Origin of the sequence: Micromonospora sp. M42, assembly GCF_000568915.1 — a bacterium.
GTDB lineage: Bacteria > Actinomycetota > Actinomycetes > Mycobacteriales > Micromonosporaceae > Micromonospora > Micromonospora chalcea.
On record NZ_KK037233.1, the window covers coordinates 6,224,760 to 6,265,849 of the forward strand.

Here is a 41,090-nt window from a genome sequence, read left to right on the forward strand (position 1 = left end):
CGGGCGCGCCGCCGCCGTCGGCCGCGCCCCCGACGGGTCGTACGGCGCCGAGCCGGGTTACCGGGCCGAGGCCACGTTCCGCGTCGACCCCGCCTTCCGCGCCGACCCCCGCCAGGAAGGTGAACCGGCCTATCGGGCCGAGCCGGCGTACCGCACCGACCCGGAGCCGTCCTGGCGCGCCGGGCAGCCCTATCCGGCCGAGCCGTCCTGGCGCGCCGAGCCGTCTGTCGCGCCGGACCCGTCCTTCGCCGCCGAGCCCCGGCCGGAGCCGTCCTGGCGCGCCGAACCGGCGCTGCCGGAGCCGCGCGGCCGGGCCGAGGCGCCGGCCGAGTCGCGCTACTCCCTTCTCGACGGTGGCTACCGGCCCGCGCCGCCGCCGGCCGAGTCCCGGTACGCCCTGCTCGACCGGGGCCGCTACCGGCCGGACGTCCCGCCCGCGCCGGAACCGGTGGTGCCCGCGCCGCGCAGCCCGCTGGAGGGCCGCTCCGGCCGCGCCGGGCGGGTCGCGCCGGCCCAGGCGCAGTGGCGTGCCCCCGAGCCGGACGCCGAGCTGGAACGCGCCACCAGCGTGCTGCGCCGCGAGCTGGGCACGCCCCGGGTGCTCGCGTTCGCCAACCCCAAGGGCGGGGTGCACAAGACCACCGCCACCGTGCTCGCCGCGGCGACGGTGGGCAGCGTCCGCGGGCGCGGCGTGCTCGCCTGGGACGACAACGAGCTGCGCGGCACGCTCGGGCTGCGGGCCGGCAGCGCCCGGCACGCCCGCACCATCCGGCACCTGATCCACGACCTGGCGCAGATCGAGATCCTCGAGGGCAACCGGCTGCTGTCCCACCTCGACGACTACCTGCGGCACGCCTCCGACGGCTCGTACGACGTGCTGGCCGGCGAGGAGAGCCCGCGCTTCGCCCAGCGGCTCGACCAGTTCACCGTCAAGCGGGTGCTGGAGCTGCTGCGCCGCACCCACGAGGTGGTCTGCGTGGACACCGGCAACAACGTGGAGAGCCCGAACTGGCGTACCGTGATGCAGGCCGCCGACCAGCTCGTGGTGACCACCGTGCCGCGTGAGGACGCGGCGTTCAGCGCGGACTGGATGCTCGACCTGCTGCACGAGGAGGGCATGGGCGACCTGGCCGACAACGCGGTCACGTTGATCTCCTGCCCGACGCCCGGCCGGACCTCCCTGCAGGACGACCTGGAACGGCACTTCGCCACCCGGACCCGGGCGGTGGCGGTGGTGCCCTACGACCCGGCGCTGGAGACCGGCTCCTCGATCGAGTACCACCAGCTCCAGGCCGAGACCCGCAACGCCTGGCTCAAGGCCGCCGCGGTGATGGTGGAACCGTTCGCGCGCTGAGGCGGCGACCACCGCCCCGCGCCGTGCCCCGGCCTGAGAGGATCAACGGGTGACTCCGGACACCCCTGATCCCGAGCGGACGCGCGAGCGTGCCGACGGCGCCGAGGCGCGGCCCGAGCGCGAGCAGCCGCCTGCCTGGCCCGGCGGACCACCCGGCTGGCCCGGCGGACTGCCGGTGCCCGCCGGCACCCCGGTCACCGCGCCCGGCGCCGACCCGCTGGCCGGGCATCCGGGCGTCGTGACGCAGCTCCCCGGTGCGTCGCCCGCGTCCCGGCGCTCCCCCCGGGTGGTGGCGACCACCCTCGGCGTGGCCGCGCTGCTCACCGCGCTCGGCGCGCCGCTCGGGCTGCTCTGGGTGTGGGCGGCGCCGGCCACCCCGGTACGGCAGACGCCGGCCGGCGCGGTCTACGCCACCACGCAGCCGGAGCAGCCGATCGCCGCGGACGGCTGGTTCAGCCTCCTGACCCTCGGCTTCGGCGTGCTCGCCGCGATCACCCTGTGGGTGGTGCTGCGCCGCCGGCGTGGTCCGGCGGGCCTGCTCGCGGTCACCCTCGGCGGTCTCGGCGCGGCGGTGGTGGCCTGGCAGGTCGGCCGCCGGATCGGCCTGTCCACGTTCCAGCGGCTGGTGGAGACCGCGCCGCCGGGTACCGCCTTCACCAAACCCGTCGACCTGCGCGCCGGCGGCGTCGACTGGTTCGGCCCGCTCCCGCTGCCGCACGGCAACCTGCTGCTCGCCGCGTTCGGCGCCGCAGTCACGTACACGCTGCTCGCGGGCTGGTCGCGGTGGCCGTCGCTGCGGCCGGAGCCGGAGTTCGACGGCGGGTGGCCGCCGCCGGCGCCGGGGTTCAGTTCGGCGCCGGGAGACCCGCCAGCTCGCTGAGCGGCACCGGCACCGCCCGGACCTGCCGCAGCAACGCCGTCTCCCGGTTGAGCAGGCGCAGCTCGGCCCGCAGGCGGGCGGCGGTGTCGTCGATGGCGAGCAGCCGCTGCCGGTCGTCCACGGTCAGCGCGGCGGTCGCGGCCACCAGGTGCGAGAGCACCGTCGGGTCCTCCGGCAACTGCTCGGAGATCTCCTGCTGGTCCGGCCGGATCAGGCCGAGATATTGCCGGAACACCGAGATCACCCGGGCCGCCAGCAGGTCGGCCGTCTCGTCCGGGCCGCCCGGCTCGGGCAACCACTCCACCTCCGCCGTCAGGTAGGGCTCGGCGGAATGGTCGACCTCGGCGAGGCGGAACCGGCGCCGCCCCACGGTGACGATGTCGAACCCGCCGTCGGCCAGCTCGGTGACCTGCCGCAGCTCGGCGGTGCAGCCCACCTCGTGCAGCGTGACCTCGCCGGCGGTCAGCCCGAAGCGCCCCGGCGGCCCGGCCGGCGCCACCTCCCAGCCGGCCCGGATCGCGACCACGCCGAACTCGCGCGGCGCGCCCTCGGGCAGCGCCACCAGGTGGCGTACCAGCGCCCGGTAGCGCTCCTCGAAGATGTGCAGCGGAAGGACCAGCCCGGGGAAGAGGACGGTCCCGAGCGGGAACACCGGCAGCCGTGCGCTCACGCGATCGAGCGTATCCCCAACGCGCCCGCCCGCGCGTGTCCCGGCTCACCGTCCCGGCGTGCGGGCGGCCCGGGCCGGTCGCCGCGGCGGCGGCCTAGACTCGCAGGCGTGCTGAATCGGATCGACCTGCGCGGCGGGGCACGTGACCCGCGCCGCCTGCTGCCCCGTGCCCAGCTCGACGTCTCCGTGGCGGTCGAGCGGATCCGCCCGCTGGTCGAGGCTGTCCGGGAGCATGGGTACCCGGCGATCCGGGAGGCCAGCGAACGGTTCGACGGTGTGTCACCGGAGCGGCTGCGGGTACCGGTCGAGACGATCCGCGCCGCCGAGGACGAGCTGGACCCGCAGGTCCGCGCCGCGCTGCTGGAGTCGATCACCAGGGCCCGCAAGGTGCACGCCGACCAGCGCCGCACCGACCACACCACGACCGTGGTGCCCGGCGGCACGGTCACCGAGCGGTGGGTGCCGGTCGACCGGGTCGGTCTCTACGTCCCCGGCGGCCTGGCCATGTACCCGTCGACGGTGGTGATGAACGTCGTCCCGGCCCAGGCGGCCGGGGTGCGCTCGCTGGTGGTGGTGAGCCCGCCGCAGAAGGACAACGACGGCCTGCCGGACCGCCGGGTCCTGGCGGCCTGCGCGCTGCTCGGCGTGGACGAGGTGTACGCCGTCGGCGGCGCCCAGGCCGTCGCCATGCTCGCGTACGGGGCGGGCGCCGACCCGGCCGGGGACGAGCGCTGCGAGCCGGTCGACATGATCACCGGCCCGGGCAACATCTGGGTCACCGCCGCGAAGCGGCTGCTGCGCGGCGTGGTCGGCATCGACGCCGAGGCCGGCCCGACCGAGATCGCGATCCTGGCCGACGACACCGCCGACCCGGCGCACGTCGCCGCCGACCTGATCAGCCAGGCCGAGCACGACCCGCTCGCGGCCAGCGTGCTGGTCACCCCGTCCACCGCGCTGGCCGACGCGGTCGACGCGGAGCTTGCCCGGCAGGCGCCCGCGGCCAAGCACGCCGAGCGGATCGGCACCGCGCTGCGCGGCGAGCAGAGCGGCGTGGTCCTCGTCGACGACCTGGAGGCGGGCCTGCGGGTGGTCGACGCGTACGCGGCCGAACACCTGGAGATCCAGACCGAGAACGCCCGCGAGTGGGCGCTGCGGGTCCGCAACGCCGGTGCGGTGTTCGTGGGCGCCTGGTCGCCGGTGTCGCTCGGCGACTACTGCGCGGGCTCCAACCACGTGCTGCCCACCGGCGGCTGCGCCCGGCACTCCTCCGGGCTGTCCGTGCAGTCGTTCCTGCGCGGCGTCCACCTGGTCGAATACACGCAGGAGGCGCTGCGCGACGTGGCCCCGCACGTGGTCACGCTGGCGACCGTGGAGGACCTGCCCGCGCACGGCCAGGCGGTCAGCGTCCGGTTCCCCGAGGGCGGGGCGTCGTGACCACGCTCGACGACCTGCCGATCCGCGACGACCTGCGCGGGCGCACGCCGTACGGCGCGCCGCAGCTCGACGTGCCGGTGCGGCTGAACACCAACGAGAACTCCTACCCGGTGCCCGAGCCGGTGGTCGAGGCGATCGGCAAGGCGCTCGCCGCCGAGCTGCGTGACCTCAACCGCTACCCGGACCGGGACGCGGTGGCGCTGCGCGCCGACCTGGCCGCCTACCTGGGACACGGGCTCACCGCCGACCACGTGTGGGCGGCGAACGGCTCCAACGAGATCCAGCAGCAGCTGCTGCAGGCGTTCGGCGGTCCCGGGCGCACCGTGCTCGGCTTCACCCCGGCGTACTCGATGCACCCGCTGCTGGCGCTCGGCACCGGCACCCGGTGGGTGCCCGCCCGGCGCGGCGCGGACTTCGGGCTCACCGCCGACGAGGCGGTGGCCCAGGTCCGCGAGCACCGGCCGGACGTGGTGTTCCTCTGCTCGCCGAACAACCCGACCGGCACCGCGCTCGACCCGGCCGTGGTCGCCGCCGTGCTGGACGAGGCGCCCGGCATGGTGGTCGTGGACGAGGCGTACGCCGAGTTCGCCCGGCCCGGCACGGTCAGCGCGCTGGCGGTGCTGCCCGGCCACCCGCGGCTGGTGGTGACCCGCACCATGAGCAAGGCGTTCGGCTTCGCCGGCGGGCGGCTCGGCTACCTGGCCGCCGACCCGGCGGTGGTGGACGCGGTGCAACTGGTCCGGCTGCCGTACCACCTGTCCGCGCTCACCCAGGCCGCCGCCCGCGCGGCGCTGGCGCACCGGGACGCCCTGCTCGGCACCGTGGCCGCGATCATGGAGCAGCGGGACCGGATCGTCGCCGAGCTGCGCGCCCGGGGCCACCGGGTGGCCGACAGCGACGCGAACTTCGTGCTGTTCGCCGTCGACGGGGACCAGGCGGTGGCCTGGCGTACCCTGCTCGATGCCGGCGTGCTGGTGCGCGACGTCGGCCTGCCCGGCTGGCTGCGCGTCACCGCCGGCACCCCGACCGAGACCGACGCCTTCCTCACCGCGATGGAGAACGTTTCATGAGCCGGATCGCCCGGATCGAGCGGGTCACAAACGAGACCAAGGTGCTCGTCGAGATCGACCTCGACGGCACCGGCCAGGCCGACATCTCCACCGGCGTCGGCTTCTACGACCACATGCTCAACCAGATCGCCCGGCACGGCGGCTTCGACCTGACCGTGCACACGGTCGGCGACCTGGAGATCGACGCGCACCACACGATGGAGGACACCGCGCTGGCGCTGGGCGCCGCGTTCGACCGGGCGCTGGGCGACAAGGCGGGCATCCGGCGGTACGGCTCGGCCACCGTCCCGATGGACGAGGTGCTGGTCCGCGCCGCCGTCGACCTGTCCGGCCGCCCGTACGTGGTGCACGACGAGCCGGCGCTGGCCCCGTACATCGGGCCGGTCTACCCGACGAGCATGACCCGGCACATCTGGGAGTCGTTCGGCCAGTCGGCCCGGATCACGCTGCACGTGGACGTGCTGCGCGCGGCCCGGCCGGGCGGGCACCCGGACGCGCACCACGTGGTCGAGGCGCAGTTCAAGGCCGTCTCCCGCGCGCTGCGCGAGGCCACCGCGCTGGACCCGCGTAACGCCGGTGTGGTGCCGTCCACGAAGGGCGCTCTCTAATGAAGGTGCTGCCCACTCTCGTGTTGATCCTGGCCGGGCTGCTGGTCGGCGGGACGTGGTCGCTGCTCAAGCAGGGCGCGCCGCGCGCCGCCGTGGTGGTCACCGGGCTGCTGGCCGTACTGGCCACCGTCGCCGGGGTGCTCTGGCTGCTGCCGGGGGAGAGCTGATGACGCGGCGCGTGGTGGTGCTCGACTACGGCTCGGGCAACCTGCGGTCGGCCGAGCGCGCGGTGGCGCGGGCCGGCGCCGACGTGACCGTCACCGACGACCTGGACGCCGCCGCGTCGGCCGACGGCCTGGTGGTGCCGGGCGTGGGCGCGTTCGCCGCCTGCATGGCCGGGATCGAGGCGCTGGGCGCCGGGCCGGTGATCGCCGAGCGGGTCGCCGCCGGGCGGCCGGTGCTGGGCATCTGCGTCGGCATGCAGATCCTCTTCGGGCACGGCGAGGAGCACGGCGTGGTCACCAAGGGGCTCGGGCTGCTGCCCGGCGGCGTGACCCGGCTGCCCGCGCGGCGGCTGCCGCACATGGGCTGGAACACGGTGCGGCCGCCGGCCGGCTCGACGCTGTTCGCCGGGCTGCCGGAGGGCACCCGGTTCTACTTCGTGCACTCCTACGGCGTGACGGACCCGGCGGCGCTGGCCGAGGCGGGCGCCACGGTGACCACCGCGCACCACGGCACGGACTTCGTGGCCGCGGTGGAGCGGGGCGCGCTGTCGGCCGCGCAGTTCCACCCGGAGAAGTCGGCCGACGCCGGTGCGGCGCTGCTGCGCAACTGGCTCGGCACGCTGTGACCGGCCCGCTGGCGTCGGCGTGAGCAAGGAGCGGGCCCGCCGCCGCGCGGAGCGCGAGGCCGAGCAGGAGCGTGCGCGCGCCGTCCGCGCCCGCCGGGTGGCCCGCCGGGAGCGGCGTCGTTCCCTGGTACGCCGGCTGACGCCGTCGCTGCGGCGCGGCCGTACCGGCCGGCTGCGCCGGCACACCCGCCGGGAGCGGGCGACGATCCTGGTGCTCACCGCGGTGGCGGTGGTCGGCATCTGGAGCCTGGTGGACGACCTGGCGCTGCGGCTGGTGCTGGTCGCGTTGTTGTTGCTGGTCCTGCCCGCGATCGTGGTGATCGCGCTGGACCGTCGTTGAGGATCCGAGGAGAGAAGCGTTGAGCCTCACCCTGTTGCCCGCCGTGGACGTCGCCGACGGCCAGGCCGTCCGGCTCGTGCAGGGCGCCGCCGGTAGCGAGACCGCGTACGGCGACCCGCTGGACGCGGCGCTGGCCTGGCAGTCCGACGGCGCGGAGTGGATCCATCTGGTGGATCTGGACGCCGCGTTCGGGCGGGGCTCCAACGCCGCGCTGCTGGCCGAGGTGGTCGGCAAGCTGGACGTGAAGGTGGAGCTGTCCGGTGGCATCCGCGACGACGAGTCGCTGCGGGCGGCGCTGGCCACCGGGGCGGCGCGGGTGAACATCGGCACCGCCGCGCTGGAGGATCCGCAGTGGTGCGACCGGATCTGCGGCGAGTACGGCGACCGGGTGGCGATCGGGCTGGACGTGCGCGGCCGTACCCTGTCGGCGCGCGGCTGGACCCGCGACGGCGGTGACCTGTACGAGGTGCTGGCCCGGCTGGACGCGGCGGGCGCGGCGCGGTACGTGGTCACCGACATCACCAAGGACGGCACCATGCGCGGGCCGAACCTGGACCTGCTGCGCGAGGTGTGTGCCCGCACCGACGCCCCGGTGATCGCCTCCGGCGGCGTGTCCACGCTCGACGACCTGCGGGCGCTGGCCACGCTGGAGCCGGTGGGCGTGGAGGGCGTGATCGCCGGGAAGGCGCTCTACGCGGGCGCGTTCACCGTCGCCGAGGCGCTGGCGACGCTGCGGGCCGGCGCGTGACCGCCGCGCCGCCCGAGCCGCCGGCGGACGCCGGTGTGGTGACCCGGCTCGGCTCGGGCGGCCCGTGGGAGGCGCTGTACGGCTACTCGCGGGTGGTCCGGGCCGGTTCGCTGGCGATCACGGCCGGCTGCACCTCCACTGTGGACGGCCGGGTGGCGCACGCCGGCGACGCGGCGGCGCAGACCGCGCAGGCGATCCGGATCGGCCTGGACGCGCTGGCCGAGGTGGGCGCCGGTCCGGGCGACGTGGTGCGGACCCGGATGTACGTGACGGACCGGATCTTCGCCGACGAGGTGGGCCGGGCGCACAACGCCGTGTTCGGCCCGGTACGCCCGGTGGCGACGATGGTGGTGGTGGCCGGGCTGATCGACCCGGACCTGCTGGTCGAGGTCGAGCTGGAGGCGTACCTCCCCGCCTGAGGCGTTCCGGGGTGCCTCGCGCGCCCCGGACCACACGCCGATCGGTTGTGCACAACCTAATTGTGCGTTACGGTTTCGCGGTGACCGATGATCTGGTGCTGCGCCGGCAGGTGTGCTTCGCCCTCTACGCGGCGTCGCGCGCCATGACCGACGTCTACCGGCCCATCCTCGACGAGCACGGCCTGACCTACCCGCAGTACCTGGTGCTGCTGGTGCTCTGGGAGCGTGACGACGACGCCCCCACGGTCTCCGAGCTCGGCGCCGCGCTCCGGCTCGACTCCGGCACGCTCTCCCCGCTGCTCAAGCGGCTGGAGGCGGCCGGCCTGGTGGTGCGTACCCGCTCGGCCGCCGACGAGCGCCGGGTCGAGGTGGGCCTCACCGGCCAGGGCCGGGCCCTGCGGGAGCGGATGTGTGACGTGCCGCGGCAGGTGGCCACCGCCACCGGGCTCACCGAGGCCGAACTGGTCTTCCTCCACGGCATCCTCACCCGGGTCACCGAGACGATCCACCGACAGAAGGAGCAGTGACATGCAGGTGCTCTACACCGCCTCCGCCCGCGCCACCGGCGACGGCCGCGACGGTCACGTCCGCACCTCCGACGGCACGGTCGAGCTGGACCTCGCCGTACCGAAGGAGATGGGTGGCGCCGGCGGCGCGGCCAACCCGGAGCAGCTCTTCGCGGCCGGCTACGCGGCCTGCTTCCACTCCGCGCTGCGCGTGGTCGCCCGCAAGGCCAAGGCGGACGTCTCCGGCTCGGTGGTCGAGGCCGAGGTGGGCATCGGCCCGAACGGCAGCGGCGGCTTCGGCCTCGCCGTGACCCTCGTGGTGGACCTGCCCGCGGTCGAGCGCGCGGCCGCCGAGCAGCTGGTCGACGCGGCCCACCAGGTCTGCCCCTACTCCAACGCGACCCGGGGCAACCTCGAGGTCACCCGCACGGTCCGCGAGGCCCGATGAGCGGGATGAACCGGGAGATCCATCTGGCGTCCCGGCCGCAGGGCTGGCCGACCGCGGAGAACTTCCGGCTGGTCACCACCGAGGTGCCGACGCCGGGCCCGGGACAGGTGGTGGTCCGCAACCGGTTCATGTCCGTCGACCCGTACATGCGCGGGCGGATGAACGACGTCAAGTCGTACGTGCCGCCGTTCGCGCTCGACGCCCCGCTCGACGGGGGCGCGATCGGTGAGGTGGTGGCCGGCGAGGCCGGCGGCGTCAAGCCCGGCGACACGGTGCTGCACGGGCTGGGCTGGCGCGAGTACGCGCTGGTGGACGCCAAGGGCGCGCGCAAGATCGACCCGGACCTGGCACCGGTGACCGCCCATCTGGGCGTGCTCGGCATGACCGGGCTGACCGCGTACGCCGGGCTGCTCGACGTGGCCGCCATGAAGCCGGGGGAGACCGTCTTCGTCTCCGGCGCGGCCGGCGCGGTGGGCAGCATGGTCGGCCAGATCGCGAAGCTGCGCGGCGCCGGCCGGGTGATCGGCAGCGCCGGCCCGCGGCGAAGGTGGAACGGCTCACCGCGCTCGGCTTCGACGCCGCGTTCGACTACCACGACGGCCCGGTGTCCAAGCAGCTCAGGGCGGCCGCGCCGGACGGCGTCGACGTGTACTTCGACAACGTCGGCGGCGACCACCTGGAGGCCGCGATCGGGGCGATGAACGTGCACGGCCGGGCCGCCATCTGCGGCATGATCGCCCAGTACAACGCCACCGAGCCGCCGGCCGCGCCGCGCAACCTGGCGCTGGTGATCGGCAAACGCCTGACGCTGCGCGGGTTCCTCGTCAGTGACCACGGTCACCTGCGGGAGCAGTTCGTGCAGGAGGTGGCGGGCTGGCTGCGCGAGGGCCGGCTGTCGTACGACGAGACGATCGTCGACGGCATCGAGCAGGCCCCGGAGGCGTTCCTCGGCCTGCTGCGCGGCGAGAACCTCGGCAAGATGCTGGTCCGTCTCTGACCGGCGTGAACCCGTACCACCACGGGCGGTGGTGACCGGCCTCACCGGCGGGTCACCACCGCCCCCCGCGTTGCTAGGCTCGGGGCATGACGGTGGCGGTACGGGTCATCCCGTGTCTGGACGTGGACGCCGGGCGCGTGGTCAAGGGGGTCAACTTCCTCGACCTGCGCGACGCGGGCGACCCGGTGGAGCTGGCGGCGGCGTACGACCGGGCCGGCGCGGACGAGCTGACCTTCCTCGACGTCACCGCCTCGTCCAGTGACCGCGGCACCATGCTCGACGTGGTGCGGCGTACCGCCGAGTCGGTCTTCATCCCGCTCACCGTGGGCGGCGGCGTCCGCCAGGTCGCCGACGTCGACACGCTGCTGCGGGCCGGGGCGGACAAGGTGGGCGTGAACACCGCCGCCATCGCCCGCCCGGAGCTGATCGCCGAGATCGCCGACCGGTTCGGCAGTCAGGTGCTCGTGCTCTCACTGGACGTGCGCCGCGCGCCCGACGGCACGACGCCGAGCGGTTTCGAGGTGACCACGCACGGCGGGCGGCGGGGCACCGGGCTGGACGCGGTCGAGTGGGCGGCGCGCGGCGCCGAGCTGGGCGCGGGGGAGATCCTGCTCAACTCGATGGACGCCGACGGCACCAAGGCCGGGTTCGACCTGCCGCTGATCCAGGCGGTCCGGGAGGTGGTCGACGTGCCGGTGATCGCCAGCGGCGGCGCGGGCGAGGTGGCGCACTTCCCGCCGGCCGTCGGCGCGGGGGCGGACGCGGTGCTCGCGGCGAGCGTCTTCCACTTCGGTGAGCTGACCGTCGGCGAGGTCAAGGACGCGCTGCGCGGCGCCGGGCACCCGGTGCGCTGAGGCGCGCTCACTGCCGGCCGGAGTGCCCCTCGGGGGAGCGGCGCGGCATCGGGATCGAGCGGACCACGTACTCCTGCACGGCGGCGGCGTGGTCGTCCTCGTCGAGCTGCCACTCGGACTCACCGGGCGGGTGCCGGCGGGTCAGCACGCCCTGCACCGTGTCCACAGTGGTGCCGAGCCCGGCGCTGGGGCGGGTGCGCCAGAGCCGCTCACCGTCCGGTGTGACCCGGAACCAGCCGTCGGCGACGCTGACCAGGCCCGCGCCGACGAGCCGCCGGACCGCGCCCTCCACCTCGTGCCGCTCGGGGATGGCCTGGTTGAGGTGGTCGGCGGTGGAGAGGACGTCGGCCAGTCGTACGCCTTCGGGGCGGCGTGTCGACGCGGACCGCCGGTGCCGGCCGGCGCCACTGGCGATGACAAGCGCGACGAAGATCCAGGCGTCGCTCCAACGCCATCCGTTCTCCCCCATGCAGGAATGATGCCCGGCCGCGACGGCGGAGGAAACACCTGGTTTTGCTGTTCTTCGTCACCGCAGCTCAGCGCGTTGCGGATCGCTTCGGGCCGTGGCGGTCGGCCCGGCGCCGGTCACGTAGCGTAAGCGCCGCTCGCCGGCCGTGCGGGCAGCGCGAAGACCGGGATGAAGAACTGGGCGAGCGGGCCGATGGTCAGCGCGTACGCCACGGTGCCGAGGCCGACGGTTCCGCCGAGCAGCCAGCCGAGGGCCAGCACGGTGACCTCGATGCTCGTGCGGACCAGCCGTACCGAGAAGCGGGGATGACGGGCGACGAATCCGGTCATCAGACCGTCGCGGGGCCCGGGGCCGAGCCCGGCGCCGAGGTAGAGCCCGGTGGCGGCGCCGTTGGCGACGATCCCGGCCACGAGCATCGCGGCACGCGCCGGCATGCCCTCACCGGGCGGCAGCACGGCCAGGGTGGCGTCGACGACCAGGCCGATGACCACGACGTTGCTGACCGTGCCGAGGCCGGGCCGCTGCCGCAGCGGGATCCAGAGCAGCAGCACGAGAGCGCCGACGGCGATGGTGACGGTGCCGAAGGAGAGACCGGTCTGCCGGGCGAGCCCCTGGTGGAACACGTCCCACGGGTCAAGCCCCAGCTCCGACCGGATCATCAGCGCCATGCTGAGGCCGTACAGGACGAGCCCGGCGTAGAGCTGGGTGAGTCGTCGCGCCGAACGGTGCCCGAGATTGCCAAGCGGTGCCATGCATGCCACCCTAGGGGCCAATTGCAGGACGTAAGGGGTCCAATTTCGGAGGTGTGGCCATGACCAGCCAGGTGCGCGGCGTCCAATTGGCGCGACTCCTCGGCCAGTGGCATGCGCTGCCGGGCCGCCGCCGCAGCCCCGACTACGCCGCGCTCGCCGGCGCCGTCCGGGGCCTGCTCGCCGACGGCCGGCTGCCCCTGGGGGTACGCCTGCCGGCCGAGCGGGAACTGGCCGAGGCGCTGCGGATCAGCCGGACCACTGTCACCGCCGCGTACCGGGAACTGCGGGAGAGCGGCCACCTGGCCAGCCGCCGGGGCGCCGGGAGCTGGACCATGCTGCCCGGCGGCCACCGGGTCGCCAGCACCGGGCTGTGGACGCCGCTGGACGACCGCGACATGATCGACCTCGGCGTGGCCGCGCTGTCCGCGCCGCCGCAGCTCGTCCCGGCCGCCCGGGCGGCCGCCGAGGACCTGCCCCGCTACCTCGGCGGGGCCGGCTACCACCCGACCGGCATCATCGAGCTGCGGGAGGCGGTGGCCCGCGGGTACACCGAGCGCGGGCTGCCCACCAGCCCGGAGCAGATCATGGTCACCAGCGGTACGCAGCACGCGCTGGACCTGGTGCTGCGGCTGGCCCTGTCGCCCGGTGGCGCGGTGCTCGTCGAGTCACCCACCTACCCCAACGCGCTGGCCGCGCTGGCCGCCCGGCGCGCCCGGATCGCCACGCACGGCCTGTCCGACGAGGGCTGGGACGCCGAGCTGCTGCTCGGCAGCATCCGGCAGACCCGGCCGAAGCTCGCGTACGTGATCCCGGAGTTCCACAACCCGACCGGCCACCTGATGGCGGCCGACCTGCGCGAACGGCTGGTCGGCGCGGCCCACGCGGCCGGCACCGACCTCGTCGTCGACGAGTCCTTCGTCGACCTGCCGCTGGACGGCACCCCGCTGCCGCCGCCGGTCGCGGTCTTCGACAGGCACTCCCGGGTGATCAGCATCGGCGGGATGAGCAAGCCCTACTGGGGCGGCCTGCGGATCGGCTGGGTCCGCGCCTCCGCGCCCCAGGTGCAGCGGCTCGCCGCGGCCCGGGTCGGGGTGGACATGGCCAGCCCGGTGCTCGACCAGCTCGTCGCCGTGCATCTGCTCGCCGAGGCGCCGGCCATCGTGGCCGCCCGCCGGGCCCAGCTCGCCGCGCAGCGCGACGCCCTGGTCGCGGCGCTCGCGGAGCAGCTGCCCGACTGGCGGGTCACGCCGCCGCGCGGCGGCGTGACGCTCTGGGCCGAGCTGGACGGCCCGATCTCCAGCGCGCTGGCCCGGAGCCGCCGAGGAGGTAGAACATAAAGACTGGCGCCCGGACCCCGGTTCGGCCTGGCGGGACGCTCGAGCGCTTCCTGCGGTTGCCCTTCACGCTGCCCGCCGACGAGTTGGTGGAGGCGGTCGGGCGGATCGACGCGGTGCGCTACGACCTGGACCGCACCAGCCGCCCGCAGTGGCGCGAGCCGAGCGTCATCGCCTGACCGCCCGCCCGATCCGGTGGTGAACCGCCCGAACCACAGCTGCGGGCGGGTCCGCGCCCGCACACTGCCCGGGTGGGAGACGGGGACGCGGTCCGGTGGTCGTGGGCGGTGCGGCGCAGCGCGCCGGGCTCCCGCACCACCCGGCTGGAGCTCTTCTACGACCTGGTCTTCGTCTTCGCGTTCCTGAGCGTCACCACGCTCACCGCCTCGGTGCTCACGCCCGCCAACCTCTACCGGTTCCTGCTGGTGCTGGCGCTGCTCTGGTGGTCGTGGACCGGCTTCGCCCGGATGGGCAACGCGTTCCGCGCCGACCAGGGGATGCTGCCGCTGATCGGCGTCGTCACCGTGGCGGCCACGTTCCTGCTCGTGCTCAGCACGCCCAGCGCGTTCGCCAACAGCGGTGGCTGGCTGCCCGGGCCGCTGGTCTTCGCCGCGTGCTACTTCGTGATCCGGACCGCCCAGCTCACCGTCTTCGCCTGGGCCGACCGCGCCGACCCGGCCCGGCGCCGGGGACTGCGGATGCGCTTCCTGGCCCCGACGGTGGCCACGGCGCTGCTTGTCGTCGCCGGCACACTCCCCGGCCGGCTGCCGCAGGAGCGGTTCGCGGTCGGGCTGCAACTGGCGCTCTGGACGCTGGCGCTGCTTGTCGAGTACGTCGCCGGGACGGTCCTGGGCCAGCAGTGGTGGGTGGTGCTCTCGGCCGGGCACTGGGCGGAACGGCACGCGCTCATCGTGCTCGTCGCACTCGGCGAGTCGATCATCGCGCTGGGGCTCGGCCCGAAGCGCGGGCTGCCGCTCACCGGCCCGGTGGCGATCGCCGCGTTGCTCGGCATCACGGTCGTGGCGGCGCTGTGGTGGGCGTACTTCGACACGCTGGCGTTCGCCATGGAACAGGTCCTGCACCAGGCCCGGGACCGCGCCACACGGCTGCGGCTGGCCCGCACCGCGTACACGTTCCTGCACCTGCCGATAGTCGCCGGGATCATCCTCTACGCGCTCGGCCTCAAGGACCTGCTGGCCGAGGCCGCCGATCCGCACACGCCCGCCTGGGGGCTGCCGCTCGGCGACTTCTGGGGCGCGATCCTGTTCGGCGGGGTCGCGTTGCACCTGCTCGGCGTCGCCGGGTGCTGGTGGGTGGCGCTGCGCGAGATCCACTGGCGGCTGCTGACCACCGTGGGGGCGCTGACCGCGGTCGCCCCATTCGTGTTCCGTGTGCCGGAGCTGGTCGCGCTGATCGTGCTGGCGGTGGTCACCGGCGCGGGAGTGGCCTGGGAGACCCGGGGCGAGAACGGTCACCGGCGCCGGGTACGCCAGCTCGCGCTGGAGGAGCAGATCGCCGCCGAGGCCGAGCAGAGCCGCTGGCGGCAGCAGCACCTCTGACCGGCGCCGACGCGAACGGCCGTGCCCCGGGACGGTGGGGCACGGCCGGCGCTACCGACTGGCGGTGCGGGTCACAGCTCGGCGAGCGTGCCCTCGTACATCTTGTCGATCTCGGAGGAGAAGTTCGTCTCCACGCTCCGGCGCTTGATCTTCAGCGACGGCGTGACCTCGCCGTCCTCGATGGTGAGGTCACGGGGGAGGATCGTCACCTTCTTGATCGTCTCCCAGCGGTTGAGCTTGGCGTTCAGCTCGGCGACGTACCCCTCGACCATCTCCCGCGCCTGCGGCGAGGTGACGATCGTGGTGTAGTCGCTGCCCTCCAGCGGGGTGCCGGCGGCCCAGCCCTTGATCGCGTCCGGGTCCAGCGTGACGAGCATGGTGCAGTAGTTGCGCGCCTGCCCGATCACCACCGCCTGCGAGGTGTACGGGCAGACCGCCTTGAACATGCCCTCGATGTGCGACGGCGCGACGTACTTGCCGCCGGACGTCTTGACCAGGTCCTTCTTGCGGTCGGTGATGCGCAGGTAGCCGTCGTCGTCGAGCGTGCCGATGTCGCCGCTGCGGAAGAAGCCGTCCTCGGTGAACGCGGCGGCGGTCTCCTCGGGGAGGTTGTGGTAACCCCGCATGACCGGCTTGCCCCGCATCAGGATCTCGCCGTCGGTGTCGATCCGGCACTCCAGATCACCCATGGCCCGGCCCACGCTGCCGATCTTCAGCCCGTCGGGCGGGTTCACGAACGCGCCGGCGCTGGTCTCGGTCAGGCCGTAGCCCTCGGAGATGGGCAGGTTGGCGGCGGCGAAGAAGGTGGCGATCTCCTTGCTCAGCGGCGCCGCGCCGGAGACCAGCACCCGCATCCGGCCGCCGAGCCGGGCCTGCAGCTTGCTGAACACCAGCTTCTCGGCCAGCGCGTACTTCATCCGCAGCCCGGCCGGCACCGGCTTGCCGGCCTGCTCCAGCGCGACCTTCTCCTTGCCGACCTCGACGCCCCAGGCGAAGATCTTGGCCTTCGCGCCGCCCGCGCCCTGCGCGGTGGTGACCGCCTTGTTGTAGACCTTCTCGAAGACCCGGGGCGCGCCGCACATCAGCGTCGGCCGGATCACGCCGAGCAGGTCGACCAGCTTGTCCACCCGGCCGTCGACGTACGTGGGCAGGCCGACGTGGGTGGCGCCGCAGAGCAGCGTCTTGCCGAACGAGTGCGACAGCGGCAGCCACAGGTACTGCAGGTCGTCGGTGCGCAGCAGGCCCAGCTCGGCCTGCGCCACGCCCTCCCAGCACCAGCCGCCGTGCAGTAGCTCCACGCCCTTCGGGCGGCCGGTGGTGCCCGAGGTGTAGATGAGCGTCGCCAGGTGGTCCGGGCCGATGCCGGCCACGAGCATGTCGATCAGGTCGGGCTCGGCGCTCAGCGCGGCGGCGCCGCGCTCCTCCAGCTCGGCCAGGGTGAGCTGCGGGACGGCGGCGGCCGGGTCGGGCGCGCCGTCGAAGAGCACCACGTGGGTCAGCGCGGGCAGGTCCGCTCCGGCGATCTTCGCCGCCTGGGCCGGGTTCTCCGCGAACAGCACCTTCGAGCCGGAGTCGGCGATGATGTAGACCGCGTCGTCGGGCTCGGTGGTCGGGTAGACGGTGGTGGTGGCCCCACCGGCGCACATGATGCCGAAGTCGGCCAGCACCCACTCCAGCCGGGTGTTGGCCAGGATCGCCACCGGGTTCTCCAGGCCGACACCGAGCCCGTGCAACCCGGCGGCGATCGCCTTCGCGCGTTGCCCGACCTGCTCCCACGTCAGCCAGACCGGGCCCGAGTCGTCGGGTGCGGGGTGAGCGAACGCCTGGCGGTCGGGGGAGTCCGCCACGCGCTTGAGGAACATGTCGGGTACGGAACGGTACGGTACATCGAGAGCCATCGCTGTAGCCGCCTTCAGGGGTGGAGGGACGTGACGGGGGTCACGCCGGTCTGCGGTTACCGAAGGGTATTGCCTGTACCCGGCCAGCGGCTAGCCCTGATCGGCCGAGTCGCCACCGGTCCCGACTTCTGGAATCGGATCAGGCATATCGGCTGGCGGCGCGGGACCAGTCGTAGGTGGCCCGGATCCAGTCCCGGCGGGTGTCCAGGAACGCCCGCATCCCCTCGTCGGCCCCGGCGCTCAACGCCGCGTCCCGCTCCGCGTACGAGGCGAGGGCCGCGTTGAAGCGGTTCGCCGCCGCGTTCAGCGCCGCCGACTCGTCCTGCCCGGTCTCGCCCGCGATCGTGGTCACCAGGTTGTGCGCGTCCGGGGTGACGCCCCGCTCCTTGCCGTAGGAGAACACGTCGTTGCACCAGCAGACCAGGTCGGTGGCGAGGGCGTCCAGCGCGGTGAGCGCCGGGGTCGCCCGCTGGTCGGCCCGGGGCAGGGACGGGCGGGCCAGGTCGGTCACCGTGAAGCTGGGGCGTACGCCGCCGGTGTGGCGGCGCATCTGCACGTACTCGGCGACCCCCGGCACGCGCCGGCGCTCCCGGTTCGCCGCCTCCCACAGCAGCGCCAGCAGGTACTCCCGCAACTGGCTCACCAGCCGCATCAGGTGCGCCGGCCGGCCCCGGCCGCGCGCCCGCCGGCACAGATCGTGCAGCGCCAGGCCCATCGGGCCGGCGTCGGTGGGCGCGGGCGCGTCCGGGTCACCGTGCCGGTCGAGCACTTCCAGCAGCGCCGCCAGGGTGGGCGCGAGCACCGTCGGCGCGGCGCCCAGCCCGTCGTCGTCGCAGGCGTCGTCCACCACGAACAGCCAGTTGATCAGGTCGGTGAGCAGCCGCAGACCGGCCGGGGACGCCTCGGGGCAGGCCCGTCCGGCCAGCTCCGAGGCATGGGCGCCGGCCAGCCGCAGCAGGCCGGCCTGGGTCTTGACCAGGCCGAAACCGCGCACCCAGGCGACGCTCTGCGCGGCCACCTCGTCCGCGGCCGGGTGACACCGGGAGGGAAAGGGCGGCTCGTGCAGCGCCGAGAGCGCGAAGTCCCGCATCGTCGTCCCCTGTCCGCCGCCCCGCAGGGTCGGGCCGGTGCGCAGGAGCGTACGGCAGCCGGCGAACGTTATCGAACGCCGGGTGTCCACATTCTACGATCGCCTGGGTGGACGGGCGGAAACGTCTGTCACAGGCCCAGTTCGGCGGTACGCAGACGCTCGGCGCGCTCGGCCGGACCGTCCACCTGGACCCGGGCCACCCGCTGCCGCCCGGTGAGGAACAGCACGAGTTCCCCCGGCGCGCCGACCAGCCGCAGCCGCTCGCCGCCGCCGCCGGCCCGCAGCTCGCCGTGCCCCGGCGCCTGCACCAGCACCTCGGCCGGGAAGCGCCGCAGCGCCATCCGGGCCAGCAGGGCGACCCGCTTCCAGAGCACCGCCTGCTGCCCGGCCGGCAGGTCACGCGGCTGCCAGCCCGGCCGGGCCCGGCGGACGTCCTCGTGGTGGATGAAGAACTCCATGCCGTTCGCGATCTCGTCGGTGAGCGGGTTGCTCACCGGGCTCCACACCGGGGGACGGCGGACCCGGGCGATCAGGTCGGCGTACGGCCCGGCGGCGATCCGCCTGCGGACCGACTCGCCGTAGCCGCGCAGCGGCGGCAGCAGGATCCCGCCCGCCGCGTCCGGCCGGCGCTCCCGCACCAGCAGGTGCGCCGCCAGGTCGCGGGTGGTCCACCCCTCGTTCACAGTCGGCGCGTCCGGTCCCAGCTCCAGCATCAGGTCGGCGAGCGCCTCGCGCTCCGTTCGGGCGTACCGCGGCATGGCCCGATCGTAGGCCCGTCGCGGCCGATCGGCGCGCCACGCCCGGCGCTACGGCGGGCCGCGAGCATCGAGGGCCGGTGTCCGCCCAGGTCCGGTGCGAACGTGACGGCGGACATATCCCGGCCGGGTCGGCGGAGCTGGCGGCGAGCGGTAAGGATGGGGGAGAAAATTGCGGCTTACGGCGGGGGCGAACGTGGCGAGCGGGACAAGTCGGGACGTGCTCGGCAGAGGGCTACGGGTGCTCGGCCGGGCCATCCGGGAACAGCCGCGGATCTTCGCGGTGGCGGTCAGCGGCAGCGTGCTGTTCGGCCTCCTGGTGATCGCCAGCGCGTACGTGGTCGGCGGGGTGGTCGGCAAGGTCGTCGTGCCCGCGGTCGAGCGCGGCGAGGTGGCCCGCGGGACCCTGGCGCTGGCCGCGGCGGCGCTGCTCGGCATCAGCGTGCTGCGGGTCGTCGGCATCTTCGGCCGGCGGCTCGGCGCCGGTTACATGCAGTACCGGCTCCAGGCCGCCTACCGCCGCCGGGTCACCCGCCGCTACCTGGAACTGCCGCTGGCCTGGCACCACCGCAACTCCACCGGCACGCTGCTGTCGAACGCCAACTCCGACGTGGAGGCGGCCTGGTACCCGATCGCGCCGCTGCCGTTCGCGGTCGGCACGCTGGTGATGCTGGTCGGCGCGGTGGCGTCACTGTTCGTCACCGACTGGGCGCTGGCCCTGGTCGGCCTCGCCGTGTTCCCCGCGCTGTTCGCGCTCAACGTGGTCTACTCCCGCCGGATGGCGCCCCGGCAGGCCCGGGCGCAGCGGCTGCGCGCCGAGGTCAGCGGCATCGCGCACGAGAGCTTCGACGGCGCGTTGGTGGTCAAGACGATGGGCCGCGAGGCCCAGGAGACCGCCCGTTTCGCCGCCCGCGCCGGCGAGCTGCGGGACGCGCTGATCTCGGTCGGCCGGCTGCGCGGCGTCTTCGACCCGATGCTGGAGACGCTGCCCAGCCTCGGCACGCTCGCCGTGCTGGTGGTCGGCGCGATCCGGCTGCGGCAGGGCGCGATCACCGTGTCCGAGCTGGTCAGCGTCGCGTTCCTGTTCACCGTGCTGGCCTTCCCGGTGCGCGCCATCGGCTGGGTGCTGGCCGAGCTGCCGCGCAGCGTCGCCGGGTGGGACCGGGTGCGCCGGGTGCTCGACGCGACAGGCGAGATGCCGTACGGCACGAGGACGCTCGACCCGGCCACCCGTACGCCGGCCACGCTCGCGTTCCACGACGTGCACTTCGCGTACGAGCCGGCCGAGGCGCACCTGCCCGGCGCCCAGGTGCTCGGCGAGGTGACGTTCACCGTGCCGGCCGGGAAGACCGTCGCCCTGGTCGGGCCCACCGGTTCGGGCAAGTCCACGATCGCGTCGTTGGCCGTGCGCCTGGTCGACCCGGGCGCCGGGCGGGTCACGCTGGACGGCGTGGACGTGCGGGAACTGACCGCCGCCTCGCTCGCCGGCAACGTGGCGCTGGTGGCGCAGGTGCCGTTCGTCTTCGACGACACGGTCCGGGCCAACATCGCGCTGGACCGGGCCGGCATCGGCGACGACGAGGTGTGGGCGGCGCTGCGGCTGGCCGAGGCGGACGGCTTCGTGGCCGCGCTGCCGGACGGGCTGGACACCATGGTCGGCGAGCGAGGCACCTCGCTGTCCGGCGGGCAGCGGCAGCGGCTGACGCTGGCCCGGGCGCTGGCCGGACGCCCCCGGCTGCTGGTGCTCGACGACGCCACGAGCGCTGTCGACCCGCGCGTCGAGGCGGCCATCCTGGCCGGGCTGCGCGCGCCCGCCGACGGCGGCGCCCCGGCGTCGATCCTGGTGGTGGCGTACCGCCGGGCCACCATCGCGCTCGCCGACGAGGTGATCTACGTGGAGCAGGGCCGGGTGGTCGCCCGCGGCGCCCACACCGAGCTGCTGGCCACCGTGCCCGGCTACGCCGACCTGGTCACCGCGTACGAGCAGGCCGAGCAGGAACGCGAGCAGAAGCAGACGTACGACGAGGTCACGCCGCTGGCCTCCGGCCTGGAGGTGGAGCGGTGAGCGCGACGACGGCGGAGGCGGACCGGAGCACCGAGACCACCGAGTCGACCTGGCAGACGTTGCGGCGCGGGCTGGCGCTCTCCCCGGAGCTGCGCACCGGTCTCGCCGGCACGCTCGCGCTGGCGCTGGTCTACATGGTCGGCCGGGTCGCCGTGCCGGTGGCGGTGCAGCGCGGCATCGACCACGGCATCGTCGGCGGGCTCGACCTGAACGTCATCTCGCTCACCGTGGCGATCACCGCCGGGGTGCTGGTGGTCACCACCGCCTGCGGCTACCTGATGATGCGCCGGCTGTTCACGGTGAGCGAGACGGCCCTGGCCGGGGTGCGCACCCGGGCGTTCCGGCACGTGCACGACCTGTCCATGCTGCACCAGCAGTCCGAGCGGCGCGGCTCGCTGGTCTCCCGGGTGACCAGCGACGTCGACCAGATCACCCAGTTCCTGCAGTGGGGCGGCGTGATCCTGATCGTCAACCTGGGCCAGCTGCTGGTGACCACAGCGGTGATGCTCGCGTACTCCTGGCAGTTGACGCTCGTGGTGCTCGTCGCGTTCGCGCCGGCGGTGCTGGTGATCCGGCAGTTGCAGCGCCGCCTCGCCGGGGCCTACGGCCTGGTGCGGCAGCGCACCGGCACGCTGCTCGGCGCGATCGGCGAGAGCGTGGTGGGCGCGCCGGTGATCCGGGCGTACGGCATCGCCGGGCGGACCGCGCGGCGGCTCGACACGGCCATCGACGGTCAGCGGGTGGCCCAGCAGCGGGCGATCCGGATCAGCATCATGGGCAGCTCGGTGGGGGAGCTGGCGGCCGGGCTGGCGCTGGCCGGCGTGGTCGTGGTCGGGGTGAGCCTGGGCGTCGACCGCACGCTGTCGGTCGGCCAGCTCACCGCGTTCCTGTTCCTGGTCACGCTGTTCATCCAGCCGGTGCAGATCGCCACCGAGGTGCTCAACGAGGCGCAGAACGCGATCGCCGGCTGGCGCCGGGTGCTGGACGTGCTGGACGTCTCCCCGGACGTGGCCGACCCGGGCGAGCAGGGGCGGGAGCTGCCGCCCGGGCCGCTGGACGCCCGGTTCGCCGGCGTGACGTTCGCCTATCCGGGCGGCCCGCCGGTGCTGCACGACGTGACGCTGGACATCCCGGCCAAGAGCCGGGTGGCGGTGGTGGGCGAGACCGGCAGCGGCAAGACCACGTTCGCCAAGCTGCTCACCCGGCTGATGGACCCGACCGAGGGCGCGGTGCTGCTCTCCGGCGTCGACCTGCGGCAGGTGCGTTTCGACTCGCTGCGTTCCCGGGTGGTGATGGTGCCGCAGGACGGCTTCCTGTTCGACGCCACGGTCGGGGAGAACGTCCGCTTCGCCCGCCCCGACCTGACCGACGAGCGGCTCACCGCCGCCTTCGGCGAGCTGGGCCTGGCCGACTGGCTGGACGGGCTGCCGTCCGGGCTGGACACGCCGGTCGGTGAGCGCGGGGAGGCGCTCAGCGTCGGCGAGCGGCAGCTCGTGGCGCTGGCCCGGGCGTACGTCGCGGACCCGGACCTGCTGGTGCTGGACGAGGCGACGAGCGCCGTCGACCCGGCCACCGAGGTACGCCTGCAACGCACGCTCGACGCGGTGACCCGGGGGCGGACCACGCTCGCCATCGCGCACCGGCTGTCCACCGCGCAGGCGGCGGACGAGGTGATCGTGGTGGACCGGGGCCGGATCGTGCAGCGTGGCCCGCACGACGAGCTGGTCCGCGACACCGACTCCGTGTACGCGCTGCTGTACGCGTCCTGGTTGGAGCAGACCCGGTAACCGGTCAGCGGGAGTAGAACTCCACCACCAGTTGCTCGTCGCAGACCACCGGCACCTCGTGCCGGGCCGGTTCGCGTACCAGCGTGGCGCGCAGCTGCGCCGGCTGCGCCGACAGGTACGGCCGGGGTTGCGCGTCGGCGTGCGCCCCGGCGGCGGCGAGCTGGAACGGCGGCAGCGTGCGGCTGCGCTCGCGTACGCCGACCACCTGGCCGGGCCGCAGCCGGTACGACGGCCGGTCGACCTTGCGCCCGTCCACGGTGATGTGGCCGTGCCCGACGAGCTGGCGGGCCTGGTAGATGCTGCGGGCCAGCCCGGCCCGCAGGACCACCGCGTCGAGGCGTCGTTCCAGCAGCGCGACGAGCGTGTCGCCGGTCTTGCCGGCGGCCCGGGCGGCCTCGTCGAACAGCCGGCGCAACTGGGCCTCGCTGACGTTGTACTGGTGGCGCAGCCGCTGCTTCTCCAGCAGCCGCACCTGGTAGTCGGAGGTGGTGCGGCGGGACCGGCCGTGCACGCCCGGGGGATAGGGGCGCCGCTCGAAGTACCGCACGCACTTGCGGGTCAGCGGGATGCCGAGGGCCCGGGAGAGCCGGGCTTTTGGGCCGGGGGTGGTTCACGGGGGCGTCTCCGATCGTCTAGCCTGCTTCTTAGGTAAGCCCTAACCTATCTTGAGGAGGTCGGGATCATGCGGCCCAGCCCGGCGGAGATCGTGCGAACCCTTGTCGCGGGCCGGTTGCCCGCCCTCGTCCACCTGGCCCGGCACCCCGGCCCGCACCAGGTCCGGCACGCCGTCGACCCGGACGGGCGGGTGCTGCTGCTCGTACCCGTGGTCAGTGACCTCGCCGCGGCGCTCGTGCCGCCGGCGGGCGACGCCGACGTGGCCGCCGTGCTCGACGTGCTCGACCTGCCGCCGGCGGCCGGGGCGCCCTCGCTCGGCCGGGCCTGGGTGTCCGGCTGGGCGACGCGGCTGAACGGGGACGAGGCGCGCGACGCGGCTGTCGACTTCGCCGCCACCGACCCGGTCGCCGATCTGCTCGACGTGGGCAGCCGGTTCCACCTGCACCGCTTCGAGGTGGCCGAGGCCCGCTGGGAACGCGCCGGGCGGGTGCGCCGGATCGACCCGGAGGCGTTCGCGGAGGCCGAGCCGGACCCGCTGCACCCGGTCGAGGCCGCCCTGCTCGCGGACCTGGCCGACCACCACGCCGAGCAGGTCGGCGACTACCTGCGGCGGCGGCTGGACCTGCCCGGCGACCAGATCCCGCGGGTGGTCCGGATCGACAGGTACGGCCTGCTGGTCGCGCACGGGCGGCCCGGCGCGACCCGGCGGGCCCGGCTCGCCTTCCCCCGGCCGGTCGCCGACGTGGCGGAGCTGTCCCGCCTGCTGCACCCGATGCTCTGCCCCCGGGCGGCCGCGGCCTGAGCCGCGACGGCTCAGGTGATGTCGCCGGTGAGGTACCGCTGGACCGTCGGGCCGACGGCGGCCACCAGCGTCGCCGGCTCGGCGGTGGCGACCGCGTCGAGGCGGAGCACGTACCGCATCATCGCCAGCCCGGCGAGCTGGGTGGCGACCAGGCCGCCGCGCAGCGCGCGCTGCGCCGGGTCGACGTCGAGCTGGTCGAGCACCCGCCGCAGCACCTGCGTGACCAGGAACTCGCGCAGCAGGCGCGCCGTCCAGTCGTTGCTGACCGCCGAGCGCAGCAGCGCCACCGCGGCGGTGCCGGTGGGGGAGTCCCAGACCTCCAGGAACACCCGGACCATCCGCTCGCCGAGCGCGTCCGGGCCGCCGGCGAGCACCGCCGGCAGCAGCCGTCCCGGGTCGGCCGGGAACGCCGTCGCGGCCCGGAACAGCTCCTCCTTGCCGCCGAAGTAGTGGTGCACGAGCGCCGGGTCCACTCCCGCCGCCGCGGCGATGGCCCGGATGGACGCGGCGTCGAACCCCCGCTCGGCGAACGCCTCCCGCGCCGCGGCGAGGATCGCCTCGCGGGTGTCCGGAGTGCCGGGCCGCCGCCCGGTGCGCCGCGCGTTCACCCGCTGCGCCGGCGCAGCGTCGCGGCGGCCAGCACCAGCGCCGCCACCGCCGCCCCGGTCACGATCGCCACGTCCCGCCACATCGTCCCGGTCGGCTCGGCGTGCGCGCCGACCTCCTGCAGCGCCTCGACGGCGTACGACAGCGGCAGCGCGTCGCTGACCGCCTGGAGCCAGCCGGCCATCTGGTCGCGCGGCACGAACAGGCCGCACAGCAGCAGTTGCGGCGCCACCACCACCGGCATGAACTGGACCGCCTGGAACTCGGTGCGGGCGAACGCCGAGCAGAACAGCCCGAGCGCCACCGCCAGCACCGCGTTCACCCCGGCGATCAGCACGACCAGCCACGCGCTGCCCGCGGTCTCCAGGCCGAACACCTGGTACGCGACGACCGAGGCGACAGTGGACTGGAGCACCCCGGCCAGGCCGAACGCGATGCCGTACCCGAAGAGCAGGTCGAGCTTGCCCAGCGGCGTGGTGAGCAGGCGCTCCAGCGTGCCCGTGGTGCGCTCGCGGAGCATGGCGATGCTGGTCACGAGGAACATGATGATGAACGGGAAGAAGCCCAGCATGATCAGGGCCACCCGGTCGAACGTGCTGGGCGCGCCGGGCGGGGCGGGCTGGTCGACGTACATGAAGTAGACGAGCGTGAGCAGCACCGACGGCACCACCACGAGCAGCGCCACGGTCCGCCGGTCGTGCCGGAGCTGGCGCAGGATGCGCCCGGTGGTGGCGGCCAGGATCCGTCCGTTCATCGCGCCTCTCCCTCGGCGTCGCGGATCAGGCGCAGGAACGCCTCTTCCAGGTCGTCGGTCCCGGTGGCGGCGCGGACCGCGGCCGGGGTGTCGTCGGCGACCAGCCGGCCCTCGCGGATCAGCAGCAGCCGGTCGCAGCGGGCGGCCTCGTCCATCACGTGGCTGGACACCAGCAGCGTGGTGCCGGCGGCGGCCATGGCGTGGAACCGGGCCCACAGGTCGGCCCGCAGCACCGGGTCCTGGCCGACCGTCGGCTCGTCGAGGACGACCAGCTCCGGCTCGCCGACCAGCGCGCACGCGAGCGAGGCGCGGCTGCGCTGGCCGCCGGAGAGCGTGCCGACGAGCTGGTCGGCCGCCTTTCCCAGGCCGACGTCGGTGACCGCGCGGTCGGCCTCGGCGCGGCCCCGGCCCTGGAGCACCGCGAAGTAGCGGGCGTTCTCCCGCACCGTCAGGTCGGCGTAGACGCTCGGCGCCTGGGTCAGGTAGCCCACCCGGCGGCGCAGGTCGGCCGAGCCGGCCGGGCGGCCGAGCACGTCGACCGCGCCGGAGCCGACCGTCTGCACGCCGACCACCGCGCGCATCAGCGTGGTCTTGCCGCTGCCGCTGGGCCCGAGCAGCCCGGTCACCGTGCCCCGGGGCACCCCGCAGGTGATGCCGTGCAGCACCCGCCGCCCGCCCCGGTCGACCACCAGCTCGCGGACCGACACCGCGTCGTCCATGCTCGCCTCCGTCAATTCATCACCCGATGAACTCAACGCTAGATGAATTCTGTCGGCGAGGCAACGAGGGACTTGACTTCGAGTGGGCTCGAACTGGAAGCCTGGAGGGCGTGGACATCAGCACGCGGGAGATGAGCCTCACCGTGGGTGAGGCGGCGGAACGGGTCGGCCTGACCACCTACACGCTGCGCTGGTACGAGCAGGAGGGGCTGGTGGGCCGCGTCGGACGGGACTCCTCCGGCCGCCGGCGCTACACCGAGTCCGACGTCAACTGGCTGTTCCTGCTCACCCGGCTGCGGCGCACCGGGATGCCGGTGCGCGACATGCGCCGCTACGCCGAGCTGGCCCGGCACGGCGACAGCACGCTCGGCGCGCGGCGGGCGCTGTTCGAGGCGCACCGCGCCCGGGTGCTGGCCCGGATGGCCGAGCTGGAGGAGGACCTGAAGGTTCTCGAATACAAGATCGACGCGTACCGGCGGGCGGAGGAGGAGTCGGGCTGAACACCCGGCGGCGGACAGGGAGTCCGGCATCGGAAGATCAGGTTTCGGGCACCATGAGGCAGTGGGTCCAGCTCCGTTGTCCGACACCGGGTTCCTCGACCTCTGGGCCGCCCGCCTGCGGCACGCCGCCGACCGGCCGGTCGTCGGGATCATGCTGCGGGGCAGCCACGCCCGGCGGGCCGCCACCGAGCACAGCGACGTGGACGTGGACGTGCTGGTGGCCGCCGACGAGCCACGCGCCACCGGCGGGCCCCGGCCGGTCACGTCCCGCCGCGGCACGCCGTACGCGGCCCGGCGGGCGTACCTGACCGAGTTCGGCGGCCGCCTGGTGCACGTCTCCGTGGCCGCCCGCGACGTCCGTTCCTGGGTACGCCGGCTCGGCCAGCCCGCCGACTGGGCGTTCGGGCTCCCGGTCACCGCGCCGGCCCGGCTGCTCTGGGCGGTGCCGGAGTGGCGGCGCCGGATCGACCTGCCGGTGCTCTGCCAGCCCGCGGACGAGCCGCGCCTGGAGGAGCTGATCGCCACGCTGGGCAAGGTCGCCGCCGCGCGCCTGGCCGGTGACCCGGCCGGGGTCCGGCGCCGCGGCCGACCTGGCCCGGCTCTGCCCCTCGGTGCTGCGGCCGGCCAACCCGTCGGTGCGCGTGGTGTCCCGCCGGGCCGCCCTGACCGCCGCGCTGGACCTGCCGGTCGCCCCGGCCGGCTACCGCGACGACATGCTCCTCTGCCTCGGGCTGCGCCCCGGCGACCCGGCCGAGGTCGGGGCCGCCGCCGGACGGCTGGTCACCGGCATCCTCCCGCTGGTGCGCCCGTACGCGGCGGAGATCGCCCGGGCCACCGGGACCGACCTGGCCGAGGCGCTCACCGACGGCCGGGCGGACCGCTACCTGCGGCAGCTGGGCCGGGCGCTGGCGACGGTGACGCCCGCCTCCCGGGACACGTCGGCGGTCCCCGGGCCGCGTGCGGGAGAATGGTCAACCGTGCCCGCCCCTGACGCGCCGCTGACCGGCGCCCCCAGTCCCGGCCCGGCCCGGCCGTCCCGGCTCGACCCGGCCATCGCGGCCAAACTCCGCCGCACCCCGGACGGCCTGGTCGCCGCCGTGGTCCGCGCCCACGACACGGGCGAGGTGCTGATGGTCGCCTGGATGGACGACGAGGCGCTGCACCGCACGCTCACCACCGGCCGGGCCACCTACTGGTCGCGCAGCCGCGGCGAGTACTGGGTCAAGGGCGCCACCTCCGGCAACCACCAGTACGTGCGCTCGGTGGCCCTGGACTGCGACGGCGACGCGCTGCTGGTCAGCGTGGAGCAGGTCGGCGCGGCCTGCCACACCGGGCAGCGCACCTGCTTCTTCACCGACCTGCCGGTCAGCTCCCCGGAGGAGACCCCGTGACCGACGGCACCGTCAGCCCGGACCGGTCCACCTTCGCCGACCTGGCCGCCCGCTGGCGGGTCGTGCCGGTGACCCGGCGGCTGCTCGCCGACGCCGAGACCCCGGTCGGGGTCTACCGCAAGCTGGCCGGCGGTCCCGGCACGTTCCTGCTGGAATCCGCCGAGCAGGGCGTCGGGTCGGCCGGCACGGCCTGGTCGCGGTACTCGTTCATCGGCGTCCGCAGCAGCGCCACGCTCACCGAGCGGGACGGCGAGGCGCGCTGGACCGGCACGCCGCCCGCGGGCGTACCGACCACCGGGGACCCGGTCACCGTGCTCCGCGAGTCGGTCGACGCGCTCGCCGGCCCGGCCTGGGACCCGGCCGGCGGAATGCCGCCGCTGACCGGCGGGCTGGTCGGCTACCTCGCCTACGACCTGGTCCGCCGCTTCGAGCGGCTGCCCGAGCTGACCGAGGACGAGCTGGACGTGCCCGAGCTGGGCATGATGCTCGCCACCGACCTGGTGGTGCTCGACCACTACGAGGGCTCGGCGATCCTGGTCGCCAACGCGGTCCTGCCCCCGCTCGATACGCCCGGGCGGGCGGAGCTGGTCGACGCCGCGTACCACCACGCGGTGGGTCGCCTGGACGCCATGACCACCGCGTTGTCCCGACCGATCCCGCCCATGGTGTCCACCGTCGGCCGGCCGGGCGTCGGCGAGGTGGTCAGCCGGACCCCGGAGGGCGGCTACCCGAAGGCCGTGGCGGCGGCCAAGGAGGCGATCCGCGCCGGCGAGTGCTTCCAAATCGTGCTCAGCCAGCGTTTCGAGCGCCCCACCGAGGCCGACCCGCTGGACGTCTACCGGGTGCTGCGCACCACCAACCCCAGCCCGTACATGTACCTGCTGCGCTTCGACGGCTTCGACATCGTCGGGTCGTCCCCGGAGGCGCACCTCAAGGTCAGCGCCGGCCCGGACGGGCGGCGGCGGGCCCTGCTGCACCCGATCGCCGGCACCCGGCCGCGCGGCGGCTCCCCGGAGGCCGACGCCCGGCTCGCCGCCGAGCTGCTCGCCGACCCCAAGGAACGCGCCGAGCACGTCATGCTTGTCGACCTGGGCCGCAACGACCTGGGGCGGGTCTGCCGGCCGGGCACCGTGGAGGTGCCCGAGTTCGCCACCATCGAGCGCTACAGCCACGTCATGCACATCGTCTCGACGGTCGTCGGCGAGCTGCGCGCCGACCGCACCGCGTTCGACGCGCTCGCCGCCACGTTCCCGGCCGGCACGCTCAGCGGCGCGCCCAAGGTACGCGCCATGGAGATCATCGAGGAGCTGGAGCCGGTGCGGCGCGGCGTCTACGGCGGCACCGTCGGCTACTTCGCCTTCGGCGGCGACCTGGACATGGCCATCGCGATCCGTACCGCGCTGATCCGCGACGGCCGGGCCTACGTGCAGGCCGGCGCCGGGATCGTGGCCGATTCCGATCCGGCCGCCGAGGACCGGGAGACGCGCAGCAAGGCCGCCGCCGTCCTCGCCGCGATCGCGGCCGCCGAGACGCTGCGGGCAGCCCGGTGAGCGCGCCCGGCACCACCGCGCCGTCGGCCCGCGGTCGGCGCGAACTCGCGTACGCGGTGCTGCTCTGCCTGGCCGGGGCGGGCCTGGCCTGCTGGGCGGTGACCCGGACCTGGTCGGTGGAGATGACCGCCCGGGGGTCGCTGCCGGCCGGCCGGGCCGACCGGAGCGGCGCCGAGCTGCTGCCCTGGGTGCTGGCGCTGACCTACGTGGGGCTGGCCGGCGGCGGCGCGGTGCTCGCCACCCGGGGCCGCCTGCGCCGGCTGCTGGGCCTGCTGCTGGGCGCGGTCGGCCTGGCCGTGGCGGTCGGCGGCGGGATCGGCCTCACCGAGGCCGGGGTGAGCCGCCAGTGGCCGGCGCTGCAGCGGGTAAGGTAACTGCCCACTTCCTCACGCTTTGCGGGAACACTTTAAAACTAGATTCACGTACCGTTATACTCATAATACCACTAATCAATGACCGGGGTCGAGGGGCACCCGGGACGGTGGGAACGCGCTGACCGGGCGAGGACCCGACGGTCAGCTGACCGGCTGCGCCTCGCGCGCGTCGCGCCGGCGGCGGGCCGCGGCCCCGTGCGGCGGTCAGCTCGGCCACCAGCCGCTCCAGCTCGCGGCGCTGGGCGGCGCGGGCCCGGTCGGCGCAGACGGCCTCCCAGGCGTTGCCCTGGGCGGTACGCGTCCGGCCGTCACCGGCCACCGCGCGCTCCAGCGTGTGCACCACGCCGAAGGCGAGGGAGGCGACGGTCCGGGAGATGGTGGTCAAGCCGATGGTCTGGTTCGGCCCGTTGGCGCTCATGGTCACCCCGCACGAGATGGTTGTCGGCGGTGGTCAGCCGCCGGTGTCGAGTCTGCCCGAGGACGATGCTGCCGGGCTCACGTTTCGCCCTCGTGAAGCACAGGTCAACGGTCCGCCAGGCGGCCCGACCTGGGCAGGGCCGGAGGTCCTTGAGCTTGGTCACAGCCCGGCGCGGGAGCGGTGCTGCGGCGACGGATCAACCGTGGTGAGATGGGGGATGGGTGACGGTCGATGCCAGCGTGGCGCTGCGTGACGTGGCGTTCACCGGAAGTCGGCCATCATGCCACAGCCCATGTCGTGAGGTGCGCCATACCCCCCGGCACTTGTCGCCAGGTGGCGCCCCCTAGCATCGGCCCATGACGCCCGGAGAGGGGAGTCCGTTGGTGACTGCTGAGCATGCGCACGCGGAGGGGGACGACGCCGGAGCGGCGCCGTCCGCAGGCGTGCTCGACGAGATCCTGGCCGGTGTGCGCGAGGACGTGGCCCGGCGGCAGGAGCAGGTTCCGCTGGAGCGGATCCGTGAGCTGGCCGCCGCCGCGCCGCCGCCGCTGGACGCGTACGCGGCCCTGCGCCGGCCCGGCGTGGCCGTGATCGCCGAGGTGAAGCGCTCGTCGCCGTCCAAGGGGCGGCTGGCCGAGATCGCCGACCCGGCGGACCTGGCCGGTGACTACGCGGCCGGGGGAGCGCGGGCGATCAGCGTGCTCACCGAGGGCCGGTGGTTCGGCGGGTCGCTCGACGACCTGGCGGCGGTGCGGGCCGCGGTGAACGTGCCGGTGCTGCGCAAGGACTTCGTCGTCTCCAGCTACCAGGTGCACGAGGCCCGCGCGCACGGCGCCGACCTGGTGCTGCTGATCGTCGCCGCGCTGGAGCAGAACGTGCTGGTCGGCCTGCTGGAGCGGATCGAGTCGCTGGGCATGACCGCGCTCGTCGAGGTGCACACCGAGGAGGAGGCGGACCGCGCCCTGGAGGCCGGCGCGCAGGTGATCGGCGTGAACGCCCGTGACCTGCGTACGCTGGAGGTCGACCGCTCGGTGTTCGAGCGGATCGCGCCCGGCCTGCCGAGCAGCGTCGTCAAGATCGCCGAGTCCGGGGTGCGCGGTCCGCACGACCTGATCCGGTACGCCTCCGCCGGCGCCGACGCCGTGCTGGTGGGCGAGGGCCTGGTCACCCAGAAGAGCCCGCGTGAAGCGGTCGCCGAGCTGGTCAACGCCGGTAACCACCCGGCCACGCCCCGCCCGGTGCGCTGAGCCGCCGGGCCACCCGATCCGAGAGGACGCCCGCGATGAGCGCCGCACCCGCAGCCGGCCAGGTTCCCGACGCCGCCGGTCACTTCGGCCGGTTCGGCGGCCGGTTCGTCCCGGAGGCGCTCGTCGCCGCACTGGACGAGCTGGACGCGGCGTACCGCAAGGCGATGGGCGACGAGGACTTCCTCGCCGAGTTCGACGCGCTGCTGCGTGACTACGCCGGCACGCCCTCGATGCTCTACGAGGCCCGGCGCTTCTCCGCGCAGGTCGGCGCGCGGGTCCTGCTCAAGCGGGAGGACCTCAACCACACCGGCGCGCACAAGGTCCGCAACGTGCTGGGCCAGGCGCTGCTCACCAAGCGGATGGGCAAGCGGCGGGTCATCGCGGAGACCGGCGCCGGCCAGCACGGCGTGGCCACCGCCACCGCCGCCGCGCTGTTCGACCTGGAATGCGTCGTCTACATGGGCCAGGTGGACACCGAGCGGCAGGCGCTCAACGTGGCCCGGATGCGGATGCTCGGCGCCACCGTCGTCCCGGTGACCACCGGCTCGCGCACGCTCAAGGACGCGATGAACGAGGCGATGCGGGACTGGGTCGCCAACGTCGACGACACCCACTACCTGATCGGCACCGCCGCCGGCCCGCACCCGTTCCCGGAGATGGTCCGCGACTTCGTCCGCGGCATCGGCGTGGAGGCCCGCCAGCAGTGCCTGGACCTGACCGGCACGCTGCCGGACGCGGTCGCGGCGTGCGTCGGCGGCGGCTCCAACGCGCTGGGCATCTTCCACGCGTTCGTGCCGGACGCCGGGGTCCGCCTCTACGGCTTCGAGGCCGGTGGCGAGGGCGTCGGGACCGGCCGGCACGCCGCCAGCATCACCGGGGGTTCGTCGGGCGTGCTGCACGGCACCCGCACGTACGTGCTGCAGGACGCCGACGGGCAGACCATCGAGTCGCACTCGATCTCGGCCGGCCTGGACTACCCGGGCGTCGGCCCGGAGCACGCCTGGCTGCACGACACCGGGCGGGCCACGTACCTGCCGGTCGACGACGCCGACGCGATGGCCGCGTTCGAGCTGCTCTGCCGCACCGAGGGCGTGATCCCGGCGATCGAGAGCGCGCACGCGCTGGCCGGCGCCCGCGCGATCGCCCCCCGGCTCGCCGAGGAGCTGGGCCGGGAGCCGTTGATCGTGGTCAACCTGTCCGGCCGGGGCGACAAGGACGTGCACACCGCCGGCGCGTACTTCGGCATCCTCGACAAGGAGTGACAGCGTGAGCCGCATCGGGGTCGCCTTCGACAAGGCGCGGGCGGACGGCCGGGCCGTGCTGGTCGGCTGCATGCCGGCCGGTTTCCCGACCGTCGAGGGCAGCATCGCCGCCATGAAGGCCATGGTCGAGGCGGGCGTGGACGTCATCGAGGTGGAGATCCCGTACTCCGATCCGGTGATGGACGGCCCGGTCATCCAGAAGGCGAGCGACATCGCGCTCGCCGGTGGCGTCCGCGTCGCGGACGCGCTGCGCGTCGTCGAGGCGGTCGCCGCGACCGGGGCGAGCGTGGTCACCATGACCTACTGGAACCCGATCGAGCAGTACGGCGTCGACGCGTTCGCCCGCGACATGGCCGCCGCCGGTGGGACCGGCCTGGTCACGCCGGACCTGATCCCCGACGAGGCCGCCGAGTGGCTGGCCGCTTCCGACGCGCACGGCCTGGACCGGACGTTCCTGGTCTCACCGTCCTCGACCGACGCGCGGCTGCGGATGACCGCCGAGCACTGCCGCGGCTTCGTCTACGCCACCGCGATCATGGGCGTCACCGGCGCCCGCGCGCAGACCTCCGAGGCGGCCCCGGTCCTGGTCTCCCGGCTGCGCGAGGTCACCGACATCCCGGTCGGCGTCGGGCTGGGCGTGGGCACCGGCGCGCAGGCCGCCACCGTCGCCGGGTACGCCGACGCGGTGATCGTGGGCAGCGCGCTGGTCCGCTGCGTGCTGGACGCCCCGGACCAGGCCGCCGGCCTGACCGCGCTGCGCAAGCTGAGCGCCGAACTGGCCGAGGGCGTCCGCAACCCGGCCCGCTGACGCCCGGCTCGCCCCTCGCCACCTGCTTGATCGACTCCACTTCGCCGAGCTGGCGTGGTCCAGGACGCCGGGACACCGCCACCTCGCCGAACTGGTGTCGATCAAGCGAGTGAGCGGGCGGGCGGTCAGCGGCTACTGCTGTCGACCTGCTCGGAGGCGCGCTGGCCGGGCGGGGCGGGCTGCCCGTCGCCGGGCTGCCCGTCGCCGGGTGGCGTGAGCGCGTCGGCGGCGGTCGTGTGCCGCAGCACGCCGGCGCGGCCGGCGAGCGCGTCCGCGATCGCCGCGCGCGTCGTGGGGGTCAGCACGTCGGGCAGCTCTTGCGGCGGCCACCACCGAGGCAGGCACCCGGTCGCCGGTTCGCCCGCCGGTCCGGCGTCGGCCGGTCCGGCGCGGAACACGTGCACCAGCACGTCTGGGCGCGCGCCGCACCGCCCGGCCGATGGGGCGGGCACCGGTGGACCGGTGACCCGGTAGAGGCCGACCAGGTCGGCCGGCGCCACCGCCCAGCCGGTCTCCGTGCGGACCGCCCGGACGACGGCATCCACCGGGCTCTCGTCGTGGCGCAGCCGCCCGCCCGGCAGGCCCCAGCGCCGGGCCCCCTCGGACCGGCCGCAGAGCAGCAGCCGCCCGGATGCGTCGGTGACGACAGCGGCGGCCGCCCAGGTGAGCGGGCTCATCCAAAAAACTATGACCGTGCAAACCAGAAGTCATCCGACCCGCGCGGCAGGCGGCCCGGGGTGCCGCGCACACAGTCCGCACCGGTACCGTGTGCACCCGTGACCCTCGCCCCGATGACCCCACTGGCGGCCATGCCCAGCCCCAGCACCGCCGTCTGGCAGCTCGGTCCGGTTCCGATCCGGGCGTACGCGCTCTGCATCATCCTCGGCATCGTGGTGGCCTGCGTGGTCACCGAGTACCGGCTGCGCCGCCGCGGCGTCGCTCCGGGCGCGGTGCTCGACATCGCCGTCTGGGCGGTGCCGGCGGGCATCATCGGCGCGCGGATCTACCACGTGATCACGTCGCCGGAGAAATACTTCGGCGCCGGCGGCGAGCCGATCAAGGCGCTCTACATCTGGGAGGGCGGGCTCGGCATCTGGGGTGCGGTGGCCGGTGGCGCGGTCGGCGCGTGGCTGGCCGCCCGGCAGCTCGGCATCCCGTTCCCGGTGATCGCCGACGCGCTGGCGCCCGGGCTGCCGCTGGCGCAGGCCGTCGGCCGGCTGGGCAACTGGTTCAACAACGAGCTGTACGGCGGGCGCACCACGCTGCCCTGGGGTCTTGAGGTGCACGTGATGGACCCGGACAACCCGGGCCACGCGCTGCGCGACGACGCCGGCAACCCGGTGCTCCAGCCGGGGCTCTACCATCCGACTTTCCTCTACGAGGCGCTCTGGAACGTCGGCGTCGCCGCGCTGGTGCTCTACCTCGACCGCAAGCTGCGGCTCGGGCGCGGCCGGGCGTTCGCGCTCTACGTGATGGGTTACACGGCGGGCCGGTTCTGGATCGAGCTGATGCGCACCGACGAGGCGAACCTGATCCTCGGCGTACGCCTCAACGTCTGGACCGCCGCGCTGGTCTTCCTCGGCGCGCTCGCCTACTTCGTCCGGGTCCGCGGCCCGCGCGAATACCTGGTGCCGGTGGGCGAGCCGGCCCCCGCCGCCGGCCCGGCCGGCGACGTGTCCCAGGTCGACCTGTCCGCCCGGGAGGCCGCCGCGCGGCCGGCCCCGCCCGAGGGCTACCGGGTGGTGAGCGAGGAACAGTTCGACGCGTACCGGAAGACCGGCGTGCTGCCCCCGGTGGAGCCGGCGGCCGACGACGACCGGCCGGAGACCCCCGGCGGTGCCACCGACGGCGACGTGGAGCAGGCCGACCGCACGGACACCGACCCCGTGGCCACCGACGGCGCCGACGCGGACGGCACCGACGCCGACCCGGAACGGACGGACGCCGAGCGGACGAACGCCGGCCGGGCCGACGGCGGGCGCCCGGCGGACCGGGACAGCTGAGCGGGGGAGTCATGCGCAGCGCGGTGGTGGTCGGCGCCGGCCTCGGCGGGATGGCGGTGGCCGGCGTGCTGGCCCGCTCGGGATGGCAGGTCACGCTGCTGGAACGCGCCGACCGGGTCCGGCCGGAGGCGACCGCCGTGGTGCTCTGGCCCAACGGGGTACGCGCGCTGCGCGCCCTCGGGCTGGGCGACGGGCTGGACGCGATCGCCACCCCGCTGCCCGACGGCGGCGTGCGCCGCCCGGACGGGCACTGGCTGGTGCAGGCCCGGTCCACGCCGGCCGAGCGGATGCCGGTGGTGGTGCACCGGGAGGATCTGCACGACGCGCTCATCGCCGGCCTGGGTGACCGGGTCGAGCTGCGTACCGGCGTGAGCGTGCGGACGGTGCGCGCCGCGTCCGGTGAGCGCCCGGCGGTGGGCGACGGCCGGCACACCTACGAGGCGGACCTGGTGGTGGCCGCCGACGGCACCGACAGCGAGATCCGCCGGCAGTTGGCGCCGGAGACCTCGGTGGTCAGCTCCGGGTGCGCGGCGTGGCGGGCGGTCATCCCCTGGTACCGGGCCCCGCAACTGCCCGACGACCAGCCGCTGCAGGGGGAGACGCTGGGCGCCGGCTACCGGTTCCTGGCCGCCTCGCTCGGCGAGCGGGGCAACGCCGGGGCGTCCCGCCGGGGCGGCGTCTACTGGGTGGCCACGGCGGCGGGCGCGCCCCGCCCGGAGCCGCCCGAGGTCCAGCTCGCGCTGCTCAAGCGCTGGTTCGCGGGCTGGCCCGCGCCGATCGGCACGCTGCTGGACGCGACCGACCCGGACGACGTGGTGCAGCAGGAGATCCGCGAGCTGCGTCCGCTGCCCAAGGCGTACGGCTTCCCGGCCGGGCCGGGCGGCGTGGTGCTGCTCGGCGACGCCGCGCACGCCATGCCGCCGCACCTCGGTCAGGGCGCCTGCCTGGCGTTCGAGGACGCGGCGACGCTGGCCGGACTGCTACGGGAGTCGCGGCTGCCGGACGCGGTGACCGCGTACGACAGGCTGCGCCGGCCCCGCGCGGCCACGATGGTCCGGCAGACCCGGCGGATGTCGGCGGTCCTGCAGGCCCGGGGCCGGCTGGCGCTGCGCGCCCGCGACGCCGCCCTCGGCACGATCAGCCCGCGCCTGCGCAACACGGCCGCCGCGGCGGCGGCCGCCTGGCAGCCGCCGTCCTGACCTCCGCCGCGGCGGCCTCAGATGACGGCGGCGGGCTCGGCGATGCAGGCGGTGCCGATCCGGCGGAACCCGACCCGCAGGTAGACCCGGGCGATGTCCTCGCTGCCGGCGCTGAGGAAGATCAGGTCGGTGCCGGCGGCGCGCAGTTCCCGAGCGAGGGTGGCGGTCACCGCCGCGCCGAGGCCGCGCCGCCGCGCGGACGGCAGCGTGGCCACCCCGGCGATCTCCGCCACGTCGCCGACCCGCATGGCCATGCCGCCGGCGAGCGCGCCTTCCTCGGGCGTGGCGGCGAGCACGGAGATGCGCCGGCCGTCGGCGACCCGGGTCGCCTCCTCCTCCAGCGCGGCCACGTCCAGCCCGGAGACGGTGGCGTCCCGCTCGGCCGGTCCGGCCTCGCCGCGCGCGGTGCCGCCGTTGGCGAAGCCGACCGCGGCGACGGCCCGCCGCAGCGCGATGTCCGCGGCGAAGCCCGCGTCGCCGGGGTCCAGCACCCGCACCGGTACGTCGCTGAACGTCCCCGGTTCGGGCAGGCGCTCCGGTTCCAGCAGCATCAGCGGCGCCTCCAGCACGCTCAGCCCGGCTGAGCGGGCCACCGCCAGCAGCTCCGGTTGGTGCTCGTGCACCCATTCGAACGCCTCCGGCAGGCCCAGTTCCTGCTGCCGGGTGCGTACCGCGTTGACATCGGCGAGGGTGGGGTGCTCGGTGGCGTCGAGCCGGGGCCGGGCGTAGAACGGCCATCCGGCGCCTTCCCGGACGAAGAGCACCAGGGCGCCGTACTCCTCGGTCCGGGCCCCGTCGCGGGGCACCGCGTCGTAGAACCGCTCCAACCGGTCGAGTACGTCAGCGCGTGCGAGATCCACCGCGCGAGACTACATGTCCCAGCATCTGGAAGTGTGATCAATCTGAACTGGCCTTGCGCCGGAAGCCCTAACGTAGACTCAATAAACCGCAGAGGGCCGACGTCGTCCCCATCATGATCCATCCTGAGTGACGACAGGAGGCCCGGTGGCCTTTCCGTACCCTCACAGCCCGCAGTCGGCCCCACCGGCGACCGGGCTCTACGACCCCGCGTACGAGCATGACGCCTGCGGTGTGGCCTTCGTGGCCGACCTGCACGGGCGGCGCTCGCACCAGGTCGTCGCGAACGGCCTCGGGGCGCTGTGCCGGCTGGACCACCGGGGCGCCCGGGGCGCGGAGCACAACACCGGGGACGGCGCCGGCATCATGATCCAGGTGCCGGACGCGTTCCTGCGCGCCACCGTCGACTTCCCGCTGCCCCCGGCCGGCCAGTACGCCACCGGCCTGGTGTTCCTGCCCGACGACGACGCGGCCGAGACCCGTGCCCGCCAGGTGGTCGACAAGTACGCGCTGGTCGAGGGCGCCGACGTGCTCGGCTGGCGCGAGGTGCCGACCGACCCGTCCGGCCTGGGGGAGACGGCGCTCGCGGCGATGCCCCGGGTCCGGCAGCTCTTCGTGGCCGCGCGCCGGCTGACCGGCTCACCGGCCGGCCCGGCCGGTTCCCCGCTGACCGGGCTGGACCTGGACCGGGTGGCGTTCTGCCTGCGCAAGCAGGTCGAGCGGGAGACCGCCGAGCGGGGCGTGCCGGCGTACTTCCCGTCGCTGTCCGGCCGCACCATGGTGTGGAAGGGCATGCTCACCCCGGACCAGCTTCCGGAGTTCTACCCGGAGCTGACCGACGAGCGGGTGGTCAGCGCCATCGCGCTGGTGCACTCGCGCTTCTCCACGAACACGTTCCCCTCCTGGCCGCTGGCGCACCCGTACCGGTTCATCGCGCACAACGGCGAGATCAACACGATTCGCGGCAACCGCAACTGGATGCAGGCCCGCGAGGCGCTGCTGCGCAGCCCGAACCTGCCCGGCAACATCCGCCGGGTCTTCCCGGTGTGCACCCCGGCCGCGTCCGACTCGGCGAACTTCGACGAGGTCCTGGAGCTGCTGCACCTGGCCGGGCGGAGCCTGCCGCACGCGGTGCTCATGATGATCCCCGAGGCGTGGGAGAACGACCCGGACATGCGCGCCGACAAGCGCGCCTTCTACCGCTTCCACGCCAGCCTGATGGAGCCGTGGGACGGCCCGGCCTCGGTCGCCTTCACCGACGGCGAGATCGTCGGCGCGGTGCTCGACCGCAACGGGCTGCGCCCGGGCCGCTGGTGGCACACCGCCGACGGGCTGGTGGTGCTAGGCAGCGAGGCGGGCGTGCTCGACCTGGACCCGTCCACCGTGATCGCCAAGGGCCGGCTCCAGCCGGGCCGGATGTTCCTGGTCGACACCGTCAACGGCCGGATCGTCTCCGACGACGAGATCAAGACCGAGCTGGCCGCCGAGCAGCCGTACCAGGAGTGGCTGCACGCGGGCCTGATCGAGCTGGACGACCTGCCGGCCCGCGAGCACATCGTCTACACCCACGACTCGGTACGCCGCCGCCAGCAGGTGTTCGGCTACACCGAGGAGGAGCTGAAGATCCTGCTCGGCCCGATGGCCCGCAGCGGCGCGGAGCCGATCGGCTCGATGGGCACCGACACGCCCATCGCCCCGCTGTCCACCCGGCCGCGGCTGCTCTACGACTACTTCCATCAGCTCTTCGCGCAGGTCACCAACCCGCCGCTGGACGCCATCCGGGAGGAGCTGGTGACCAGCCTGGCGTCCACCATCGGGCCGGAGGGCAACCTGCTCGACCCGGGTCCGGCGAGCTGCCGGCAGATCGTGCTGCCGTACCCGGTGATCGACAACGACGAGCTGGCCAAGATCCTCTCCATCGACGAGGACGGCGACCTGCCCGGCTTCAAGGCGGTCCGGGTCTCCGGTCTCTACCGCCTGCGCGACGGCGGCGCCGGCATCAAGGCCCGACTGACCGAGATCTGCCGGCACGTCTCCGAGGCGATCGAGGACGGCGTACGCATCCTGGTGCTCTCCGACCGGGACTCCAACGCCGACCTGGCCCCGATCCCGTCGCTGCTGCTCACCGCCGCGGTGCACCAGCACCTGGTACGCGAGCAGACCCGCACCCAGGTCGCGCTGATCGTCGAGTCCGGCGACTGCCGCGAGGTGCACCACGCGGCGGTGCTGATCGGGTACGGCGCGGCGGCGGTCAACCCGTACCTGGCCTTCGAGTCGGTCGAGGACATGATCTCCACCGGCGTGCTGGCCGGCGTCGACCGGGTGAAGGCGGTCCGCAACTACGTCAAGGCGCTCGGCAAGGGCGTCCTGAAGATCATGTCCAAGATGGGCATCTCGACCGTGTCGTCGTACTGCGGAGCGCAGGTCTTCGAGGCGGTCGGCCTGGAGACCCGCCTGGTCGACAGGTACTTCCGGGGCACGCCGAGCACCATCGGCGGCATCGGGCTGACCGAGATCCACGCCGAGGTGGCGGCCCGGCACGCGCGGGCCTGGCCGGCGCCCGGCGTGCAGGCCACGGACCGGCTGGAGGTCGGCGGCGAGTACCAGTGGCGCCGCGAGGGCGAGCTGCACCTGTTCAACCCGGAGACCGTCTTCCTGCTCCAGCACGCCACCCGCAGCCGCCAGTACGACGTGTTCCGGCAGTACACCGCGAAGGTCGACGAGCTGGCCGCGCAGGCCGGCTCGCTGCGCGGGCTGTTCACGCTGCGCACCGGCGTACGTCCGCCGGTGCCGCTGGACGAGGTCGAGCCGGCCAGCGAGATCGTCAAGCGCTTCGCCACCGGCGCCATGTCGTACGGGTCGATCTCGGCGGAGGCGCACGAGACGCTCGCCATCGCGATGAACCGGCTCGGCGGCAAGTCCAACACCGGTGAGGGCGGCGAGGACGTCGAGCGGCTGCACGACCCGGCGCGGCGCTCCGCGGTCAAGCAGATCGCCAGCGGCCGCTTCGGCGTGACCAGCGAATACCTCGTCAACGCCGACGACCTCCAAATCAAGATGGCGCAGGGCGCGAAGCCCGGCGAGGGCGGGCAGCTACCCGGCAACAAGGTCTGGCCGTGGATCGCCCGGACCCGGCACGCCACCCCGGGCGTCGGCC

Annotated in this window: 38 protein-coding genes and 5 pseudogenes; 30 read left to right on the plus strand and 13 right to left on the minus strand. The window is 74.6% G+C overall.

From position 1 onward, the window contains the following. Nucleotides 1-1,354, plus strand: a 1,354-nt coding sequence (locus MCBG_RS28845; protein WP_043329488.1) for an ATPase, incomplete at its 5' end; no start/stop codon positions are given. A 49-nt stretch (nt 1,355-1,403) separates the two neighbouring features. Then, nucleotides 1,404-2,234, plus strand: a complete 831-nt coding sequence (locus tag MCBG_RS28850; RefSeq protein WP_043329489.1) for a DUF2567 domain-containing protein — start codon at nt 1,404-1,406, stop codon at nt 2,232-2,234. Here MCBG_RS28850 and MCBG_RS28855 read toward each other — a convergent pair. Further along, nucleotides 2,200-2,904, minus strand: coding sequence for an LON peptidase substrate-binding domain-containing protein (locus MCBG_RS28855; protein WP_043329490.1), 705 nt, complete (start codon nt 2,902-2,904; stop codon nt 2,200-2,202). The genes MCBG_RS28850 and MCBG_RS28855 overlap by 35 nt on opposite strands. Nucleotides 2,905-3,012: 108 nt before the next feature. Between MCBG_RS28855 and hisD the strand changes: the two genes are divergently transcribed. The 12 genes and pseudogenes from hisD to hisF all read left to right on the plus strand — a co-directional run bounded on the left by hisD (nt 3,013) and on the right by hisF (nt 11,118). Next, nucleotides 3,013-4,338: a histidinol dehydrogenase gene (hisD, locus tag MCBG_RS28860; protein ID WP_043329491.1), complete on the plus strand. Its 1,326-nt coding sequence runs from the start codon at nt 3,013-3,015 to the stop codon at nt 4,336-4,338. Further along, nucleotides 4,335-5,408: a histidinol-phosphate transaminase gene (locus MCBG_RS28865; protein WP_043329492.1), complete on the plus strand. Its 1,074-nt coding sequence runs from the start codon at nt 4,335-4,337 to the stop codon at nt 5,406-5,408. The genes hisD and MCBG_RS28865 overlap by 4 nt, the downstream gene beginning before the upstream one ends. Beyond that, nucleotides 5,405-6,016: an imidazoleglycerol-phosphate dehydratase HisB gene (gene hisB / locus MCBG_RS28870; protein WP_043329493.1), complete on the plus strand. Its 612-nt coding sequence runs from the start codon at nt 5,405-5,407 to the stop codon at nt 6,014-6,016. The genes MCBG_RS28865 and hisB overlap by 4 nt, the downstream gene beginning before the upstream one ends. Next, nucleotides 6,016-6,183, plus strand: a complete 168-nt coding sequence (locus MCBG_RS33260; protein WP_176722837.1) for a hypothetical protein — start codon at nt 6,016-6,018, stop codon at nt 6,181-6,183. The genes hisB and MCBG_RS33260 overlap by 1 nt, the downstream gene beginning before the upstream one ends. Then, a complete protein-coding gene (gene hisH, locus MCBG_RS28875) occupies nt 6,183-6,806 on the plus strand; it encodes an imidazole glycerol phosphate synthase subunit HisH (RefSeq protein ID WP_043329494.1) in 624 nt (207 codons plus the stop codon). The genes MCBG_RS33260 and hisH overlap by 1 nt, the downstream gene beginning before the upstream one ends. 19 nt (nt 6,807-6,825) lie before the next feature. Beyond that, on the plus strand, nt 6,826-7,146 hold the full coding sequence (locus MCBG_RS28880; protein ID WP_043329495.1) for a hypothetical protein: 321 nt from the start codon (nt 6,826-6,828) through the stop codon (nt 7,144-7,146). 19 nt (nt 7,147-7,165) lie between these two features. Further along, nucleotides 7,166-7,894, plus strand: coding sequence for a bifunctional 1-(5-phosphoribosyl)-5-((5-phosphoribosylamino)methylideneamino)imidazole-4-carboxamide isomerase/phosphoribosylanthranilate isomerase PriA (priA, locus tag MCBG_RS28885; RefSeq protein ID WP_043329497.1), 729 nt, complete (start codon nt 7,166-7,168; stop codon nt 7,892-7,894). Next, nucleotides 7,891-8,313: a RidA family protein gene (locus tag MCBG_RS28890; protein ID WP_043329499.1), complete on the plus strand. Its 423-nt coding sequence runs from the start codon at nt 7,891-7,893 to the stop codon at nt 8,311-8,313. The genes priA and MCBG_RS28890 overlap by 4 nt, the downstream gene beginning before the upstream one ends. 80 nt (nt 8,314-8,393) lie before the next feature. After that, a complete protein-coding gene (locus MCBG_RS28895; protein ID WP_043331106.1) occupies nt 8,394-8,840 on the plus strand; it encodes a MarR family winged helix-turn-helix transcriptional regulator in 447 nt (148 codons plus the stop codon). A 1-nt stretch (nt 8,841) separates the two neighbouring features. Beyond that, nucleotides 8,842-9,267 carry an organic hydroperoxide resistance protein gene (locus MCBG_RS28900; protein ID WP_043329501.1) on the plus strand — a complete coding sequence of 142 codons (426 nt, stop codon included), beginning with the start codon at nt 8,842-8,844 and terminating at the stop codon, nt 9,265-9,267. Beyond that, nucleotides 9,264-10,264, plus strand: a pseudogene (locus MCBG_RS28905) (NADP-dependent oxidoreductase). Before MCBG_RS28900 ends, MCBG_RS28905 begins: the two are co-directional and overlap by 4 nt. Nucleotides 10,265-10,350: 86 nt before the next feature. Beyond that, nucleotides 10,351-11,118 carry an imidazole glycerol phosphate synthase subunit HisF gene (gene hisF / locus MCBG_RS28910; protein WP_043329502.1) on the plus strand — a complete coding sequence of 256 codons (768 nt, stop codon included), beginning with the start codon at nt 10,351-10,353 and terminating at the stop codon, nt 11,116-11,118. Nucleotides 11,119-11,125: 7 nt separating this feature from the next. Here hisF and MCBG_RS28915 read toward each other — a convergent pair whose 3' ends face one another. Further along, on the minus strand, nt 11,126-11,587 hold the full coding sequence (locus MCBG_RS28915) for a hypothetical protein (protein WP_043329504.1): 462 nt from the start codon (nt 11,585-11,587) through the stop codon (nt 11,126-11,128). A gap of 116 nt (nt 11,588-11,703) precedes the next feature. Then, the gene (locus MCBG_RS28920) at nt 11,704-12,339 is read right to left on the minus strand and encodes a membrane protein YczE (protein WP_043329506.1); all 636 of its coding nucleotides are present in this window, start codon (nt 12,337-12,339) and stop codon (nt 11,704-11,706) included. Between the two features lie 59 nt (nt 12,340-12,398). Here MCBG_RS28920 and MCBG_RS28925 point away from each other — a divergent pair. Next, nucleotides 12,399-13,852: pseudogene (locus MCBG_RS28925) on the plus strand (PLP-dependent aminotransferase family protein). Nucleotides 13,853-13,924: 72 nt separating this feature from the next. Then, a complete protein-coding gene (locus MCBG_RS28930) occupies nt 13,925-15,232 on the plus strand; it encodes a low temperature requirement protein A (RefSeq protein ID WP_181373758.1) in 1,308 nt (435 codons plus the stop codon). Between the two features lie 71 nt (nt 15,233-15,303). On the opposite strand, the gene MCBG_RS28935 is transcribed toward MCBG_RS28930, so the two are convergent. The 3 genes from MCBG_RS28935 to MCBG_RS28945 form a co-directional block, all read right to left on the minus strand. Next, nucleotides 15,304-17,130 carry an AMP-dependent synthetase/ligase gene (locus MCBG_RS28935; RefSeq protein WP_043329509.1) on the minus strand — a complete coding sequence of 609 codons (1,827 nt, stop codon included), beginning with the start codon at nt 17,128-17,130 and terminating at the stop codon, nt 15,304-15,306. Nucleotides 17,131-17,269: 139 nt separating this feature from the next. After that, nucleotides 17,270-18,220: a terpene synthase family protein gene (locus tag MCBG_RS28940; protein ID WP_043331108.1), complete on the minus strand. Its 951-nt coding sequence runs from the start codon at nt 18,218-18,220 to the stop codon at nt 17,270-17,272. Nucleotides 18,221-18,348: 128 nt separating this feature from the next. Continuing rightward, nucleotides 18,349-18,978 carry a TIGR03085 family metal-binding protein gene (locus MCBG_RS28945; protein ID WP_030500278.1) on the minus strand — a complete coding sequence of 210 codons (630 nt, stop codon included), beginning with the start codon at nt 18,976-18,978 and terminating at the stop codon, nt 18,349-18,351. A 193-nt stretch (nt 18,979-19,171) separates the two neighbouring features. Here MCBG_RS28945 and MCBG_RS28950 point away from each other — a divergent pair, with 193 nt between their 5' ends. Further along, entirely contained in the window at nt 19,172-21,040 is a 1,869-nt protein-coding gene (locus MCBG_RS28950) for an ABC transporter ATP-binding protein (protein ID WP_181373759.1), read from the plus strand. Further along, on the plus strand, nt 21,037-22,827 hold the full coding sequence (locus MCBG_RS28955) for an ABC transporter ATP-binding protein (RefSeq protein ID WP_043329513.1): 1,791 nt from the start codon (nt 21,037-21,039) through the stop codon (nt 22,825-22,827). The genes MCBG_RS28950 and MCBG_RS28955 overlap by 4 nt, the downstream gene beginning before the upstream one ends. Before the next feature lie 4 nt (nt 22,828-22,831). Here the strand turns inward: MCBG_RS28955 and rpsD are convergent, their stop codons facing one another. After that, entirely contained in the window at nt 22,832-23,395 is a 564-nt protein-coding gene (rpsD, locus tag MCBG_RS28960; RefSeq protein WP_051611424.1) for a 30S ribosomal protein S4, read from the minus strand. A gap of 114 nt (nt 23,396-23,509) precedes the next feature. Here rpsD and MCBG_RS28965 point away from each other — a divergent pair, with 114 nt between their 5' ends. Beyond that, a complete protein-coding gene (locus tag MCBG_RS28965; protein ID WP_043329514.1) occupies nt 23,510-24,244 on the plus strand; it encodes a DUF2470 domain-containing protein in 735 nt (244 codons plus the stop codon). 11 nt (nt 24,245-24,255) lie between these two features. Here MCBG_RS28965 and MCBG_RS28970 read toward each other — a convergent pair whose 3' ends face one another. Genes MCBG_RS28970 through MCBG_RS28980 form a run of 3 tightly spaced genes read right to left on the minus strand, consistent with a single transcriptional unit; the run spans nt 24,256 to nt 26,323 of the window. After that, a complete protein-coding gene (locus MCBG_RS28970) occupies nt 24,256-24,852 on the minus strand; it encodes a TetR/AcrR family transcriptional regulator (protein WP_030500283.1) in 597 nt (198 codons plus the stop codon). Continuing rightward, complete coding sequence (locus MCBG_RS28975; RefSeq protein ID WP_043329516.1) at nt 24,849-25,604, minus strand: ABC transporter permease; 756 nt, start codon at nt 25,602-25,604, stop codon at nt 24,849-24,851. The genes MCBG_RS28970 and MCBG_RS28975 overlap by 4 nt, the downstream gene beginning before the upstream one ends. Further along, nucleotides 25,601-26,323, minus strand: a complete 723-nt coding sequence (locus tag MCBG_RS28980) for an ABC transporter ATP-binding protein (protein WP_043329517.1) — start codon at nt 26,321-26,323, stop codon at nt 25,601-25,603. Before MCBG_RS28980 ends, MCBG_RS28975 begins: the two co-directional genes overlap by 4 nt. Nucleotides 26,324-26,433: 110 nt before the next feature. Between MCBG_RS28980 and MCBG_RS28985 the strand changes: the two genes are divergently transcribed. From MCBG_RS28985 to MCBG_RS29005, 5 genes and pseudogenes are all read left to right on the plus strand, one after another. Then, complete coding sequence (locus MCBG_RS28985) at nt 26,434-26,823, plus strand: MerR family transcriptional regulator (RefSeq protein WP_051611426.1); 390 nt, start codon at nt 26,434-26,436, stop codon at nt 26,821-26,823. 635 nt (nt 26,824-27,458) lie between these two features. After that, nucleotides 27,459-27,572 (plus strand): annotated as a pseudogene (locus MCBG_RS34880) (hypothetical protein); the annotation flags it as partial. 228 nt (nt 27,573-27,800) lie between these two features. Then, entirely contained in the window at nt 27,801-28,214 is a 414-nt protein-coding gene (hisI, locus tag MCBG_RS34500) for a phosphoribosyl-AMP cyclohydrolase (RefSeq protein ID WP_043331113.1), read from the plus strand. Beyond that, nucleotides 28,211-29,764 carry an anthranilate synthase component I gene (locus MCBG_RS29000; RefSeq protein WP_043329521.1) on the plus strand — a complete coding sequence of 518 codons (1,554 nt, stop codon included), beginning with the start codon at nt 28,211-28,213 and terminating at the stop codon, nt 29,762-29,764. Before hisI ends, MCBG_RS29000 begins: the two co-directional genes overlap by 4 nt. Then, a pseudogene (locus MCBG_RS29005) lies at nt 29,761-30,123 on the plus strand (Trp biosynthesis-associated membrane protein); the annotation flags it as partial. The gene MCBG_RS29000 and the pseudogene MCBG_RS29005, both read left to right, overlap by 4 nt. A 196-nt stretch (nt 30,124-30,319) precedes the next feature. Here MCBG_RS29005 and MCBG_RS34505 read toward each other — a convergent pair. Further along, nucleotides 30,320-30,556, minus strand: a pseudogene (locus tag MCBG_RS34505) (hypothetical protein); the annotation flags it as partial. Between the two features lie 443 nt (nt 30,557-30,999). On the opposite strand from MCBG_RS34505, the gene trpC reads away from it, so the two are divergent. From trpC to trpA, 3 genes are read left to right on the plus strand one after another with little or no spacing between them, the layout of a single operon-like run. Further along, complete coding sequence (trpC, locus tag MCBG_RS29010; RefSeq protein ID WP_030271968.1) at nt 31,000-31,803, plus strand: indole-3-glycerol phosphate synthase TrpC; 804 nt, start codon at nt 31,000-31,002, stop codon at nt 31,801-31,803. 35 nt (nt 31,804-31,838) lie between these two features. After that, complete coding sequence (trpB, locus tag MCBG_RS29015; protein ID WP_030500291.1) at nt 31,839-33,065, plus strand: tryptophan synthase subunit beta; 1,227 nt, start codon at nt 31,839-31,841, stop codon at nt 33,063-33,065. A gap of 4 nt (nt 33,066-33,069) precedes the next feature. Next, the gene (gene trpA, locus MCBG_RS29020) at nt 33,070-33,873 is read left to right on the plus strand and encodes a tryptophan synthase subunit alpha (protein ID WP_043329522.1); all 804 of its coding nucleotides are present in this window, start codon (nt 33,070-33,072) and stop codon (nt 33,871-33,873) included. A 125-nt stretch (nt 33,874-33,998) separates the two neighbouring features. Here the strand turns inward: trpA and MCBG_RS29025 are convergent, their stop codons facing one another. Further along, nucleotides 33,999-34,550: an NUDIX hydrolase gene (locus MCBG_RS29025; RefSeq protein WP_043329524.1), complete on the minus strand. Its 552-nt coding sequence runs from the start codon at nt 34,548-34,550 to the stop codon at nt 33,999-34,001. Between the two features lie 99 nt (nt 34,551-34,649). On the opposite strand from MCBG_RS29025, the gene lgt reads away from it, so the two are divergent. Beyond that, entirely contained in the window at nt 34,650-35,876 is a 1,227-nt protein-coding gene (lgt, locus tag MCBG_RS29030; protein WP_043329526.1) for a prolipoprotein diacylglyceryl transferase, read from the plus strand. Between the two features lie 11 nt (nt 35,877-35,887). Continuing rightward, nucleotides 35,888-37,075, plus strand: a complete 1,188-nt coding sequence (locus MCBG_RS29035; RefSeq protein WP_043329527.1) for an FAD-dependent oxidoreductase — start codon at nt 35,888-35,890, stop codon at nt 37,073-37,075. A 17-nt stretch (nt 37,076-37,092) separates the two neighbouring features. Here MCBG_RS29035 and MCBG_RS29040 read toward each other — a convergent pair whose 3' ends face one another. Then, the gene (locus MCBG_RS29040; protein WP_043329528.1) at nt 37,093-37,935 is read right to left on the minus strand and encodes a GNAT family N-acetyltransferase; all 843 of its coding nucleotides are present in this window, start codon (nt 37,933-37,935) and stop codon (nt 37,093-37,095) included. A 145-nt stretch (nt 37,936-38,080) separates the two neighbouring features. On the opposite strand from MCBG_RS29040, the gene MCBG_RS34510 reads away from it, so the two are divergent. Next, nucleotides 38,081-41,090: glutamate synthase central domain-containing protein (locus MCBG_RS34510; protein ID WP_043329530.1), on the plus strand; the 3,010-nt coding region annotated here is incomplete at its 3' end.

What these genes read in the sequence shown, in the direction of transcription:
- MCBG_RS28920 (WP_043329506.1), bottom strand. Translation starts at nt 12,339, where the DNA reads ATGGCACCGCTTGGCAATCTCGGGCACCGTTCGGCGCGACGACTCACC.
- MCBG_RS29035 (WP_043329527.1), top strand. Translation starts at nt 35,888, where the DNA reads ATGCGCAGCGCGGTGGTGGTCGGCGCCGGCCTCGGCGGGATGGCGGTG.
- trpB (WP_030500291.1), top strand. Translation starts at nt 31,839, where the DNA reads ATGAGCGCCGCACCCGCAGCCGGCCAGGTTCCCGACGCCGCCGGTCAC.
- MCBG_RS28935 (WP_043329509.1), bottom strand. Translation starts at nt 17,130, where the DNA reads ATGGCTCTCGATGTACCGTACCGTTCCGTACCCGACATGTTCCTCAAG.
- hisB (WP_043329493.1), top strand. Translation starts at nt 5,405, where the DNA reads ATGAGCCGGATCGCCCGGATCGAGCGGGTCACAAACGAGACCAAGGTG.
- MCBG_RS28975 (WP_043329516.1), bottom strand. Translation starts at nt 25,604, where the DNA reads ATGAACGGACGGATCCTGGCCGCCACCACCGGGCGCATCCTGCGCCAG.
- MCBG_RS33260 (WP_176722837.1), top strand. Translation starts at nt 6,016, where the DNA reads ATGAAGGTGCTGCCCACTCTCGTGTTGATCCTGGCCGGGCTGCTGGTC.
- hisF (WP_043329502.1), top strand. Translation starts at nt 10,351, where the DNA reads ATGACGGTGGCGGTACGGGTCATCCCGTGTCTGGACGTGGACGCCGGG.
- MCBG_RS28940 (WP_043331108.1), bottom strand. Translation starts at nt 18,220, where the DNA reads ATGCGGGACTTCGCGCTCTCGGCGCTGCACGAGCCGCCCTTTCCCTCC.
- MCBG_RS28945 (WP_030500278.1), bottom strand. Translation starts at nt 18,978, where the DNA reads ATGCCGCGGTACGCCCGAACGGAGCGCGAGGCGCTCGCCGACCTGATG.
- MCBG_RS29025 (WP_043329524.1), bottom strand. Translation starts at nt 34,550, where the DNA reads ATGAGCCCGCTCACCTGGGCGGCCGCCGCTGTCGTCACCGACGCATCC.
- MCBG_RS28965 (WP_043329514.1), top strand. Translation starts at nt 23,510, where the DNA reads ATGCGGCCCAGCCCGGCGGAGATCGTGCGAACCCTTGTCGCGGGCCGG.
- hisH (WP_043329494.1), top strand. Translation starts at nt 6,183, where the DNA reads ATGACGCGGCGCGTGGTGGTGCTCGACTACGGCTCGGGCAACCTGCGG.
- MCBG_RS28900 (WP_043329501.1), top strand. Translation starts at nt 8,842, where the DNA reads ATGCAGGTGCTCTACACCGCCTCCGCCCGCGCCACCGGCGACGGCCGC.
- MCBG_RS28915 (WP_043329504.1), bottom strand. Translation starts at nt 11,587, where the DNA reads ATGGGGGAGAACGGATGGCGTTGGAGCGACGCCTGGATCTTCGTCGCG.
- MCBG_RS28980 (WP_043329517.1), bottom strand. Translation starts at nt 26,323, where the DNA reads ATGGACGACGCGGTGTCGGTCCGCGAGCTGGTGGTCGACCGGGGCGGG.